Annotated in this window: 46 protein-coding genes and 1 tRNA gene; 20 read left to right on the plus strand and 27 right to left on the minus strand. The window is 61.0% G+C overall.

Features of this window, described 5'->3' with window-relative positions; genetic code table 11:
• Positions 1–300: 300 nt before the first annotated feature.
• Positions 301–2,247, minus strand: coding sequence for a molybdopterin biosynthesis protein (locus tag YY7_RS0135565; RefSeq protein ID WP_028167356.1), 1,947 nt, complete (start codon positions 2,245–2,247; stop codon positions 301–303).
• Between the two features lie 8 nt (positions 2,248–2,255).
• Entirely contained in the window at positions 2,256–3,368 is a 1,113-nt protein-coding gene (locus tag YY7_RS0135570) for a molybdopterin-binding protein (RefSeq protein WP_028167357.1), read from the minus strand.
• Between the two features lie 177 nt (positions 3,369–3,545).
• Here YY7_RS0135570 and YY7_RS0135575 point away from each other — a divergent pair, with 177 nt between their 5' ends.
• Positions 3,546–4,757, plus strand: coding sequence for an ABC transporter substrate-binding protein (locus YY7_RS0135575; RefSeq protein ID WP_035691764.1), 1,212 nt, complete (start codon positions 3,546–3,548; stop codon positions 4,755–4,757).
• Positions 4,758–4,900: 143 nt separating this feature from the next.
• Here YY7_RS0135575 and YY7_RS0135580 read toward each other — a convergent pair whose 3' ends face one another.
• Entirely contained in the window at positions 4,901–5,863 is a 963-nt protein-coding gene (locus YY7_RS0135580; protein ID WP_028167359.1) for a TAXI family TRAP transporter solute-binding subunit, read from the minus strand.
• 125 nt (positions 5,864–5,988) lie between these two features.
• On the opposite strand from YY7_RS0135580, the gene YY7_RS0135585 reads away from it, so the two are divergent.
• Entirely contained in the window at positions 5,989–6,957 is a 969-nt protein-coding gene (locus YY7_RS0135585; RefSeq protein ID WP_028167360.1) for a Bug family tripartite tricarboxylate transporter substrate binding protein, read from the plus strand.
• Positions 6,958–7,042: 85 nt separating this feature from the next.
• Positions 7,043–7,118, plus strand: a tRNA-Ile gene (locus YY7_RS0135590).
• 686 nt (positions 7,119–7,804) lie between these two features.
• Here YY7_RS0135590 and YY7_RS0135595 read toward each other — a convergent pair.
• The 4 genes from YY7_RS0135595 to YY7_RS0135615 form a co-directional block, all read right to left on the minus strand.
• Complete coding sequence (locus YY7_RS0135595) at positions 7,805–8,617, minus strand: hypothetical protein (RefSeq protein WP_028167361.1); 813 nt, start codon at positions 8,615–8,617, stop codon at positions 7,805–7,807.
• 136 nt (positions 8,618–8,753) lie between these two features.
• Positions 8,754–9,191, minus strand: a complete 438-nt coding sequence (locus tag YY7_RS0135605) for a hypothetical protein (RefSeq protein ID WP_155255447.1) — start codon at positions 9,189–9,191, stop codon at positions 8,754–8,756.
• Positions 9,166–9,846: an HNH endonuclease signature motif containing protein gene (locus tag YY7_RS0135610; protein WP_196237376.1), complete on the minus strand. Its 681-nt coding sequence runs from the start codon at positions 9,844–9,846 to the stop codon at positions 9,166–9,168. The genes YY7_RS0135605 and YY7_RS0135610 overlap by 26 nt, the downstream gene beginning before the upstream one ends.
• A 216-nt stretch (positions 9,847–10,062) precedes the next feature.
• Positions 10,063–10,677 carry a hypothetical protein gene (locus YY7_RS0135615; protein WP_028167364.1) on the minus strand — a complete coding sequence of 205 codons (615 nt, stop codon included), beginning with the start codon at positions 10,675–10,677 and terminating at the stop codon, positions 10,063–10,065.
• 588 nt (positions 10,678–11,265) lie between these two features.
• Here YY7_RS0135615 and YY7_RS0135620 point away from each other — a divergent pair.
• The 9 genes from YY7_RS0135620 (at position 11,266) to YY7_RS0135660 (ending at position 19,341) form a co-directional block, all read left to right on the plus strand.
• Positions 11,266–11,703, plus strand: a complete 438-nt coding sequence (locus YY7_RS0135620) for a DUF6932 family protein (RefSeq protein ID WP_028167365.1) — start codon at positions 11,266–11,268, stop codon at positions 11,701–11,703.
• On the plus strand, positions 11,700–13,148 hold the full coding sequence (locus tag YY7_RS0135625; RefSeq protein WP_028167366.1) for a helix-turn-helix domain-containing protein: 1,449 nt from the start codon (positions 11,700–11,702) through the stop codon (positions 13,146–13,148). The genes YY7_RS0135620 and YY7_RS0135625 overlap by 4 nt, the downstream gene beginning before the upstream one ends.
• A 102-nt stretch (positions 13,149–13,250) precedes the next feature.
• Positions 13,251–13,766, plus strand: a complete 516-nt coding sequence (locus YY7_RS0135630) for a DUF4186 family protein (RefSeq protein ID WP_245287523.1) — start codon at positions 13,251–13,253, stop codon at positions 13,764–13,766.
• Positions 13,763–14,794, plus strand: coding sequence for a radical SAM protein (locus tag YY7_RS0135635; protein WP_028167368.1), 1,032 nt, complete (start codon positions 13,763–13,765; stop codon positions 14,792–14,794). The genes YY7_RS0135630 and YY7_RS0135635 overlap by 4 nt, the downstream gene beginning before the upstream one ends.
• Entirely contained in the window at positions 14,791–16,128 is a 1,338-nt protein-coding gene (locus YY7_RS0135640) for a hypothetical protein (protein WP_028167369.1), read from the plus strand. Before YY7_RS0135635 ends, YY7_RS0135640 begins: the two co-directional genes overlap by 4 nt.
• Positions 16,071–16,574 carry an ASCH domain-containing protein gene (locus YY7_RS53850; RefSeq protein ID WP_155255448.1) on the plus strand — a complete coding sequence of 168 codons (504 nt, stop codon included), beginning with the start codon at positions 16,071–16,073 and terminating at the stop codon, positions 16,572–16,574. The genes YY7_RS0135640 and YY7_RS53850 overlap by 58 nt, the downstream gene beginning before the upstream one ends.
• On the plus strand, positions 16,571–17,182 hold the full coding sequence (locus tag YY7_RS0135650; RefSeq protein ID WP_028167370.1) for an AAA family ATPase: 612 nt from the start codon (positions 16,571–16,573) through the stop codon (positions 17,180–17,182). Before YY7_RS53850 ends, YY7_RS0135650 begins: the two co-directional genes overlap by 4 nt.
• Positions 17,183–17,312: 130 nt before the next feature.
• The gene (locus YY7_RS56990) at positions 17,313–17,858 is read left to right on the plus strand and encodes a hypothetical protein (protein ID WP_051397098.1); all 546 of its coding nucleotides are present in this window, start codon (positions 17,313–17,315) and stop codon (positions 17,856–17,858) included.
• A gap of 46 nt (positions 17,859–17,904) precedes the next feature.
• Positions 17,905–19,341 (plus strand): DUF2971 domain-containing protein, encoded by a 1,437-nt coding sequence (locus tag YY7_RS0135660; protein WP_028167371.1) that lies wholly within the window; start codon positions 17,905–17,907, stop codon positions 19,339–19,341.
• A gap of 24 nt (positions 19,342–19,365) precedes the next feature.
• Here the strand turns inward: YY7_RS0135660 and YY7_RS0135665 are convergent, their stop codons facing one another.
• The 3 genes from YY7_RS0135665 to YY7_RS0135675 all read right to left on the minus strand — a co-directional run bounded on the left by YY7_RS0135665 (position 19,366) and on the right by YY7_RS0135675 (position 24,280).
• Complete coding sequence (locus tag YY7_RS0135665) at positions 19,366–21,375, minus strand: hypothetical protein (protein ID WP_028167372.1); 2,010 nt, start codon at positions 21,373–21,375, stop codon at positions 19,366–19,368.
• 146 nt (positions 21,376–21,521) lie between these two features.
• On the minus strand, positions 21,522–23,174 hold the full coding sequence (locus YY7_RS0135670; RefSeq protein WP_028167373.1) for a hypothetical protein: 1,653 nt from the start codon (positions 23,172–23,174) through the stop codon (positions 21,522–21,524).
• A gap of 83 nt (positions 23,175–23,257) precedes the next feature.
• Positions 23,258–24,280, minus strand: a complete 1,023-nt coding sequence (locus YY7_RS0135675; RefSeq protein ID WP_028167374.1) for a hypothetical protein — start codon at positions 24,278–24,280, stop codon at positions 23,258–23,260.
• A 141-nt stretch (positions 24,281–24,421) separates the two neighbouring features.
• Between YY7_RS0135675 and YY7_RS62215 the strand changes: the two genes are divergently transcribed.
• A complete protein-coding gene (locus YY7_RS62215; protein ID WP_433994548.1) occupies positions 24,422–24,619 on the plus strand; it encodes a zincin-like metallopeptidase domain-containing protein in 198 nt (65 codons plus the stop codon).
• Here YY7_RS62215 and YY7_RS0135685 read toward each other — a convergent pair.
• The 4 genes from YY7_RS0135685 to YY7_RS58905 all read right to left on the minus strand — a co-directional run bounded on the left by YY7_RS0135685 (position 24,616) and on the right by YY7_RS58905 (position 28,259).
• Entirely contained in the window at positions 24,616–25,944 is a 1,329-nt protein-coding gene (locus tag YY7_RS0135685; protein WP_028167375.1) for a hypothetical protein, read from the minus strand. The genes YY7_RS62215 and YY7_RS0135685 overlap by 4 nt on opposite strands.
• 152 nt (positions 25,945–26,096) lie before the next feature.
• Positions 26,097–26,957, minus strand: a complete 861-nt coding sequence (locus YY7_RS0135690) for a hypothetical protein (RefSeq protein ID WP_028167376.1) — start codon at positions 26,955–26,957, stop codon at positions 26,097–26,099.
• Positions 26,958–27,015: 58 nt separating this feature from the next.
• A complete protein-coding gene (locus YY7_RS0135695; RefSeq protein ID WP_155255449.1) occupies positions 27,016–27,609 on the minus strand; it encodes a hypothetical protein in 594 nt (197 codons plus the stop codon).
• Positions 27,610–28,019: 410 nt separating this feature from the next.
• Positions 28,020–28,259, minus strand: a complete 240-nt coding sequence (locus YY7_RS58905; protein ID WP_080663996.1) for a helix-turn-helix domain-containing protein — start codon at positions 28,257–28,259, stop codon at positions 28,020–28,022.
• A 107-nt stretch (positions 28,260–28,366) separates the two neighbouring features.
• Here YY7_RS58905 and YY7_RS0135700 point away from each other — a divergent pair, with 107 nt between their 5' ends.
• Positions 28,367–28,741 (plus strand): hypothetical protein, encoded by a 375-nt coding sequence (locus YY7_RS0135700; protein WP_155255450.1) that lies wholly within the window; start codon positions 28,367–28,369, stop codon positions 28,739–28,741.
• Between the two features lie 7 nt (positions 28,742–28,748).
• Here the strand turns inward: YY7_RS0135700 and YY7_RS0135705 are convergent, their stop codons facing one another.
• The 12 genes from YY7_RS0135705 to YY7_RS0135760 form a co-directional block, all read right to left on the minus strand.
• Positions 28,749–28,982, minus strand: coding sequence for a DUF2274 domain-containing protein (locus tag YY7_RS0135705; protein ID WP_028167379.1), 234 nt, complete (start codon positions 28,980–28,982; stop codon positions 28,749–28,751).
• Between the two features lie 3 nt (positions 28,983–28,985).
• Positions 28,986–30,260, minus strand: coding sequence for a TrbI/VirB10 family protein (locus tag YY7_RS0135710; RefSeq protein ID WP_028167380.1), 1,275 nt, complete (start codon positions 30,258–30,260; stop codon positions 28,986–28,988).
• A complete protein-coding gene (gene trbG / locus YY7_RS0135715) occupies positions 30,257–31,282 on the minus strand; it encodes a P-type conjugative transfer protein TrbG (protein WP_028167381.1) in 1,026 nt (341 codons plus the stop codon). The genes YY7_RS0135710 and trbG overlap by 4 nt, the downstream gene beginning before the upstream one ends.
• Complete coding sequence (gene trbF / locus YY7_RS0135720; RefSeq protein ID WP_028167382.1) at positions 31,279–31,983, minus strand: conjugal transfer protein TrbF; 705 nt, start codon at positions 31,981–31,983, stop codon at positions 31,279–31,281. Before trbF ends, trbG begins: the two co-directional genes overlap by 4 nt.
• 3 nt (positions 31,984–31,986) lie before the next feature.
• A complete protein-coding gene (trbL, locus tag YY7_RS0135725; protein ID WP_028167383.1) occupies positions 31,987–33,150 on the minus strand; it encodes a P-type conjugative transfer protein TrbL in 1,164 nt (387 codons plus the stop codon).
• Positions 33,151–33,161: 11 nt separating this feature from the next.
• Entirely contained in the window at positions 33,162–33,863 is a 702-nt protein-coding gene (gene trbJ, locus YY7_RS53865) for a P-type conjugative transfer protein TrbJ (protein WP_035691769.1), read from the minus strand.
• A gap of 78 nt (positions 33,864–33,941) precedes the next feature.
• Complete coding sequence (gene trbE, locus YY7_RS0135735; protein WP_028167384.1) at positions 33,942–36,509, minus strand: conjugal transfer protein TrbE; 2,568 nt, start codon at positions 36,507–36,509, stop codon at positions 33,942–33,944.
• Entirely contained in the window at positions 36,503–36,760 is a 258-nt protein-coding gene (locus YY7_RS0135740) for a VirB3 family type IV secretion system protein (RefSeq protein ID WP_028167385.1), read from the minus strand. The genes trbE and YY7_RS0135740 overlap by 7 nt, the downstream gene beginning before the upstream one ends.
• Positions 36,760–37,128: a TrbC/VirB2 family protein gene (locus YY7_RS0135745; protein ID WP_349642699.1), complete on the minus strand. Its 369-nt coding sequence runs from the start codon at positions 37,126–37,128 to the stop codon at positions 36,760–36,762. The genes YY7_RS0135740 and YY7_RS0135745 overlap by 1 nt, the downstream gene beginning before the upstream one ends.
• A gap of 17 nt (positions 37,129–37,145) precedes the next feature.
• Positions 37,146–38,129 (minus strand): P-type conjugative transfer ATPase TrbB, encoded by a 984-nt coding sequence (gene trbB, locus YY7_RS0135750; protein WP_028167387.1) that lies wholly within the window; start codon positions 38,127–38,129, stop codon positions 37,146–37,148.
• Complete coding sequence (locus YY7_RS53870) at positions 38,122–38,673, minus strand: hypothetical protein (protein ID WP_051397099.1); 552 nt, start codon at positions 38,671–38,673, stop codon at positions 38,122–38,124. The genes trbB and YY7_RS53870 overlap by 8 nt, the downstream gene beginning before the upstream one ends.
• 11 nt (positions 38,674–38,684) lie before the next feature.
• Positions 38,685–40,712 carry a conjugal transfer protein TraG gene (locus YY7_RS0135760; protein ID WP_028167388.1) on the minus strand — a complete coding sequence of 676 codons (2,028 nt, stop codon included), beginning with the start codon at positions 40,710–40,712 and terminating at the stop codon, positions 38,685–38,687.
• Between the two features lie 624 nt (positions 40,713–41,336).
• Here YY7_RS0135760 and YY7_RS0135765 point away from each other — a divergent pair.
• The 3 genes from YY7_RS0135765 (at position 41,337) to YY7_RS53875 (ending at position 45,961) form a co-directional block, all read left to right on the plus strand.
• Positions 41,337–42,443 carry a Fic family protein gene (locus tag YY7_RS0135765; RefSeq protein WP_028167389.1) on the plus strand — a complete coding sequence of 369 codons (1,107 nt, stop codon included), beginning with the start codon at positions 41,337–41,339 and terminating at the stop codon, positions 42,441–42,443.
• A 306-nt stretch (positions 42,444–42,749) separates the two neighbouring features.
• Positions 42,750–43,304 carry a hypothetical protein gene (locus YY7_RS0135770; protein ID WP_028167390.1) on the plus strand — a complete coding sequence of 185 codons (555 nt, stop codon included), beginning with the start codon at positions 42,750–42,752 and terminating at the stop codon, positions 43,302–43,304.
• A gap of 59 nt (positions 43,305–43,363) precedes the next feature.
• Positions 43,364–45,961 (plus strand): DUF2235 domain-containing protein, encoded by a 2,598-nt coding sequence (locus YY7_RS53875; RefSeq protein ID WP_035691775.1) that lies wholly within the window; start codon positions 43,364–43,366, stop codon positions 45,959–45,961.
• A gap of 66 nt (positions 45,962–46,027) precedes the next feature.
• Here the strand turns inward: YY7_RS53875 and rlxS are convergent, their stop codons facing one another.
• Positions 46,028–47,995, minus strand: a complete 1,968-nt coding sequence (rlxS, locus tag YY7_RS0135780; protein WP_028167391.1) for a relaxase/mobilization nuclease RlxS — start codon at positions 47,993–47,995, stop codon at positions 46,028–46,030.
• Between the two features lie 292 nt (positions 47,996–48,287).
• On the opposite strand from rlxS, the gene tnpA reads away from it, so the two are divergent.
• The 3 genes from tnpA (at position 48,288) to tnpC (ending at position 51,130) form a co-directional block, all read left to right on the plus strand.
• A complete protein-coding gene (gene tnpA / locus YY7_RS0135785; RefSeq protein ID WP_028167392.1) occupies positions 48,288–49,175 on the plus strand; it encodes an IS66 family insertion sequence element accessory protein TnpA in 888 nt (295 codons plus the stop codon).
• Positions 49,172–49,525 (plus strand): IS66 family insertion sequence element accessory protein TnpB, encoded by a 354-nt coding sequence (tnpB, locus tag YY7_RS0135790; protein WP_028167393.1) that lies wholly within the window; start codon positions 49,172–49,174, stop codon positions 49,523–49,525. Before tnpA ends, tnpB begins: the two co-directional genes overlap by 4 nt.
• Positions 49,526–49,594: 69 nt before the next feature.
• Positions 49,595–51,130, plus strand: a complete 1,536-nt coding sequence (gene tnpC, locus YY7_RS0135795; protein WP_028167394.1) for an IS66 family transposase — start codon at positions 49,595–49,597, stop codon at positions 51,128–51,130.
• Positions 51,131–51,157 lie beyond the last annotated feature (27 nt).

A 51,157-nucleotide genomic window follows, 5' to 3' on the forward strand; every position in this document is an offset into this window, starting at 1 on the left:
GGTCACCCTTGGCAAGCCGCCGCAGGCAAACATCCTTGCCCGCAACCATGCGTTCGACGAGCGCCGCCCCCCTTTATCGAGACGACGATCCCCGAACCGGCCCAACGTCCAGTCAATCCGTGGCGACATCGCGGCACCTCCGTCAAATCGAAGTGCCACAATAGAAATCACACAGATTCCCGATTCTGGAATCCCTCACACCCGCCCCGAGTCAATCCGCCGCACCGCACCACATCTGTGCATGCCCTAGCGCCTTCGCGGGGACGACGTCGGTGCGAGGCGTGAGAGCACCCTACGCGACTACGCCGGGCGGAAACCCGCCCGCGTCAGCGCCGCGCGGCTTTCGTCCGAGGCGAGCGCCTCCAGAAAAGCCTGCACCGCCGGGCGATGCTTGCGCGCTGTCACCAGCGCGAAGTCGTAATGCTCCTCCGCCAGCGGAATGAACCCGAGTCCGGACGCGCGCGCGACCGGTGCGATGGTCATGCCCCAATCGGCGCGATGCTGGGCGACAGCGGCGGCGACCGCATTGTGCGAGCGCGGCTGGTTCCAGTAGCCGTCGGGCCTGATACCGCCAAGCAGGCGATCGATCAGGATGCGCGTGCCGGCGCCCTGGTTGCGGTTGACCATGATGCAGGCGGAATCGGAGAGCGCGGCGCGCACCGCATCCTGCGCCGACAGGCCTTCGAAACGCTCATCGCCCTTGCGGAACACGATGCCCTGCATCCGCCGCCAGCCCGGCACGAGCTCAAGCCCTTCGGCGAGATAGGGCGTGTTGTAGGTCTCGCTCTTCTCATCGAACAGATGGATCGGCGCGAAATCGCATTCGCCGCGCTTGGCCGCCGCCAGCCCGCCGAGGCTGCCGACCGCGATCGAGCGCACCGACAGCCCGGCGCGCGCCAGCGGCGCGGTGACGAGATCGAGCCCGGTGCAATGGCTGCCGACAATGACCAGGTCAGGCACGCGCACATGCGGCGTGAACAGCGTCACCTCAGCCTCGGTGCCGACAGGCATCTGGTCGGCCAGCGCATCGATCTTCAGGAAGCCGTCGGCCTGCGCGAACGAGGTGATCGCGCCGGAGCCCTTGCCGGAGGGATAGGCGATCAGCCCTTCCGTACCTTCGACCAGCGACACCATGACGAACTCGGTGCGGCCGAGTTCGGAGGCGATCCGCACCGGCACTTTTGCCATCACCTTCGCATCCGATCGCGGCGGCAGGCCCGCCATCCGCCGCAGCACCGGCACGATCATGTCGTGGAAGGTGAACATCGCCGAGGTCGGAAAGCCCGGCAGGATCACCACCGGCTTGCCGTCGCACACCGCAAGGCACAGCGGCTTGCCCGGCTTCAGCGCCACGCCATGCGCAATGATGCCGGGCTTGCCGAGCCGCGCGATGATGCGATGGGAGACATCGCCCGCGCCTTTCGAGGTGCCGCCCGAGAGCACCAGCATGTCGCTCTCGGCAAGCGCCTTGCGCATCGCGGCTTCAAGCTGCGCCTCGTCGTCGGCGATGGCGCCGACGAAAACGGCATCGCCGCCATTCTCGGAGATCGCCGCGGTGACGATGGCGCCATTGGTGTCGTAGATCGCGGCCGGGCGCAGCGGCTGGCCCGGCTGCACCAACTCGTCACCAGTCGACAGGATGGCAACGCGCGGCCGCCGCGCCACATCGACCTTAGCGATGCCGCAGGCCGCGAGCATGCCGATCTCGCGCGAGCCGATGATGGTGCCGGCGCGCAGCAGCGTTTCACCGCGCGCGATGTCGGAGCCCGCGTAGGACACGAATTGTCCGGGAGACGCGGCGCGGCGGATCTCGATCGCGCGCTGACCCGCGGGCTGCGTGTGCTCGACCATCACGATCGCGTCCGCCCCGCGCGGAACGGGTCCGCCCGTCGCGATCGAGGTCGCGGTATCAGACAGCACCGGCCGCGCCGGCGCTGTGCCGCAGACGATGATCTCGTCGTTCAGCACCAGCCGCACCGGTGTAGACTCGCTGGCCCGCGCAAGATCGGCGGAGCGCACCGCAAAGCCGTCGACATTGGAGCGGTCGAACGGCGGCACGTCGATCGGCGCGACGACGTCGTCCGCCAGCGCGCAGCCGAGCGCCTGCGCGAGCGGTCGTGTTTCGCTGGCGACCGGCCGCGGAAACAGCGCCGCTTCGAACCGCGCCAGCGCCTCCTCGCGCGACAGGATGGTCAGGAACTGGTCCTGCTCGACACTGTCGCGACCCTTCGCAGAGCTATTGGTCATGTCGGAACTCATTCCCGCAACATATAGGCATCGATCGGCATGCCCGCAGCAAATCCTTCGGAACCGCCGGGCACCACCAGAAACGCCTCCGCCCGCGCGATCGCATCGAGCGAGAGCTCGCCGACCGCAAGCGGCATCCAGGCATCGCGCTGCCGCTCCAAGAGCACGAACTCGGCGATGCCGACGAGCGACGCGATCTTGCGCGACAGCGGCAGCGACAACGTCCTGCGCGGTCGTCGTCTGGACAGTCGATCGAGCACCGGCAGCGCCAGCGCCCACCACGCCGCAAACGCCTGGTCCGGCGCGCCGGGCAGTGCGACGACCGGCGTTGTGCCGATGCGGCCGACGGCGGCAGTGCGGCCAGGCTGGAGGGCAATGCCATGAGCGATGACTTCGCCACGCGCAGCGAGCGCGCTCACCGCCGCATCGGTGCGGCCGACGCCACTGCCGCCGATGGTGACCAGGAGATCGCAGGCCGCATCTTCAAACGCGGCGACGATCGATCCGACATCGCGCGCCGCAGCCTCGCGGCTGACGACCTCGGCGCCGGTGGAACGTGCGCTCTCCGCAACCAGCCTGGCGGTCGCGGTGGCACCGGGAATATTGACGATGTGCAATCGCGGCCGTCGTACCTTGAGATGCTCGATCCCGGCTGTGCGCGCGATCAGCAGATCACGCGGGAGCACGCGCCGGCCCGCCTCGGCAACGAGAGCCCCTTCCGCAATGTCCTCGCCCTTGCGCCTGACGCCCTGCCCCGGGGTCGCCTCGGCAACCACCTGCGCGATCGGGCCGGCCGCCTCGACAAGGTCGGCATCGAGCACGCAATCACTGGCCTCGGGCATGGCATCACCGGCTTCGACCCAGATGGGCGGCGCAGCCAGTGGCAACGGGGAATATGAGGAGGCACCGACCAGCTCGTTGGCGCGCAGCGCCCAACCATCGGTGGCGGCAACATCATGCGGCGGATGCGCCGGCAACGGGGGCATCTCGGCCGCAATGCAGCGCAGCGCGTCCGCAAGCGGCAATTCGATCGGCTGCACCGGCTCGAGCGCGCGCAACAGGGCGCTGAGCGCGGTTTGCAGCGGCGTAAGCGAAGCCGGCAGTCGCTGGGTCGTAACCATGGCCGGCCTGTCTACTGTATCAGGCGCGAAATAAACAGGTGCCGCCGAATGTTCCTGCTCCGAAAGGACGCGTTGACGCCGACCCCGAACCGGTTGCAAAAGAAACCAATTCAGCCGGGCCTACGTCCCGGAACAAGCAATAACGGCCTACGTGCCGGTCCAGGGAGAGAGACAAGAATGTTCGGTAAACTATTTTCCGTGCTCGCCGCGCTGGCCGGCGCCATGTTGGCTTCAACGGCGGCACTGGCGCAAATCTCCGACGACGTCGTCAAGATCGGCGTGCTCACCGACATGAACGGGCCGGCGTCGACGCCGACGGGACAGGGCTCAGTCACCGCGGCGCAGATGGCGATCGACGATTTCGGCGGCAAGGTGCTGGGCAAGCCTGTTACGGTGATCGTCGGCGACCATCAACTCAAGGCCGATATCGGCGCCAGCATCGCGCGGCGCTGGTATGACGTCGATCAGGTGGATTTGATCGTCGACGTGCCGGTCTCCGCAGTCGGGCTCGCCGTGCAGAACGTTGCCAATGAGCGGAAGCGGCTGTTCATCACGCACTCGACGGGAGCGACCGATTTTCACGGCAAATTCTGTTCGCCCTATGCCATGCAGTGGGTGTTCGACACCCGCGCGCTCGCAGTCGGCACCGCGCAGGAGGTGGTGAAGCGCGGCGGCGACAGCTGGTTCTTCATCACCGACGACTATGCGTTCGGGCACTCGCTCGAAAAGGATGCTGCGAGCGTCGTCACCAAGACCGGCGGCAAGGTGCTGGGCTCGGTGCGCCCGCCGTTTGCGACGCCCGATCTGTCGTCCTTCGTGCTGCAGGCGCAGGCCTCGAAAGCCAAGATCATCGGGATTGCCGGCGGGCCGCCCAACAACATGAACGAGATCAAGACCGCTGGCGAGTTCGGCGTGTTCAAGGGCGGCCAGCAGATGGCGGCGCTGCTGGCGCTGATCACCGACATCCATTCGTTGGGGCTGCCGACCGCGCAAGGCCTGTTGCTGACGACGTCGTTCTACTGGGACATGGATGACAAGACCCGCGAATGGTCAAAGCGCTATTTCGCCAAGCTGGGCCGGATGCCGACGATGTGGCAGGCCGGCGTCTATTCCTCCGTGATCCATTACCTGAACGCGATCAAGGAGACCGGCACCGACGATCCCCTGAAGGTCGCGGCCAAGATGCGCGAAAAGCCGATCGAGGATTTCTTCGCCCGCAATGGCAAGCTGCGCGAGGACAACCTGATGGTCCACGACCTCTGGCTCGTGCAGGTGAAGTCGCCGGAGGAATCGAAATATCCGTGGGACTACTACAAGATCCTCACCAAGATTTCCGGCGAAGACGCGTTTGGTCCACCGGACCCCGCGTGTGGATTGGTGAAGAAATGAACTCCACCGTCGTCCCCGCGAACGCGGGGACCCATAACCACAGGCAGCTGTCATGTCGCAAACAAGCGGTTGCAGCGGAGCACACCACTAACGCCGGTGGTTATGGGTCCCGGGTCAGCGCTTCGCTTGCCCGGGACGACAGGCTACTTCGCGACTCCGATTTCGCGCAAAAACCTGAGCACACCCGGATGAATCAGCTCGACATTCGGCGCCGCCGCCACCGTGTTCGCCGCAGTCGTCTCGCAGGCCTGTGCCAGCTTCCTGCAGAACTCGCCTTCGATCCCGTGCAGCGTCTTCGCCAGCCGATAGGCGACCTCGTCGGGCAAGGTTTCGCGCACGAGGATGAAGCTCCACGAGCCGACGGAGGCGATCGCTTCCGTCTGCTTCGGGTAACTGTTCGGTGGGATCGTCAGCGGCTTCAGGAAAGTGTGCTTGGCGCGGATGCGCGCGATCTCTTCCGCGCTCGGCGCGATGAAGCGCGCGCCGGTGGGACTTTCCGCCATCGCGGCAAAGCCCGGCCAGCCGACACCAGCGCCCCAGAGCGCCGCGGCGCGGCCATCCTGCACCATGGCTGGCCCGTCGCCGGCGCGATCGAGATAGATCGACTTGAAGTCCTCGTCCTGCTTCAGCCCAATGCCGTCGAGGATGTAGCGCGACAGGATCGGCAGACCCGAGCCCTTGGCGCCGAAGGCGACCGGCTGACCAACGAGGTCACGGATCGTCCGGTATGGGCTGTCGGCCCGCACCACGAACATGCCGGGGCTCGAATACATCGCGGTCAGGATCTTGAGCTTGGTCGCGGGACGGCCGATGCCCATGAAGGCTTCATAGGCGGGCTCTCCGGCCACGGTCGCGATATCGAGCTGGCCGGCTTCGAGCAGCGGGATGTTCTCGTTCGAGCCCTTGGTATTGCGCGGCTCGATCGAGAGGCTCGGATCTGCCGCATTTATGGCGTCGGCAAAGGCATTGCCATAGAGCGGGAAACCGCCGCCCGGCGTCGCCGTCCCCAGGGTGATCGTGGTCTTGGAAATGGCCTTGCCTCCCTCCTGTGCGGCCGCGCCGCCGGTGAGCAGAATAGCGGCGCAAACCATCAACGCGATTTTCATTTGGCGGCCTCCCAACATCTTCGGCGCGAGATTGATCGATCTTTGTGCTGCAGAGGTTGTAGGCAAGCTTGGAATTTTATGAAAGCATGGCCGCAACGGTAACAAGAAAATGACGAGGAAACATAATGCTTCGCTTTTTGCGTGCGACGTCCCTTGGTTTGATTTGCCTCTTGAGCCTTGCCGTCCCCTCCTCCGCCGCCGACTATCCAAACCGCCCGGTGCGCTGGCTGATCGGATTTGCCGCCGGCGGGCCGGTCGACATCGTCGCCCGCATCATGAGCCAGTGGCTGTCGGATCATCTCGGCCAGCAATTCGTGGTCGAGAACCGCACCGGCTCGGGCGGCAACATCGCGGCCGCCGCCGCGATCAATTCGCCCGCGGACGGCTATACGCTGCTGTTCGTCGCGCCCAATAACGCGATCAGCACCTCGCTCTACAAGAAGCTGCCCTATGATTTCCTGCGCGACACCACCCCGGTCGCCAGTATCATGCAGCTCACCAACATGCTGGTGATCTCCAACGCGATGCCGGTGAAAACCGTCCAGGAGTTCATCGATTACTGCAAGGCCAATCCGGGCAAGGTCTCCTATGCTTCGTCGGGCAACGGCACCTCGGTGCACATGTCGGCGGAATTGTTCAAGGCGATGACCAAATGCGAGATGCAGCACGTGCCCTATCGCGGCTCGGCGATCGCCTTTCCGGACATCATCTCCAACAAGGTGCAGCTGATCTTCGACAACCTGCCGTCGGCGCTGGAGCAGGCGCGCGGCGGCAATGTCCGCGCGCTCGGCGTCACCTCGCCAAAGCGCTGGCCGAGCGTGCCCGATGTTCCCGCCATCGCTGAAACCGTACCAGGCTTCGAATCGGTCGGGTTTTACGGCATCTCGGCGCCGAAAGGTACGCCGCCGGAGGTCATCGAGATCCTCAACAAGGCGGTCGGCGAAGCGCTGAAGGATCCCAAGCTCGTCGCCCGCCTGGCCGAGGTCGGCGGCATCCCCAAACCGATGGCGCCGGCCGAATTCGGCAAGCTGGTCGCCGACGAAACCGAGAAATGGCGGAAAGTCGTGGAATTCGCCGGGGTTTCCGTGGATTAGAGCCGGCGGGATTGCCCGATCGCCCCTCACCCTGTAAACGGACCCGGCACCGTTGCCGGCCCACGGATTGTGGCGGCTCGCGGCGGGGCCTGTAGCTCAATGGTTAGAGCCGGCCGCTCATAACGGTCTGGTTGCAGGTTCGAGTCCTGCCGGGCCCACCAGTGATTACAGGCGCTTACGACGTGGCGGTTGCCTGAGGATTCGGCACCGCCACAGCTACCGCCACAGAAACAATTGCCGTTTCGTTCGCGTATTGGTCTTAAGACGGCAAGTTTGAACCAAGCAGAGCTGCGTTCCCTGGGATGAGCACACTAGGCGCGCGTCTCCGTTCCACGTCGAAGATATGCATGAGGTTGGCGCCTTTCGCGTCGTTCCGAGGCAGCTGTGTTGGAGGGAGTCCTTGGGCACGGTCCAGTTGTCCCAACTCCCCGCGAACGTCTCATCGAATTTGGTCGGAATCGAGCGAAGCAAGGCGGGAGCCGGGCGCAGTTGATAGCAAAGCCGGCATCCTCAGGGTTCGCCAATAGGGACGCGTAATCGTCCAGGCACTTACGGTAGAAATCGGCTGACGTTTCGGCTGTCAAACAAATATCGACTCGGGCTTACTGGTTGAACACTCACGGTCCATAGCATAGGCGTCGGCCTTGGCGAAATTCGCTTCATCTTCGCTCAGGTCTTTCCCCACCCACCTCCGCCGCCGCTTGCAACTCTGGCTTCTTGGCGTCGACCGTCTACCATGGGAGCCTTGCCAGCTCGCAGGCGCGTGCAACCGAGCTGACGCCGTTTTCACGGCATGAACTGTTTGCATCCGCGAATCGCGCGCCAAGTTCGGCCGGGCGTCAACAACTCACAGCTCGTGAAGAGTGTCTAGGTATTTCCGCTCATTGAAGGTGCGTTCCGACCGATAGTAGTTGTGATAGGCCTTATCATCGTCGGCAGCGAAGAACGTGTAGAGGCCATGCTCTTGCGTGTCTTTGAAGAAAATCCCGAGGCAAGTTTCGGCGATGTCTTCAACCCGGAACACGACCAGGTTGTCGTTCTCGTAAAGCACGCTCCCGCTCGGACTCTGCCAATCACTTATCGCTGAGCGCCTGGCGTAGTATTCGTTCACAGCGGCGATCAAGCGGCGCTCGAAATATGTGTCTTTGATTTTCTGAATGTACCCATGCAGGTGCTCGCGCTCTTTCTCGCTGACGATTGAATGCAGCTCACGCCACTCCGCGTCGTCGAGGCGCTTGATTGAATGAAACCGCACCATGTTCAGAAGGTGCGCCTCAAGATCGCTATCATCCCAACTCACCAGGGTATCGGCATAGATGACGTAGGGCCGCGTTCCGATCACATCGAAGCTGTCATAAGTCGGGTATTTCTCGGTGAGAATATGGAGGTGAGCCTCGCGCGTTTTCTTGTCGGCCTTCTTCATGCCTTCCTGCTCGGCAAGGGCCTTGCTGTAGGTTTGGAAATAGCGGTCCGGATCGACACGGACGAGATGGTTTGAAATCTCGCGAATGTACGTCCGCAAGATATTGTCCCGGTCATGGGCTGATGCGCTCGGGACGATGTACGATTTTTCTTGAGTGTTGGACTGCTTGGCTTTCGGCCGGAATGCCCATCCCGCAAGAGCACCGGCACCGAACAGCCAGAGGTCACTCCAATCCATTGCCTGAACTCCCCCAGGCTAGACTGCCCCGTCGCCATCACCATCATCGAGGAACAGATCATCGTCATCCTCGTCGAAGTCGTCATTCACTCGATAAACCCCCGCCCGATACGGCATTGACGAATATTCGCGGGTCTTAATGCCGGAGAAGCCCATCGCGATCCCGAGCACCGTGCCCCTGTATTCGCAGCACGCCGGCCTCGTGCGATATCGTTCCGACCCTGACAATGCTGCTGACATCGACCCGTCCGGACACCCAGCGCCCATGCGCGGACGAGGACGTGGCCTCGAACCGATCAAAAGTGAATTCGACGGCAACCTTGTTCGCCTTCCGTCCACCATCGATGGTCTGGCCGGGGCCTTCGGATTTTGAGTTCTGCCTCGCGAAGTTGTGCAATCCTTGCACCAGAATGAAGTCTCCCGGAGTGAGGAGCGCTGACAGTACCCCGCGCTCCAAATCATCGGAAATGTTTGCTACCTTCAGCTTTTCCAAGGTGTTGTGCAGGACGTCGCGAACATACGAATACAGTTGGCGGCCATAGCTATCGCTATACATCCAGCCCATGGCTTCCATGCGAGACATGACGATGCCGTTTCGGTCGCACAGGTCCAGTATCGAAGCTGTCCAGGTCTTTGAACACCACGCCTTGTTGAGCCGCCAGCTCAAAAAGGCGCTGATGGTTGAAATAAACCCAAGCGGAATGGTTCTCACGGGACTGGTCGAGAATGGCCTTGGTACCCATCTTGGCCACCTCAGCTTCCCATTCTTTCTTCAAGCCGCGAAGTGTTGCGGCATCGAGATTTTGGGTCAGCTCGCTTTTCGAGTGAACCCTGACGTGATCCAGCGTGCAAAGCACGGACAGGTTAGCCACACTATGGTCGCGTGTTTCAGCCCACTTGTTGATGTGGTGCACGATCACGCCCCGCTTGGGCCTTCGGCACACACAGCAAGTGAACGCGTTGGCAAAAAGGACTTCGATCAGGTTCCTTAACGGTGGAGGTGGACGGCCATCACCGAGGATGTTGTCGACCACAAGCTTGTTCAGGCCGAACTTCTTAAGGTCGGCCCGGTTCATCTGCTTGAGCTTCGTCGCGGTGTAACCGTCCTTCCTCAGCTTGACCGCCTGCGTCGTGCTCATTCCATAACCGATGAAAGCGAGGTCCGTCCTGTTGGTCCCACTGTCGGGTTGCACCCTCGTGCCAGGCTCTTCTCGGTCAATGCGGCTCACGGTCATTTCCTAATCAGGAAGGCGTCGGGCTTGTATGTTGGTGACGTGTTCAGTATCGCTGATGGACGTTTGGTGCAGTTCGATGCCGTGTTCGGGGCGACGGGACTAAATGGTATGTGCAAACTTGGATCGGCAATCACTGGTCTTGCGAAGATGAGACGATTGAACCAGCTGACTCGTTGCCCAATTCGAACCGATAAAAGCGTAGGCTATGCGCTAATTGGCCTTCATGATCTTGTCCGGCAACCGAGCCTCCTTGCTAAAGATACTCAGCTCATTCATTAGCTTTTCCCAGAAGCCGAACGCCTCGATGAAGGCAAGCTCGGCATCAATCTCCTTATCGTTGTGCGTGATGCGAAGGGTCATTTTGAGGTCGCCTGGCTTCGCGAAGCCGGCCCCCTCGACGACCTTTTCATACACGGCTTGCGCTTTAATATTGTGGTCGACCTTGTTCTTTCGCATGTGCTTTGAGCCATTCGCAATCTCACGGCATACTTTCAGCTCATCACAATGGAGAACAACGGCGTCCTGAAGCTTCTCGAGCCCCCGCTTGATGCCGGTCGGGGTGCATTCAAAGACGAACTGGAATTTTGCGGCGAGCTTCTTCCGGGTCGCGCAGTCGTACTGCCAAAGCCAGTCGGTCATGTGCCATGCGGTTACGGCGGTGTTGAACGCGTGGAAGAGCGGTTCGGGGGCGGCCTCGTTGTCCTTCCAGACGGACATTGAGTCGATGAGACCGTTCAGCTCCCAAGCGAGCTTGGTCCACATGTGTTGCGGGTGGTCCATCCCGAACACAGTCGAGATTTCGCTGGGCTTCGGCTGCTCAACCATAAGTACCTCCGGGGGCAGTGCCGGTAACTTCTAATTGGGACGGAACTTGGCGTCCAGCGGGGCCGCATTCGCCGAAGGAACATCAATATGAAGCGGAAAAAGATACTCTTCGACCCCAGAGTCCCCCACCTGGATCCATCAAGGCCTGATCTGTGGGAAGGGCCAGGCCATCGGCAAGCCTCATCGATCGCTATCGAAATTGAAAGCAGCGGTTAGCTGCGGAAATTACAGCGGCTCGCCAAATGCCAGATGACGGCACATCCCGAACGGCCGGTTGGCTGGCAGTCGCGAATCGCCAGGTTGGTGCTGGGCGGGAATCATCGACCGTCTGACGATGCGCCGTAGGACGCATACGAGCGCTCGCGACAAATGAGCCTGCGACAGCAACGGTCCGGCGATGAATCTAGCGATCCGAGGCGCCGCGTTACGACATAAGGCGCGAGGCTGGCTCGACTTCCGCGCCCATTGACGTTGACCCTGCTTCTCGCCTGCGAGTCCCTCCCGGTTTCTCTTCGGCCGGCAAAGCGTCACGGCGAGGGGGGGAACAGAACACTTGACGAACATTCAACCCAACGATATCGTTGGGTTATGCTTCCCGATGCAGACTCATCGACCGGCTACTTGCCCCCTGGGGTGCACGACGCACCTTGGAGCGAGGTCGCGCCACGTTTCAGCTGCAATGGTCACCGCACCCGTCTCGTCGGCGGCCTGCTGGCGGCCCTGCAAAATCTCGCGGGGGCAGGCTGCCGGTCGATCCTGCTCGACGGAAGCTTCGTTTCACAGAAGGACTTGCCGGAGGACTATGACGGAGCCTGGGATACACGAGGGGTCGACCCCTATCGTCTGGACCCCGTGCTGCTTGATTTCACAAATGGTCGAGCAGCCATGAAATCCAAATATCTAGGCGAACTCTTTCCGGCATCGTCCCTCGCCGCCCCCGGTGTGCTCTACCCGGACTTCTTCATGAAGGACCGTAACGGGGTGCCCAAAGGCGTCGTCAACATCGACCTTGGGAGCCTGCCATGATCACCAACGAGCGGCAGTACAAGATCACACGGAGTGAGGCCGACCGATTTCGCAAGGCCATCAGCGATCTGGCGCAAGCGCCGGTGCGAGCCGACGTGCATCCGCGCCTGCTTCAAGCGGAGCGCGAGGCCATGGAGAGCCAACTTGCTGACCTGCAGGCTGAGCTTGCCGAATATGATCGCCTGAAGTCCGCCGACCTCTCGGTGATCTCAATCAACTCATTCGACGAACTTGCCGACGGCCTTATCCGGGCACGAATCGCGAGCGGACTCAGCCAGAAGGCTCTCGCCGACCGGCTTGGGCTCAAAGAACAGCAAATCCAGCGTTACGAGGCCGAGCGCTACGCATCTGCCAGCTATCAGCGCCTGCGGGAGATCGCCAATGCGCTGGGCGTGCGCATTAGGAACGACATTCTCCTGCCTGTGGCTCCCAACAGCTTCGGCGGGCTTGTCAGCAAGCTGCGCCAGGTGGGACTTGATCGCGAGTTTCTGTTGACGCGGCTGTTGCCCTCGGTCGACGCGGCGCGTGCCAGCGGCGAAGTCGCTAGCGAGGACGACGACTATACTTTGACAGCTAGAGCGGGCACGGTGCTGGAGCGCGTTTTCGGCTGGAGCCGCGATAATGTTTTCGGCCCGCAGGCGCTGGTCGCACCGCGCTTCGCTGCGGCCGAAGCACGGTTCAAGATGCCCGCAAATCGGGCGCAGGCATCGACCAGCCTTTATGCCGCCTACGCGAACTATCTCGCCGTTGTCGCGCTCAAAGGGGCACGATCACTGCCCAAGACCGAAATCCCAACTGATCCGGCGGTCATGCATCGACGCATTCAGGAGACCTACAAGACCATCGATCTTAAGAGCGCGCTTCATACAGCTTGGGATCTTGGTGTCGTTGTTTTACCGCTTCGCGATCGCGGTACTTTTCATGGCGCCTGCTGGCGCTATGGCGGCCGCAACGCGGTTGTACTGAAACAAACGTCTAAGCATGAAGCACGATGGCTGTTCGATCTGCTGCACGAACTCTTTCATGCAGGCCAACGCCCGGAAGCCGACACACTAGAGGTGATCGAGGCGGACGAGACTTCCGCCGAACGGCGCAACTCGAACGAGGAAATCGCCGCCAGCCAATTCGCCGGCGAAGTTGTACTTGACGGCAAGGCCGAGACCTTGGCGCAGGCCTGCGTTCGGGCTGCACGTAAGTCGGTGGAGCGGCTGAAGAGCGTCGTCCCGACAATTGCGGCAAAGAATGGGGTGAACGTTGGAGCGCTGGCTAACTATCTCGCCTTCCGTCTCTCCTGGCAGGGCGTGAATTGGTGGGGCACGGCGGCCAACCTGCAGGCAGATAACAGCGATCCCTGGACGATTGCGCGCGACGTCTTCGTCGAGCGCTTTCCCTATGACATTGACAACGAGCTCGATCGGCAACTGCTCGATCGGGCGCTGCATTGAGGTCCTTTCATGTCCGAATTTCAGAAACCGGCGCCGCTCGACATCACGTGCACGTCGACCGATTGCGATAATGACCTGCACTGCTTCAAGCAACTAAAGAAGATGCCGCCGGACCAGCGCGGCAAATGCCGAGCGTGCGGGGCAGATCTAGTCGATTGGAAGCGCCTGCACCGCCGCGACAAAGGCGACGCAGCGCACACCTTCGAAGCGCTTCAGCATGAGCTGATACGTCATCACTTTTTCCACCGTCCCGTTGACGAACAAGCAATGCGCCATGCCCAGCGAAAGGGACGCATCGCGCTGAAGGGCGCCGCTCGCGACCGCCTCGGAAAATATCTGGCGGTCGCCGAGCCACCTCGCGACGGTCGCCAGACCCCCCTCGAAGGCAATGCGATCTATTACGCGCAGCACGCGACCGCGACATGCTGCCGGACATGCCTTCAGTATTGGCATAACATTCCGAAAGGCCGACCACTGACGACCGCGGAATTCGATTATTGCGCCACCCTTGTTGACCTCTTCCTCGATGAGAAACTGCCCGATCTAGCGGATGAGCCGACGAAGGTGCCTCCCCGCCCCCGCGGCTTGCCGCCCGAACCGGAGGGACCACATCCGTGACAAGCGCGGTCAAGCCAATCGATACCAGGCGATTCGCCGCGCGACTACGCGAACGGGCGATCGACGTCGAAGGCGGCCGCGTCTTGATCTCTCGCCTCGCCGGCTCGGGCCAGGAGGCTGACCTCACGCTTCCGGCCAACTGCAACGGCTACGGCCGGGTTCGCCATTTCCGGTTGGCGACGGCCAAGGGCTGGCCAGCAAATCCGCTCCCGCTTGCGCCGGCCTGCCGCGCGCTAGGTATCGCGCCGGTTCCGGACATGATGACCGCGCTAGTGTTTCAGAACGCTGCCTGTGCATGGCGCTGCTGGTACTGTTTCGTTCCGGAGGAGTTACTGAAGGCCGATCTCAATCGCTCAGCGTGGTTCACGGCAGCGGAACTGGTCGACCTATATCGTCAAATCCCGGACGGCCCTCGGATCATCGACCTCTCGGGAGGGTCGCCGGACCTGGTGCCCGAATGGACGCCTTGGATGATGCGAGCGCTCGCCGATGCTGGCCTTGCTAAAACGACCTATCTCTGGACCGACGACAACCTTAGCACCACCTATCTGTTCGACGCTCTGCCGCCTGACGACCTCGCGCTGCTGCGTCGCTACCGCAACTATGGTCGCGTTTGCTGCATCAAGGGCTTCGACGGGCGCTCATTCGCTTTCAACACAGGCGCCGCGCCTCGGGATTACGACCACCAATTCGAGGTGCTTCAGCGGGTGCTTGAACTGGGGCTAGACGTCTACGGATATGTGACGTTGACGTCCCCGCACGATGATGGCGTCGCTCACGGCGTCGCCGACTTGATCGACCGCCTGCAGACAATTGATCCACACTATCCGCTCCGCGTAGTTCCCTTGCGGATCCAGGTGTTCACGCCGGTCGAACAGCGTCTTGCCCGTGATGATGCTCGTGAGAGAAGCCTCGTCGTCCAGGAGGAAGCTATAGCAGCCTGGACCAGCGAGCTTGAGCGCCGCTTTCCTCCAGACCTGCGTGCGTTGCCAATCTGTGACGTGCCGCTTCTTACGAGGCCGGCATGATCGCTTCACGCCGCTCCTTGTCGCAGGCTGCATTTGCTGCACGGATCGATATCGCTACCAAGTCAGCGATCACGGATGGCGCGACCAGCTTTGCAGCGCTCTTGCGGGGACTACCTAGCGTTTATCCAACCGAGGCCTTGGCGTCGGTCGATCGGCTAGTAGACGACAAGGCAATTGACCCTGCCGTTGCGGCCTCAATCCGCCGAGAGGCATCCGTCACCGCTGCAGCTGCGGTGGCCGAGGGTCGATCTCTGTTACCGCTTCCGCACCCGTTGGACTACGAATGGCGGTTCACGCCTGACGCTGCACGTTCGCTGCTCAATCGCGCCGCCGACTTGACGCCCGCTAAAGGAGACCTGCTCCTGTTCGGAACGCCGGGCCTTGCCGTCGAGGCGCTGACCTTACCTATCGGCCGGCGCCTAGCCTTCCTCGCCGAGGGCAATGACATCACTGATCGTGTCCTCGCCCTCAATCGTGCCACTGGATCTCCGCTGGCCATCGCGTTCTGCAGCGGCGGTCTACCCCGTGAGAGCGCCGACGCGGTCCTTCTCGATCCACCCTGGTATCTTGATTTCGTACGTCCCATGCTTTCGGCCGCTGCGCACGCGTGCCGCCCCGGAGGCGTCGTGCTGATCAGCCTAGCGCCCAACGGCGCGCGGCCGAGTGCGGAGGCCGATAGGCATACCACCATTGGCTTCGCCCGACGGCTCGGACTCGCCGTGATAGACCATTCACCGCTGGCTATCGGGTATGAAACACCCTTCTTCGAGCGCAACGCTCTGGCAGCCGCCGGCATCTATCCGCCGCCGCAGTGGCGTCGCGGCGACCTTGTGGTGTTCAGAAAGACGTGCGCACCCACAAGGCCGCCGCCTGCGTCTTCGGTCCGCCGTCGTGAATGGAACGAAGTTGGCATCGGCCGCATGCGACTGTTCATAAGAAGAGCTGACGAGGCGAACTCTGACGAGGCAAGCCTGACATCGTTGGTCGACGGCGATATCTTGCCAACCGTAAGCCGCCGCGATCCCCGCCGTCGACTGGCCAACGTCTGGACTTCCGGAAATCGCATCTTTCACACAGGCAATCCACAGCTTGTGCTTGAGGCGGCGATTTCGTGCGCTGGCGAAGCGATAGGATCTGGTGTTCAACCTCGGCTCTGGAGCACAATTCGCGAGCGTAAGACGCTGGAGCGAGTCGCGGCCGAGCTGCGGGCCCTCGCAGCGATCGAGGCGCAAGAAGAGGGCAAAGTGCCGACAGTTGCGACGGAACGGAGTGTGGCTTGGAGGTGGAGCTCAACGAACTACTCAAGCAGGTCGACGGCCACGATTTCTGGCTGACCTATCTCTCAGACGCAGCCCGGCCGACGAGCTGGATCGGCATCCATCTTGCAATCTTTGCCGAGCCGTTCCTTTCAATGGTCCTCTCCGGCGAGAAGACAATCGAGTCCCGCTTCAGTCGCAATCGGTGCGCGCCTTACGGCGAGATCTACGACGGCGACATTATTCTCCTTAAGGAGGTGGCTGGGCCGATCTGCGGCCTAGCGCTCGCGCGTCGTATCTGGTCCTATGACCTCGGCCACGAACCGCTTGACCACATCCGAAATCGCTTTGGCGCGGGCGTCCGGGCCGATGATGAATTTTGGTCCTCTCGTGCCGACGCTCTTTATGCAACCTTGATTGAACTCGATGCACCCACTTCAATCGCGCCGGTAAGCTGTGATAAACGTGACCGGCGGGGCTGGGTGTCCCTGCGATCGCGTCAGATGACATTTAGTTTTGCATGAGTTTGTTGCTCTGTTTTTCAGGCCAAATTGGCAGCGGCAAGTCCTCTGTCAGCACAGCGGTTGCCGCAGCACTGGGCTGCGGACGGACTAGCTTTGGCGATTACCTGCGGAGCGAGATCGCTCGTCTGGGCGGTGATCCAAACGACCGCAAAGCATTGCAGGACTTTGGTCAGAAGCGGGTCGAGGACGATTCAGCGGCATTCTGCCGCGACGTACTTGCTGCCGGCGGTTTTCAAGCTGGCGACAACTTTGTGATCGACGGCATCCGGCATGTCGAGATATTTGAGCTACTTGCAGCGGTGGCCAAGCCATCCGAAGCCCGCCTATTGTATCTCGGCGCCCCCGAGACTACGCGCAACGACCGAGTTCAATCCAGGGACGATGCCCAAGATTTCGTGCGAGAATCCACCCATCAGGTCGAGACCGAATTGCAAGACGCGCTCCCAAAACGTGCTGACGCCGTTATTGACGCGAGCCAACCATTCGATCGGGTCGTGGCTGACTGCGTCGAATTGGTCCGCAGCTGGCAGCAGCGCTTTGTGATACGCAATCGTCGCTCGAACTCGACATCCAAGACTAGGGCCCGCGAACGCGACGACGGCACATAAGCAAGCCGCTGCCCGCAGATTTGAACGCTTGGACTACGCTTTGCACCGAAGTCGGTTGAGCGGCTTGGCGGGAAAAAGAGAGGCAAGAAGATGGATAAGACGCTTGAGAAGAAAGTCGACGGCAAGGCTGATGTCTATCTTCACAATCATCTTGCCAATTCGGCTTACTGGTTCAAACGACAGATCGAAAAAGAAAATCGAGGACGGTCAGCGAGACGGTATCGCCTTTGACTACCTCGCTTGCGCCGTGTCGATCGCCTTCACAAACGAGGCGCACATCAACTTTTTCGGCATGAAGTGCGTGAAGGGGTTCGTCGAGCGCGAGCCGATTGAGAGCAAAGTTGCCACGGTCTTTACCACGTTCAAGCTCCCGGTTATCTGGGAGACGCGGCCGTTAAGCTCTTTCCGGGCAATGAAGAACCTGCGGGACGCCCTCGCCCACGGAAAGCCGGCAGAGATTTGCTACAACAAGGTCGTGTGCGCTACGCCCGACCAGGAAGAGATCATCAATAACCTCAGAGCAAACTGGCAAAAGGCGCTCACCCACCAGCCGATTATGGACGCCTACAAGGACATGGACGACGTCTTCAAGCTCTTGCTGAAGAAGTCAGGATTGAGCCTGTTCGACACCATTGAGCAGACCAATTATACCATCAGCCTCATCGAGAAAAAGTAGGCTAACCACCTCTCGTGCTCATTCACTCGGCGCAGGGACGCGATTTGTGATCGAACATTTGTATCGTTTTCGACCGCTGTATTGGCTGCTCGAAAAGGGAGAACTCGAGAACCAGGAAATCTACTTTGCGAAGCCCGAACAGCTAAACGACCCGATGGAGGGTTTTCGGGACATCTTCTGGAAAGGTGATGCGATCGTCTGGAGGAGCTTTTTTCGGCATTATATTCTTTGCCTCGACAACGCTTTCGGTCAGCTTTTGCTCTGTGGCGAACAGCACCCCCTTGGATGGGAGCATATTCCCGTCTTCAATCACGGGAACATCAACGATGGAGCGCCGCACAAGACGCTGGAAGAGGAAGTCGTTGAAGCGTTTTTCGTGGAGCCTTGCGTTGCAGCCCTAATCGACGCGCTCGCCGCACGCGTCCATCCGATTCGCCGCGACGAGCTTGCCGCACACCTCCGCAGCGTTCACATGCTCGCTCTTCATCTGATACGGGAGGCCTATAGCCGCAAGGGCCTTCAGCCCGAGAGCCCGGACTCCGCCGCACTTGCCACGAAGTTCAGGCAAGCGATCTCCCTCACGACGCAATCCATCGTCAAGTTCCAGGAGGTAGAGAAACAGCACCCGTTTACGGAGCATCAAGTCGATGCGTTCTACATCGCACGCCGGCAGCTGGTCTCCCAACTCGACTTCATCCACTACTACAACGGGACCATCGACTTTGAGCAATCCAATCGAAACTTTGTCTTTCTGACCTTCCCCGATGAATTCGCACAGCGGGTCGAAACGCTCGTCTATCCGGAATGGTATACGGCCTGCTTCATGCGCGATTGCCGGAACTCGTCCGTTTGGGGCAACTATGCCATCAATCACACCGCCGTCTGTTTGAAGTTTCGCGTCTCAGAGCTTGGTGGCAAACCCGTTCTGCCCCTGCGGCAGCCTTACGCCATCAATGCTGAAGGCATCTTGTATGATTTCCGACCGCTGGAGTTTCGGGAGATCACCTACGAAAGCCAGCATCTTCCCGTCGATTTCTTCCGCTCGCTCGGCCGCTTTCCCATTCCCGTCCTTAGGCGGCACTGGTACTCCGACGGTGCGGGAAACCGAAGTCCCTGCGGCGACGATATCTTCCGTGCAGACGAGGCATGGCTCGCGCGTTATTGGGATTCCTTCTATCACGCGATCACACGCAAACTGAAGGATTGGCAATACGAGGAGGAGTACCGGCTCGTCATCGATAACCAGCATTGGGACTTTCGTGAAGTGCCGGCACGCAAGCTGGCCTATCGGTTCGAAGACCTCGACGCGATAATCTTCGGGATGAAAACTCCGATGAAGGAAAAGCTCGAAATCTGCAAGATTATCGAGAAGAAGTGCCGCAAGGTGGGGCGAAAGGACTTCAAGTTTTATCAGGCTTATTACGCACGGTCGACCGGCACCATTGAGCATGCCGAATTGACCTCATTGAAATTCACGGAGTGATACACCGGTTTCCTGCGGTAGCCATCATTCAAAACGTCCACTCCCGCGGTCTTCCCTCAATTCGGAGCGGCGCCATTTCTCAACATCTTCGGCCAGCGCGACCCGCGTCTCGCGGAAAACTGCCAACAGCGCGGGATCGGAACCGATTTCTAACTTGTCCAACAGATGAAGCCGCGCCTCGAACGCCGACGCAATGGAACCCTCGATACTCATCGGCCAGAGATGATGCGCAATCCCACGAAAGACCGAGACCGGTTCCGGTGCTTTCTCCAGCAGCGCCTTGACCAGCGACCGCCACTCCTTGGGGGTCTTGTCGGCACCGCTCTCAAATAAAGGAGCTATCGCAGCCGCGAACGGATAGCGGGTAACGGAATCGACCTCACACCACGCCAGCAGCGTATCGTCCGCAATGGAATTGAGCGGATTCTGCCGCTGCTGCGTAATCTCATCTATGATCTTGATGCTCGCCTTTCGATCATCATCGTCGCCCTCCGTCAACACATCGAGCATGGCCTCCGGCTGAACCACGAAAAGAGCCTGTACAAGTTCATCATGCTCCCACGAATAGAGTTCGGAGGCGTGAAGGGCTGCCTTCAGATCGCGCCAAATCTTCTGCGCAACAGGAGCCCCTTCCATTCCGACCAGACATCTTCGCGCAATGTCTCCCAGCATGTGATCGTCGTTCTCTGCCTGGTGCGATCGGGGCACGAATTTATGTTGCGCGAGCAAGGTGCGCCCCGCCTCGGCCATCTCCGGTAAGAGCGGCTCACCCGCGTGGGTGTTCGAATGTAGGCGCATGTAAAGAATATCGAGCGCGACGGGGCTACCCCCGGGCTTCACACGAATCGCGGAGATTAAGTCGCGGAACTGCGGCCCTGGAATAAGGGCGCAAACATCGCCACCGGACAGACTACCAAAGCGATCGATCGGTGCACGGCCAAGGTCCAGCGCTTTCCGCAGGCGCGCAACACCGGCTTCGTTGATCGGAAAACTCGTCTGAAGCTCCGGCAACCATTCGGCAAGCACTTCGCCTTCCAGCGCCGCATCAAGCAACGCTTCAACCAAGTCCGCGTTCCGCTCGCGCAGGCCTCTGAGAAACCCGTGCAGCACATGGATGTTCGGGCGATCGGTGGAGCTCACCTGAGCAACGAGGGCTTGCCATGTGGCCCGTGCATCTTCCGCTCCCAGCGCTAGCCCGCGTCCGAATTCGCTTAGCCTTCCTCCACCCCCAATCAGCTCAGGCAACAGGGTCGCAAATGCGCTGGCATCGACAACGACATCCCGACCGAGTTTCTCGACGGATGCTTGAGCCCGGGCCAGGGCCTTCGCAGCATCCTCCTCAAGCTCCTCGGTATCTCCGGAGCCCGTATCGGTATAGTCAAGGCTACGCCCGTCGCGAGTTCTTAGGACGATCCCGCGCACGCGGTTGACCAGATCCTTAGGGCGCAGGAACTCTTCCAGCGCCTCAAGCCGTCGCAATGATTCCGGCTCTAACCGCTCGCCATCATATTGCCGCGCCTGACGTACGGCGATCCAGCTATCCGGCCAGAAGCCGCCAGCGGCGAGTGCCTGCGCAAGCCGCTCCAGCACGTCCAGCCGCCCACCATCCCGCCACAAGCCACGAAATTGCCGGGCAAACACCCGGCGCACGCGCTCGCTCACTGGCAAATTGCCGAGCGCAAACCGCTCGGTGATCTTCAGGACCTCTTCAAACCAATCGCCAACTTCCCGGCCATTCTTGGGTTGATAGCCGTAGTCGCGCGAGCGGGTACCGAACTCAAAACCCGAAAACGGCCTGAAATTGTCCGTTTCCAGCATGGCTTCCAACGCCTGAATCCCAAGATGCTGATCGAGGGCATCATCGGACGTGAGGAACCCATCCAGCACGTTCAGCCGCATAGCCAGAGGAGCGCGGGTCCCTGAAAACACGATGTAGAAGAGGGAAGCGAACGCCCTTTGCGCCTCTCCATCGATACGTCGGGCCTGCCGCACCTCGCCAAACTTGCGTAGCAGCGCGATCGAATAGGTTCGCATCGTAAGCCAGCGATCGTATGAGCCGGATGTATCGCCCTCCGCGCAGCAGCGTGTCCTCACCTGCGCGTGCGAAAACGTTCTCAAGCGCAGAAAGCGTCGCCTCGGGCAGAACGGGCGCAACATTCTCAAATATCGCTTGCCCGGTATCATTGAGTGGCAGCACATCGGAGAGCATCCCCCCCGGGCGCCAGCCACTCCCCGACGATCGCTTGTGCCTCCTTGCTACCGGCAAGGTAGCCGAGGCGGCGAGAGAACGAACTCAGTAGCCGTGATGATGGCCCGTTCACGACGGCGGTTTCGATCACGGCATAGGGGATATTCTGCAGCGCCCGTGCGGCCAGGCGGTTGGCAATGGCGTGGGGAAGAACCGCGCGCCATTCGCGGCGTTGCTGCAAGAGATCGCGCCGCTTTAACTCGGCCGCCGCCGTATACACTTCCTGCGCCGATCTTCCGATCAACCCGCCAAGCACCGGCAACTCGGCATTCTCCCCCGTCAACGCCTCCCCTTGGAAGGAATAGACTAGGGAGCAAACTTCGGCGATTTGCAACAGGCCGGCATCTTGCCCCTGGCGCTGCTGGAAGAGGCGCGTGAACAATTCGGTATTGGAGAGATTGGCGACCGTCTCGCTCTTCTTGACGGTGCCAGCTAACGCAAGCGCGATCCGCGCGTTGCCGCCTGAGAACTCGGCAATCGTCCGCGCATCGACCTGCGAGACCTCAGAAAATCGCGCCCTAACCAGCTTCTCGATCAGCGGGAGCGAAGACGTTTCCAGCGAAAAGACATCCGTGCCTTCCGGCGCCTCGTCCTGGATATCGTACTCGATGGAAATTACACTGATGGCGGCGCCCGACGTTTGCGCGATCTGGGCCACTTGCTTGTGTATCTCCGGTGGGCAGTTGTCTATAACGAGGATCGCGCGCGTCTCGCTTGCAACGAGATCAGATGCCATTCCCTTTGGCGGCGGATCAAGCTCATCCGCCGCATCGGCGTAAACGGCGAGTGAGGGATCGAGCGCGTTGGCCCCGATCGCAGGATCGAATAGAGCTTCGACGAGACGGGTCTTGCCGACACCCGAGAGGCCCACCAGCCGCACAACTTGGCCAGGTTTGCGAAGCTTCTCGCGGATGCGATCGATCCCCTCGACCGCCGACAGGCCCTCGCCATCATCCTTGCGCCCCGTCTTGATGCGGGCCGCCTCGTCCAGAAGATAAGTCTTGTCCGCGCCAGCGGGCATGTGCGACCAGGAGCCAAACGCCTGCCAGCCCGGAACGGATTTTCCGATCCGGGAGCGGACCCACAAGATCGTCCCCGCGTGTTCGCGGACCCAGGTCGCGATGCGGCTTCGGTCATAGAAATCGAGATGGAGATTGCCTGCATTAGCCACGCCGCTCACGGCTTCCGCCATGGCCGCGCGCCGTTTGGTCAGAGCCGAGTCCGCAGTCGATCCGGTCGAGCTGACGATGATGTAGGCGCCGGAGGCCGCTGCCAGCGCTTCGATCACCGGTCGCACGCTCCCCTTTGGTTTCATCTCCTTCGGGATTTCCGCGGGCGGCATATCCGGCTTCTTCACCTGAAATCCGGTCGCCGCACATGGGATAAAGCCCTCGATCACCGTCCCGGCCGGAAGGGATACACGCACATCGAGCCCGCCATCCTTCGCGTTTTGGTCACCCCCATAGGTCACGGCTGACAGAGGCAGGTTTGCACGCCGCAGCACGGCCTCGCAAAGAAGGCCGATCAGGGTCCGCAAATCCTCATCATTCAGGGCCGCGATATCGTCGCGTGTGATTTCAAACATGGGTTGAGGTTAAGAAAAGCACCACCGGGCGTCAAACAGCATGCGGAATGTCAAGGAGAGGTCTCCACAACGCTTTGCAAGGGCTATTTTCCGAGGTGGCCGTCATGAATGTATTTGGGATCGAACTCGGCCAGCGCCGCAAGCGGGTCGATAGGCGCCCCCCAAATCCCGCGCCGCTGCTCGGGTGGCAGCGCCCAGAATTTCTCGAGGCCCGCCCGGTTGGCAAAATGCGGCCAAAGGCGATCGTCAGCGATAATCCGTCTAAGCGCCTCCCGCGCCACATACTCGATCACTGCCTCCTTCTTGAGAATTCCGAGCCGTTTCTCGCGGTCGAAAGGCTCAAGGAGCCGGTCCTCATGCAAATGTTCGACGGTACTGCGGTCGCTATAGATTTCGCCCATCATGTCGTCGTGATCGGACCCGATGAAGAGTCTGGATCGGCTCTTGAAATCGGCTCTGCCCTGGCCCGGGCGTGAGAGAACAAGCCCATCGATGCAACGCGCATATTGGTGAAGACGATCCAACAAATCGCGCTCCGTGCGGGTCTGAACATAGAGGCACAGAACGCGAAACAGCCGCCAGTGAGTGTCTCCCTTGGCCATCGTGTTGAGCTTGGCCAATTGCACGGCAAGACCGGCAGCCGACCGCAGATCGGCCTGCGATACCTCCGGATAAGGCCGAAAATCATTCGGCACTGAGGCTTCTAGGTCCCGCGTTTGCCTAACACCAATCTCGCTCTCTTGGCGGGAGCCGGTTATAATCACAGGATTGTCCGCTGTCGCGAAAGGACTGCACAGCAAAAGCCCGCGATAGAATTGCCAGAGCCGCTGTTGAAGCATCTGGTCTTCGCCATCGAGCACGCCCGGTTGCCGCGAACGGAGCTTGCTCAGGATGAAAACGTCGCAGTCCTCAACTTCCTCCGCCCGGATCGATCCCAGCCACTCGCGCCAGTGAGCGGGCATCTTGAAGGCCGCGCGCGTTAGCACTGTCAATTCCGGTGAGATTGCCTCATCCGTAAATCCCGCCTCGTCGCTTTTGAGGCTCAGGCCAAGCAATGCGTATTTATCGCCTTCAGCGAGCCAATTCAGGGAATCACGATCACTCATGCGCCATTACCTGTCCTGTCGGTCGCCCAGAAGCGATAACTCACCAGCACCGTAAAGTAGATCAACAACGCCGCAAGAACAGCAACACTCCCCTCGGCGCTGATCCTAAGGCCCAGAAGCTAACCTGAAGCTTGGATTCACGTGGAGAAACTGTGCCGACTTGGCGCGGCATTCCTTTGTGTCGGGCTTGGGCTGATGCCGGAGCTGCGGTCCGACCATGCTTCCTATATCGATCATCGGCTGGCCGTTCTGAAGCGCGATAATCGTGCGACCTTTACGGCAGCGGCGCATGGTCAGCGGGCGGCGGATTATCTCCTTGGCTTACAGCGGGCTCCTTAGCTCGCTGTATCGGAGCCCTCGGGCATGTTCCAGCCGATCAAGGCATTAGCCTCATCGTTGACGCCTCCGCAAATCGCTGCGAGCGCTTCGGTTGTGTCATCTGTCTGCCAGTCTCCCTGCGGGGCATGTTTATGTTGAAGCCCCCAAGCATAATCGCCCTCCTTTCTCTCTAGTGCAATCAGCCCAACACCGGCGAAAGGGCGTCCGACATCGACGAGCACACCGTGCGTAGCGAGATGTCCTTCGAGGTTCGGAGCGCCCTCAAAGTCGGGCCGGCGAAAGATCGGCGTTCCCGGCCTTCCGTACGCTGCATGCCACAAAACCCCGCTGCCGCAGGCTTCGGGCATATCCTTATCGGCGTAGTATGGCATAAGGTCTTGCCTGCCGGCGACGAGCCCCAGCCGATCCACCACCGCAAGACCGAAGGTCGGCCCCTTTGCGAATTGACCACCGGATTTAAAGGCCTTGACCATCTTCTCACGCAAGATGTCGATGACGCGGATCAGGGAACGCGGATCGTAAGTCGAGGTCTCCCCAGCCTTCTTGTAGGGAGCGATTTCGCCCTCGCTCGTCGCAATCGATTTCCCCGAGGCAAGCTGCTCGTGAAGGTCCACCGCCTGATCGATCGCATCGACCGACATGGCATCCTGTCGCAGGTCGCCATCGACGACATCCAGCGACTTCACTTCCACAAAGAACTGCTTTCCACTTTCAAGCTCGCAGTGGAAATCCGGCGTCTGCACACCTTTGATTTCGTCGATCCGCGCAGTTTTGATTTTCGAGCGGAGAAATTCGAATACCAGCGCTTCGCTGTAGAGTTCGAACACCTGCGCATAAGCGCGGGTGTTAGGCGCGTTCACCGCGTCCCCGATCCGGTCGCAGATCTTGCTCACATAGGATTTGAGGGTGAGGTCACGATGGGCGGCAAGATCCAGCGCACGCAAGCGCATGGAGTCGATCTGCACCAAGCTAAAATTTCTCGTCCAGGATGATAGCGCCTGTGCGTGAGCAGCGAAGGCGATACTCGCCGGAAAGGCAATCGCTTCGGCCTCCTTATAGCGCTGCTGCAACTCGGCCTGGAGGGCTGGCGAGTCGCCAAGCCCTGCATCCTGGAATAACTCCATCATCCGCTTGTACGCCGGGACTGCGGGCGAATTGCCATCGATCGAAACGAGCGCCTCGATCCCATCCATTACATCGAGCTCAATCCAGCTCAAGAAGCGCGCACGCTGAGCCTTAATCTGCTGGACGTGGTAATTGGCGAAAGCCTTGTTGAGGTTTGACGTGAGGTCGGTTTTCTTAAGACCGAAGAGCGCATTGAGCATAGTTATGTCCTGAAACGAAATTCTATCCTGAGACGTATCTACATAAACTCTAAACTTTGGCGAAGGCATGCACACGATCCAGAATTGCCCTGCCCGAAACCAATCTATCGATATTTCTTGCTGCAATTGTGCACTGCGGGAGCGTAGCTCCCTCAGCGCGAAAGCCGTCCATCCGGCAAGATGAAATGCGCGCGCACCGCCGTGACCCGCTCGAAGCCCTCGACGCTCACTGCCTCCGAGATCACGCCCACCAGACGCCAGCCCCAGGCGCCATCGATGAAGACCGGTGCAAGCATCGGCCCGCCCGAGATGCCGCCGAGGTCATAGCCATCCGGCGGTAATCCCACTCCGCGAACATCGATCCAGTACTCGCGCTCGAGCTGACAGCAGAGCTGGTGGTCCGTGAAGCTAGTAAGGGGCGTTATGGCGCTGTGAAGGCCGAACACCATCACATGCGGTCCCACCGCATCGCGTTCGCAGCCTGGAAAGCCGCCAAAGAACACGCCTTCTTTCGGCGGATTCGGCGGCAGCGGCCATGCTCCGTCGCTGCCCTGCACGATCTTCTTGCCTGTCGCCGCGATCTCCTCGGGCGTGACCCGAAAGGTTGCGATGTCGAGCCCGAGATCCTTGCCGTGGGCGATCAGCCGCTCCTCAGGGTTGAAGCCGATATTGCCGGTCTGGCAGCTTCGGATGCGCTGCGTCCGATGGTCCTCAACGAATTGCTCGAACACGTGCCCGGCGGTGACCGCGAAAGGCCCCCGCCCACAATCGAGGAAGAACATGGATCCCTGCCGAGGCAAAAATGGTGTTTCCAGCACTTTTGACTGATAGCGCCACACGAACCAGGTGACATAGGCCGCGCCGCTGTTGTTCATCCGCCGCCCGAACTCCTGCATCTCGGGCGATTTCCTCTCTTCCTCACTGAGCTTGCTCAAGTATTCCGGCGTGAAAGGCTGTGGCGGCTCGGAAGGCGCAAGCTCCTCGGGTGCGGTGGGGATGATCAGGCGGGCCATGCCGCCATCACATAGGAACAGGGAGCAGCAACACAAGCGCGTCAGGGGTGGTCGGCCGTCACCGCCGGGAAAATCCCTTCGTCAACAGGGTCGGCACCCCAAACCCGTCATACCGAAGCCGCCCCTTCGGCTTCAACCACAACCCGCGCCACATGGTGGCGGTCATTTCCAGCCACTCCGGTTCTGCGAAAGGCGTGCCGCCTGCCTTGGGATGGAAGAGAACGCGGTGCCATTGCGGCTTCGGGGTGGTCCAGTGCTCAAGCCACACCAGGGTTTCGGGGCCGATATCGAAACGCGCCCAGACCTGGGCCGCTATCGTTTCCACTGCATTGGTGATGCTCATGCCGGGATTGCCCGGCGCTGGCGCGCAGACCACGGCAGCCCGGCCATCGGGCAACAGGATCTGCTCGATGTAGCACACGCCGTCATGGGCCGCCCGATAGGCAAAGAGCTCCATCTGGTTTTCGACCTGCCATAGCGGAAACCGCCAGGCCTCGCGTTTGCGGGACTTGGCGCTAGCATCGCTTCCGATCGCCGCCGCGACAGCCGCTGGATCGAGGCGCTCCCCGCCCAGAATCTCGCCCTTGGCCACCGCCTGATAGAGCCGCTTGCGGTACGCAAGCACTTCTCCCGAGGTAAGGCCCTTCGCCAAGCGTGTGGGCGGTCGTATTCATCGTGGTGGTCGAGACAGAGGAAAACGAGATTGACAGGCCGGTTGTCGGAGGGATCCTGATTGAGATGCGCGATCTGCCCCTTGCGTTCGTTGCGGTCGCCTCTAGGGCCGAAACAAAGGCAACAACGTCGAAGCGACTGCTTCAAGATTGCTGTCGCCGTTTTCTGCGACAGAGGACGACGCGTCTTGGTTTGCAGCCGGCGGGGAGCAGATTTGCGGTGAGACATCGGGCAAATTATCGACATCCATGCGGATAGATGCAAGCCGAATGGTCGGGGCAGCCTTTCCGCTGACGGGTCTGCAGGACCGGGCTCCAGACCCAAGCCTCCCTCGCCGCAAGCATCAGCGCACGGGCCCCTCGTGGATAGGGCGAGCGTCGCCGGCACCGACTAGGAGTTAACGGCTCCCCCCGGCCTTCGTCGTCTCCGACGAAGAAGCTCCTCCGGGTCCACTCCTAAGGCCTCAGCTATTCGCTCCAGCACCAACAGAGAGGGGTTCCTCTTCCCCGTTTCGACACCGCTCAGATACGTTTGATGGACCTGAGACCTGTCGGCGAGCTCCTCTTGGCTGAGTTTTCTTGCCCGACGCAATTCCTGAATGTTGAGGCCGACTCGATCCTGCAATCGCATGCAGGGAAAGCAAAAGAAACCAGTCCTTTAGCCCATAGACTATGAGTCATAAAATGTGCAATCATTGACCTTGGGGGAATAGAGAAAGCTATGTAGTGGAGCCGCACTTGAGGCCCTTCGTCGAATATGGCGGTGTTACCTCGAAGCTCGGGTACCGCGACGCGTCATCGGGACAGGTAATTACTTTAGTCGAGATCCCATCCGAAGCGGTCGAACGAGCGATTTTCGCCAGTGTTTCGGTAGAGATCGCTTTGTCGAGTGACGGGGAGATTGCTTCGAGCGCAACTGGCACACTGTCAGGGTGCTCTCTTGCGAAGAACACAACGTCGATCGACCGGCTGGTAGAAGCGTTCTTAAGCAGCGATAACCTGCACATGGAAGAGGTCACCGAACAGGATCTTCAAGCCCTCCTAGCGCGGCTCCAAAAGTCCGTCGACGCAGTACGACGTTCGATCGCCCTCCTCCAGCACGCAACATTGTAGAGCTTTGTCAGGATGAAGCAGCCGTCGGGCCAACCGCTGCGACCTTTCTGGACTTTCGAAAATCTGCATCGCCCTCGAGAAACGCCTCAAGCATGAACGGTATCAGCTCTGCTACTTCTTCCTTGCTGCCGTAGGTCTCTGCATAAAAAACAGCGTACTCACGAAGCCGCTGCGCCAGGGAAGGCGTGAGCACAATTGTCATCTTGACCGGCGTCCGATCGGGCAACTTCGCAAGCTTCATCCCTCACCTGCCTTGCGCCGCGGTCTGAACGTCTTGATATGGCTTCAGCACCAGATCCTTCGAAACAATCACCCGCAGCGGCCATCCGGGCCGCACCGTAATCGTCGGCTGCACGTCGAGTTCGCGCTCCACAAGGCGCTGTCCCGCACGATTCGTTGTTTGCTGCGTGCTTTCCCGCAGAGCTTTTACGAGGTCGCTCTCGTCGTTTCCGATCGATAGCTGAGTCCCCACCCCGATCAAGGTCGCCAGGGCCACACCCTTGAGCAACTGCCAGGTATGGAAGTCCACCTGGTCCTCGAGCCCGGCATAGCCCGCAACGTCTGTGGCCGGAAGGTTCTCGATCACGATTGAGTTGCCATTCGGGAGGATAAGCCGGCTCCAGACGACCAGCGCCCGCTTCTGGCCAAAGGCGACGACACTATCGTACTTGCCCACGATCCTTGTCCCCTGGGGGATCAGGAGATGCTCGCCGGTTACCGTGTCGTAGACGTTCTCGGTGACCTGGCCGATGGTGGTCCCAGGCAGATCCGAATTCAGGCCCGTGACGAGGCTCGCCGGGATGATCGATCCCGCCATTACCGCATAGGTGGATGGCGCCGGTTTGAGCGCATGGGAATTGGTGGTTTCCGTGTCGGCTTTCGCGCCCACAAACGCAAGCTTTCGCGCTTGCGACGAGGGAATGATCTCGCTGGATCGGTCGATCATCGCCTGCGCCGTCTTTGCGAGTTCCGCAGCAGAGGGGTCTGTATCAGGCGTTGAAGGCCGGAATGCGGATGGAGCAGCAGCCGGCGTTTCGGTGGTGCTTGCCTGCTTGCGCTTGTCCTGCTTCTCCGACAGCCGAAAGAACAAGCCCGACTCCTTTGCCTGCTGAGCGATCCGCGTCTGTCGGATACGCTCAGCCCGTTCGGCGTCTTCCTCCGGATTGTTCCGGAAGCTCGTGTCCGCTGCCGTGCCGGCCTTCTTCTCGTTTACGGCAAAGGCCCTGCCAATGTCCCCAGGCGACGGCGGTCCAAGCCGCGGCGTCGATGGCGGCAACTCCTCATAGGACTTTGGCAGCTTGCTCAGCCCCTCGGCGGTCTGCTTGCGGTCGGTATTGTAAAGCTCCGTCCGCTCCGACTGCTTGAAGGAGTGCGGTCGGAACGCAATGAGTATCGCTCCGCCAACAAACAGCGCCGCAACAGCGCAGCCGATCATGAGAGCGCGCCTGTTGAGACGCCGCACGGGCCGTGGCCGCGCCCGCAGCTCCAGTGGCTCGGGACCCGGATCCAAGCTCGTCATGAAGCGCTCCCAGTGCTGAAGATCTGAGACACCGGGCGCGCGTCGATGCGGATGATCCGGACGACGCGCTGCGGATCTTCGCCAAGACGAAGCTCAGCGGCGCCGAACATTCGATCGACAATGTAGTAGGAACCGCGGACCCGGTAGTTGACGAGGTTCGGCCGGCCATCGGCGCCGGCGACGAACAAAGGCGGCGCTTCGCCTTGCGACAGGCCGGACGGCATCTGGATATAGACCTTGCGGCCGTCGTCGAACGCGCGCACCGGCCTCCATGGCGGATCGTCGCCTTCAATGCGATAGCGGAAATTCAAACTGTCGAGCCGCACGCCGCGATCGGCGATCCGCTCCTCGCCTTCCTGGGCAGCGACGTTCTGCTTGTGGAGCGCGACAAGCGTATCCGTCGGATACGTCCATGAGATGGACGCCATGTAGGTCTGCTTGGTCGAGACGAGCTCGAGGTGATAGGCGCGCCGATCGGTAAGCACCACAAGGTTCGTCTGAATATCCGGCAGCGTCGGCTTGACCAGGATGTGCACGCGCCGCGAACTCCCCTGACCGCTCGACGTATCGCCGACGACCCAGCGAACCGTATCCCCGGTGGAGACGTCGATCAGTTCCTCACCCGGTTGAAGCGCGATCGTCGAAACCTTCTCCGGACTGGCATAGAGCCGATAGAGCGCGCCCTCCGTCCAGGGATACACTTGAATGGCGTTGATATACCCGGCGCGCGTGGGTTCCATCCGCGCCGCCTTGTTCGCCTTCGCGATCGCCTGCTCCGGCGGCAGTTTTTCTTCCTTGGCACCCTTCGTCGGAAGCGGCTTCAATTGGCCCGGCAACGGTAGGACCTTGGGCGTTTCGACGACTTGCACCGGCGCCGGCGGATCGCTCTCTGGAAGCGCCTTCTCAAATGTCATCTCATCATAGGGCGCTTCGAGATTGAGCTTGGTGGCACATCCGGCAAGCCCAATCGACAAGGCAAGGACGCTGGCCGACGCGAGCTTGGTGAGGGCTTTGGAATTCATTTGGCGTCTCCGATGAGGTCGCGCGACCAGTTGAGGGAATGGACGTAGAGCCCGAGGGGGTTCTTCCGCAGCGTTTCGGCGTCTGCGGGCGGCTTGAGAACGGTGGTGACGAGACCTGTGAAGCGCTCGGTCTTCGCGACCGCGCCATTCTCGTAGGTGTTTTCTTTCCAGCGGATCTCGAAGCTGTCGCCGGACGCACGCACCACGGACGTGACCTCAGTGGTCACCGTCTTGGAGCCGATCTTCGTGAACGGATCGGCTTCGCGCGCGTAGTCGTTCAAGGCTTGCGCGCCCCGGTCGGTGACGAAGTCATAGGCATGCAGCCAGTTCGCCCGGACGATGACAGGATCTATCGACAGCGAGCGGACGTTCTCGATGAACCGCGCAAGGAAATGCGCGATCTGCGCGTCGGACGGCTGGTAGGCCTCGAGCGCCGGCCCGACTGCTCGGACTTCACCGAGCCGATCGACCTCGACCACGTAGGGAACGACACCCGAGCGAGCGATCTGGGTAAAGATCGTCAATCCGAGGACGCTGGACAGACCGATTGCTGCCAGCGCTGCCAGCCGCCAGTTGCTGGCCTGAACACGGGCCGATCCGAGCCGCTCGTCCCAGACCTGGGCTGCCTTCTGGTAGGGCGTGACCGGCTCTGGCGTCTCGCCATAGCGGACGGACACACGTTGAAAGGGGTGACCAGCCATGTCCTACTCCTCCCCCAGCTTCGGGCCTGACGAATGCCCACCTTTGTCTCCCTCTTTCAGGGTGTGGGCTGCGAGTTGGGCCGCTTCCCTAGCGTGTCCGCGTCCTGACGGACCCGCCGCACGCCCGGCACCTGACGCAGGTGCTCCGCTCGCTGCGCCGGCCGTGCCCGCGCTCGCTAGCTGATCCACAGTTGAGGCCCGAGCTGATGCGCCGGCGGCAGAAGACGCGCCGCTAAGCGATGCTGCGGAGCGAACCGCAGTCATTGAACCGCCTGCGGCAAGGCGTAAGCCTCCCGCAGCCGCCGCTCCGCCGCCGATCACGACAGCCGCCGCACCCGCCACCGTTCCGGCTGCGGCACCGGCGCCGAGCTGGGGCGCACCCGAGACCAATCCGGCCGCGATTCCTGGGCCGAAGATGCCAAGGCCAAACAGCGAAAGGGCCGCCAGCAACAAGCTCATGGCCGAGACGATATCGACCGGCCGGGTCAGCGTGCTTGCAAGCTGCCCGAAGATGGTCGAACCGATGCCGATGATGATCGCAAGAACCATCACCTTCACTCCCGAGGCGACCACATTGCCGAGCGTCTTTTCCGCGAGGAATGCGGTCTTACCCCACAGGGCGAACGGCACGAGGATGAAGCTTGCAAGCGTCGTCAGTTTGAACTCGATCAGCGTGACAAAGAGCTGCACCGAAAGGATGAAGAACGCGAGCACGATCAGGATCCAGCAGGACAGCAGGATCAGGATCGTCGGCAGGTTGGTCAGCACGTCGAAGCCCGAGAATTGGCCGGTCTCCTCCAGAAGCGGATGGGCGGCCGTGAACCCGGCGGAAGCGACAAAGCCTGGCCGCGCCAGGTCGGCCGCGCTCAAGCTCCCGCCGGACGCCTTCAGACCGATGCTGGAGGATGATGCGAACACAATATCGGCAAGGCTCTTGAAGTTGCCGATAATGAACGCGAAAGCACCGACATAAAGCACCTTCTTGGCGAGTGTGACCATGATGTGGTCGTCCGCCCGTATGCTCCAGGCAAGCCCCGCCAGCGTCAGGTCGATGCCGATCAACGTTGAGCTCAAGAATGAGACGTCGCCGGACAGAAGACCAAATCCGGAGTCGATGTAGCGCGAGAAGGTGTCCGTGAACCGGTCAATGACGGAGAGATCAGCCATGGCGCCCTCACCTACTTGCCGGCGGTGTAGGCATGGCCATCGCCGATGAAGCGATTGAAACGCTCCTTCGCGGCGGCGGACGATGCCTGCTGTTCGGCTGCACGCAACGTGTCCCCACGCGCTTGTGTCGCCATGAGAGCCTGGGTCTGCAACGATTGCTTGATCTGCAGCGCGAGCAGTTCGTTGCCAGACTGTTGGGCCTGTAGCGAGCCGACCGCAGCGGACGAATTTGCCATCAGCGTTCGAAGAGTCTCGCCGTCCTGGTCCAACGTGCCAACGATGGCCGACTGAAGCGTGAGCGACTGCTTCAGTCCATCGTAGCTGTTGTCCCAGCGCGAGGTGGCGTCCTGAACCATCTTGTCGGACGAAACGGCTGCCGCATATTGGCGAGGGTACAGCCGCTCGAAATCCTGTTGGGTTCTCTGCACATCGAAGGAGATGTTCTTGGCCTGACCAATCAGGGTGTTCATCTGATTGATCGTCGACGTGAGCTGGCCGACGACGCTCGTCGGGAGGGCGGCGAGATTCTTTGTCTGATTGCGCAGCGATTGCGCCTGGTTCTCGAGGCTCCTGATCTGATTGTTGATCTGATCAAGCGCTCGTGCGGCAGTCAGGAGATTCTGACTGTAATTGGTCGGATCGAATACAATATCAAACGCGCCAAGCCGTCGCGAACCATTCACGGCGATGACGATCGATAGCATCGTTGTCATGATAACTCTTGAAGTTGTACCCAAGAACGTGCGGCCGACACTTTCGAGCATGGAAGACTCCGGGAATTGAGATTGAGGTCAGGCCTTCTGGGCCTGTTCGAAGGTGCTGATCAGGTTCGCGGCCCAGTGCAGGCCTCGCTCGTCGAGAAAGCGCTTGGCAAAGTGATGGGGGCCCGAGCGGGACAAGACCGCATCGACGGTCCGTTGATCCTCAGGCGAGGACGCCGCGACGAGCGCGAGTGCCACCGGGCCGAGGCCGAGCTCAAACAAGCGGTTTCCGGCGCGGGACTGCAAATAGTAGTCGCGCTTCGGGAAAGCTTCCGCGATCAGGCGAATTTGCGTGTCATTCAGGCCGAACCGGCGATAGGTCTCGGTCTGGGTCGGCTCCAGCGCTCTGGGGTTCGGAAGGAAGATGCGGCTTGGGCAGGATTCGATGATCGCAGGGGCAATCTGGCTGTCGGCGATATCGGCCAGTGACTGGGTCGCGAAAATGACAGAGACGTTCTTCTTGCGCAGCGTCTTCAGCCATTCGCGAATGCGGCTCGCGAACAGCGGATCGTCCAGGAACACCCAGGCCTCATCGAGCACCAGCAGCGTGGGCCGGCCGTCGAAGCGGTCCTCAAGGCCGTGGAACAGATAGGTCAGGACCGGCGCCACCAGCCCTGGCAACGCCATGAGTTCCTCCATCTCGAAGGTGAGCACGTCGGCACCGGAAAGACGGTCGGCGTCTGCGTCCAGGAAGCGGCCGTAGGGTCCTTCCAGCGTGTAGGGCTGCAGTGCCTGCCGCAGCGCGTCGCGGGCCAGCAGCGCGACGAGGCCGGTCATTGTCCGCTGCGACACGGGCGCAGACCCGAGACTTCTTAGCGCCGACCAGAGCGTCTCCTTGACGTCGGGGGTCACGGTCACGCGCTCGTGGGCGAGCACGCCACAAAGCCAGTCGAGTGCCCAGACTTTCGCTCCTTCTTCCGCGACATCCTTGAGCGGCTGAAAGGCAATGCCCCCTTTGGCGCCTAGCTCGTACCAGGACCCGGACAATGCGAGCGTGGTAACCCGTGCCGATCGGCCTTTGTCAAACGTGATCAACTGCGCATTCGGATATCGACGGAACTGCAGCGCGAGCATCGAAAGCAGCACCGACTTGCCGGCTCCCGTAGGACCGACAATGATGGTGTGCCCGACATCGCCGGCGTGGAGCGACAACCGGAACGGGGTTGCCCCCTTGGTCTTGGCGATCAGAAGCGGCGGTCCATCAAGGTGCTCGCATCGCTCCGGTCCGGCCCATACTGCCGACAAAGGGCACATATGGGCGAGATTCAGGGTGTGAACGATCGGCTGGCGGATGTTGGCATAGGCTTGGCCGGGCAGACCGCCGAGCCAGGCTTCCACGGCGTTGACGCTTTCGCGGATGACCGTGAAGCCCCGGCTATTGATCACCCGCTCGACCGCGCGGATCTTTTCGTCAGCCTGATGAGAGTCCTCGTCGCTTACGGTAACGGTCGTGGTGATATAGCCGAAGGCAACCAGATCGTCGCCGAGCTCGGAGAGCGCCGCGTCGGCATCAATTGCCTTGTTGCTGGCATCGGTATCGAGCAGCGCCGCCTGCTCGTTGAACATGACTTCCTTGAGGATCGCTCCGAGCGACTTCCGCTTGGCAAACCACTGCCGCCGGTAGCGCGACAGAGTTGCGTTTGCCTGCGTACGGTCCAGCGGAATGAACCGGGTCGCCCAGCGATAGGCAACGCCGAGCCGATTCAGTTCATCGAGCAAGCCTGGAAATGTGACGTGCGGAAACCCAAGCACGGTCAACGCGCGCAGATGGCTCCGCCCGATCGCCGGCGACAATCCCCCAGTCAGGGGCTCATCGCTCAGGAAACAATCGAGATAGGCCGGGATCTTGGGAACGCCGACCGGATGGCGCTTGGTCGAGATGCAGCTATGAAGATAAGTGAGCGCCTCGGCATCGCTGAGAGGCCAGATCTCGGGCAAGACTGACGAGAGCAGATCGATCGCCCGATCGGTTTCCTGGATGAACCTCTGGAGATGATCGCGATAGCCCTTCTCGTCGCTGGCAAACCGCTGTTGCTCATCAATCTCACCGTCGGTGTCCCCTTGCAGGGAGGTTTTTGCCGATGGAACGCGCCGAATGAGTCGTCCTTTTCGCTCCGCACGATTCCTTGCCTTGGGGCGCTCCAGAAACAGACCTTCGAGGCGCGAGACCGTTTCGGCCGGCGGCAAATACATCAACGTCAGATGCAGCACACTTTCGAAGTGCTGCCCGCCGGGGCGTGACGGATCCTCCCACGCCACCCCGGCGGGACCTTCGAAGCCGGCCCGTCGCTCCTCATCCACCAGCCACGACACCGGATCTGGAAATTCCGACCGCGGATATTCGCCAGTTGGGATGCGCGTGGCATCAAAGAAGAGCGCCCAACCTGAGCCAAAGCGCTTCAGAACGTTGTTAACGCGAGATACGACGCTCATCAGCTCGGCCTCGGTCGCACTGTCAAGGTCCGGCCCGCGGTAGCGTATCGTCCGTTGGAAGCTGCCGTCCTTGTTGAGGATGACGCCTGGCGCGACCAGGCATGCCCAAGGCAGCCAATCAGCCAACCGATAGGCGTTTCCGCGGAATTCTCTCAAGTTCAGCATGCGAGCCGGCCTTTGTGCTTGGTGTGACGGATGGCGACCTCGACGAACGCCGGATCGCGTTTGGCAAGCCACACGGCCGCGCTGTGGCCGATGACCCAGAAGATGAGGCCTGCGAACCAAAGGCGCAGGCCGAGCGCCAGCACGGCCGAGAGGGTGCCGATCAGGATGGCGGCCGCGCGCGGCGCGCCGCCGATCAGGATGAGTTCGGTCAACGAGCGGTGGAGCACGAGCTCAAAACCATCGGGACGCATCAGATCAGTGCTCCGCCACCGAACGAGAAGAACGATAGGAAGAACGAGCTCGCAGCGAAGGCGATCGACAGGCCAAATACGACCTGGACCATCTTGCGGAATCCGCCGGAGGTGTCTCCGAAAGCCAGAGATATGCCGGTCACTGTGATGATGATGACGGCGACGATCTTGGCGACGGGTCCCTGCACGGATTCCAGGACGCGCTCGAGCGGCGCTTCCCATGGCATGCCTGAACCCGCGGCGTGCGCTGCCGTGACGCCGAGGAGCACGTAAGCCGAGGCCAAGCCGAGTGTGGCCAAGGACAATCTGCTAACCGAGCAGAAGCCGCCCAGGCGCGAACGCACGTTTAGACGCAGTCGAATGGACATTTGCAGTCTCCTTGAGGTCAGGGGCGATGGGAGGTGTTTGGAAGTCCGGGCGGGGTCTCGAGCAGGTAGTCGCCAGAGGGGTCGAGACCTTTGAGTTCGGCGACGGCCTCGATGCGCCGTGCGGGTCCCCGCCCCTTGATGAAGACGATCAGGTCGATTGCTTCCGCAATCAGCCGGCGCGGCACCGTTGCGACCGCTTCCTGAATGAGTTGTTCGATCCGGTAGAGCGCAGCTCGTGCCGAGTTGGCATGGACCGTGGCAATTCCGCCGGGATGCCCGGTATTCCAAGCCTTCAGCATGTCGAGGGCTTCGGCGCCTCTGACCTCGCCGACGACGATGCGATCGGGCCGCAAGCGCAGCGTGGAGCGGACAAGGTCGGCAAGGCTCGCCACGCCCGGCTTGGTCCGGAGCGTCACGGCATCCTTGGCGTCGCAGCGCAGCTCACGGGTGTCTTCGATGATGACGACCCGCTCTTCGAGGCCAGCGATTTCCGCAAGAAGCGCGTTGGCAAGCGTCGTTTTGCCGGACCCGGTACCGCCGGCGACCAGGATGCTGCGCGCCTCGGTAACCGCTGATGTCAGAACCTTTGCCATCAACGGCGAAGCAATCTGCGCCTTGACGTAGTCGGACAAACGGAACGTGGTGGTTGCCGGCTTGCGGATGGCAAAGCAAGGCGCGAGCGAGACAGGCGGCAAGACGCCTTCGAAGCGTTCACCGGTCTCGGGGAGCTCTGCCGAGACGATTGGCGACGAGCCGCTCGCCTCCGCCCGCACGTGGCTGGCAACAAGCCGGATGATCCGTTCCGACTCCTGCGGCGTCAGGACAACGCCGGTATCGGCGCGGCCCGTCGCGTGCCGGTCAAGCCAAAGCCTTCCATCAGGATTGACCATGACCTCGACGACATCAGGCTCTTCCAGAGCGAGCGCAATTGCGGGGCCCATCGCGGTCCGCAGCATGCCTCGGCGCCGTTCGCGGGTTTCTGGCGAGAGGAGATCAGACATTGCCGACCTCCTCTCGCCCTACCGGAGAATGCTCCGGCGGCTCACCCGTCGCGCTCTGCGCGCGGGATCCAGTATCGCCAGTTTGGGCACCGCCCAGAGGGGCGCCCTCCTCGAGGTTGCGCATGAAGAGATCCGGCTTCGAGGCGCTGACGCGGTCCATGACGTCGGCGACAAGCCGGCCGCCGGAGGCGACGCGTTTGCCGACCTGGGCGACAAACATCTCGAACCGCTCGCGGCCGAGCGCTCGCGCTGCATCCTGATCTTGGGACGGCAGCGGCGGGGTGATCGTCAGGTAGTAGCGGATGAAAAGCGCGATGGTCTCCGCCATCACCGACAGATCGCGATCGGCTCGATCGAGCTGACGGTTCATGCGATCGAGCCTTCGGATCAGCGCCGCGTCGCCGCTGGTGTCTCGCTCAGGGTTGAGAAAGCGATCCAGCGCGGCATCAACGATCGCTGACTTGTTGGATCCGGGGCGCTTGGCGGCGAGTTCGAGGCGCTGCGCCACGCTTTCAGAGACGTAGGCCGACAATTTCGGTTTCATTGGGGATCTCTTCAGAATGAGGGAAGAAGGTCGTCGTCGTCGCGGGTGACGGCATGGGCGCGGCGTACGGTGCTTGACGCTCTTGTGGCCTGCTGCATCTGGCTGCGGTCGGCGGCGACGTCGGTCTCGTCGTCGAGCAATCGCTCCTCGAAGGCGCGCGGTTCGTTCGCGGCGGGTGTGGCCTCGTCGAACATCGCCAACTGCTGCTTGAGGCCGCCTTGCTCGTCGCCCGTTTGCACGAGCTCGCGATATGGCAGGGTCGCAAGGCGAAGATCGGTGGAGCGCACCTCGCCGCGCCAATCGTCAGGTCGAGCCGGCGGCCGATCGCCGTAAGCATCGCCTGCCAAGGACGGAGGCTGGCGCAGACGGCTGACCAAGTTTGCGTCCTCATAGTGCCGCAGCTTGATCGCGCGGACCGGTGCCAGTCCCGAGACCAGCACGATGGCCTGGTCGGGCGGCAGCTGCATCACTTCGCCCGGCGTCAGTAAAGGACGCGCGGTCTCCTGACGGCTGACCATGACATGGCCGAGCCAGGGAGCCAGCCGATGACCGGCATAGTTACGCTGTGCACGTAGCTCCGTCGCGGTGCCGAGAGCGTCCGAGATCCGCTTGGCCGTGCGCTCGTCATTAGCGGCGAAGGCGATGCGGACATGGCAATTGTCCAGGATCGCATTGTTCTCGCCATATGCCTTTGCGATCTGGTTGAGCGACTGAGCAATCAGATAGGCGCGGATGCCATAGCCGGCCATGAATGCGAGCGCGCTTTCGAAGAAGTCGAGCCGGCCAAGTGCAGGAAACTCATCCAGCATCATCAGGAGCTGGCGGTGGCTGGGGTCACCTGCCTTGGTGTTCAGCGTCTCGGTCAACCGGCGGCCGATCTGGTTGAGGATCAGCCTGATCAGCGGCTTGGTCCTACTGATGTCTGACGGCGGCACGACGAGATAAAGCGTGACAGGCTTGTCGGCGCTCACGAGGTCGGCGATGCGCCAATCACAGGATTCGGTGTTTCGGCTGACGACTGGATCGCGGTAGAGCCCGAGAAAGCTCACGGCGGTCGATAGAACGCCGGAGCGTTCGTTTTCAGACTTGTTGAGCAGCTCTCGCGCCGTCGCGGCGACTACAGGGTGCACTTTCGGATCCGCCTCGGTGCCGAGGTGATTGGTCGCCAGCATGATCCTGAGCGTCTTCTCAAAAGACTGCGCAGGGTCGGCCAGGATCTCGGTAACGCGGGTGAGCGTCTTCTTCTCTTCTGCGTAAAGGACGTGAAGGATGACGCCGACCAGAAGCGAATGACTAGTCTTCTCCCAATGGGTTCGGCGTTCGAGCGCCCCTTCGGGGTCGACCAGGATGTCGGCGATGTTCTGGACGTCGCGGACTTCGGCGGCCCCCTTGCGGACCTCGATCAGCGGATTGTAGCGGGCGCTCCGCTCGTCCGTCGGATTGAACAGAAGGCAATGCGAGAAGGTCGAACGCCAACCGGAGGTCAACTCCCAGTTCTCGCCCTTGATGTCGTGCACCACCGCCGACGAGGTCCACGACAGCAAGGTCGGCAGAACAAGGCCAACACCTTTGCCCGATCGCGTGGGCGCGAAGCACATGACGTGCTCCGGTCCATCATGACGCAGGTAATTGTTCTCAAGCCGTCCGAGAAATACGCCCTTGGACGCGAATAGGCCGGCCGCCTTGATTTCCTTCGGTGTTGCCCAGCGTGCCGAACCGTAAGTCGTCACCAACTGGCTTTGGCGCGCGCGCCACACCGAATTGAAGATCGCAAAAAGCGCGCCTGCGATGCCGCCGCCCGCAGCGATCGCACCACCCTGTTCAAATATCTCAGGAGCGTATGCCTCATAGGCAAACCACCATTCGAACAGTCGCCAGGGCAGATAGACAGGGTAGCCGACGATCAGGAACCAAGGTTCGCCCAAGCGGTGCTGATAGCCGAGAGCTGCGGCGGTCCATTGCGTAGCTCCCCACGTCGACGCGATCACGATGCCGAAAACGACCGTGATCTGGCCGATGTAGATTTTTGCTGGAAACATTTTCCGCCCCACTTGAGCTCTCGCGAACGAGCGCGGCGAGATGAAAAGCGGGAGTCCTTCGCGCATTCAATCGGAATAAAAAACGCGCGCGGCAACGAGATCGGTGTCGATCAAGCCCATCGATGCGAGATCATCGATGCGCCAATCTCGGCGCGCTTGAGGAAGCGGCTCAATAGACCGTGAACATCATGATCAAGTTGGACCAGTCATCCAGCTTGCTTTGATTTGCTCATGCACTGGCGCGCGCGGGGAATGAGAGGACGAATCGATCGCGTTGCTTGAGCGCAGATGTTCGATCGGGCGCATCGACCAACTGTCCGTCAAAGGGCGGCGCGTTATACTCACTTTGCGAAACGAGTATAAGCGCACGTACGAGCCCGTGCGCAGCCATCACCATCGGCAAATGTCTATGGTGACGAAGGTAGCGCCAAGGTCATCTCCCGTGAGTTTGGGTGGCTTCTGGCGAACCGCGAGAGGGCGACAGGCTGGTTGCCAACGGATCCGCCGCAAAATTGGCGGTCCGACCCTGCGGAGATTGGCGCCTGTATTCTCCGCATATTTTGCGGAGAACGGTCTTGCGGATGCGGAGAAAAGCCGCCATATTCTCCGCAAGGAGTGCGGGGAATGTCGGACTATATCCACCAACTATCTGATTGGCCTAATTTTTCCTGGGATAGGGACGCTCTGGCGAAGCCGCTTGCGGCCGTCCGCCTGCGCCAGGGCCAGCTCATCGGCCGGATGCAGGCGCTCGGCTTTCCCGTGCAGGAGGAGGCTGTCCTCACGACGCTGACCGAGGAAGTCCTCAAGTCCAGCGAAATCGAGGGGGAGAAACTCGACAAGGACGCGGTGCGCTCTTCACTGGCGCGTCGGCTCGGCATGGACGCAGGGGCCCTACCGGCAACGGATCGCAACGTCGAGGGCGTTGTCGAGATGATGCTTGACGCTACTCAGAAATTCAAAGCAGAGCTCACAGCAGAGAGACTATTCGGCTGGCACGCCTCACTCTTTCCGACCGGCCGCAGCAACATGAAGAAGATTGCGGTGGGAGCCTGGCGCGATGCCTCGTCAGGACCGATGCAGGTCGTCTCGGGCGACTATGGGCGTGAGCGCGTGCACTACGAAGCACCGACTGCCGACAAGCTCGATGCCGAAATGACTGCGTTTCTCGACTGGTACAATACCGAAGAGAACATCGACCCACTCATCAAGGCTGCGATCGCGCATCTCTGGTTTGTGACCATCCACCCATTCGAGGACGGCAATGGACGTATCGCGCGTGCCATCGCCGACATGTCGCTTGCCCGCTCCGAAGGGATACCGCAACGCTTCTACAGCATGTCGGCCCAGATACGGAGCGAGCGGAAGACCTACTACGACTTGCTGGAGACCACGCAGAAAGGCGACCTCAACATCACACCCTGGCTTGAGTGGTTCCTGGGGTGCCTCGACCGCGCCTTCAGCGGCGCCGAGACCATCCTCGCCGCCGTGCTCGAAAAAGCGGACTTCTGGAAACGCCATGCCGCGGCCCAAATCAATGACCGCCAGCGCGATATGCTCAACCGCCTGCTGGACGGTTTTGAGGGCAAACTGACCTCGAGCAAATGGGCCACGATCGAGAAGTGTTCGCCCGATACTGCGCTACGCGACATTCAAGCTCTCGTCGATCAGGGTATCCTCACCAAGGACGAGGGCGGCGGGAGGAGTACGAGTTATTCCCTCGTTTCTCCCTAAGCCGGTTACCCCAAGACGCGCTATCAGCGACGGCGGCCCATCACGATCCCTACCCGGGCAAGAACTTGAGAGAGCGGGACCTGGCTGCCTGAGCAGGTACTCCCTCTCACCGATCAGATGTAGCGCGCCCGCCTGGACTCTGGAGAAAAGCTGCATTGATCTAGCCAAGCAACTTGAAAGTGTGACAAGATCGCGAAATTGCATTGAGGCTAGAGACCGATCCGTCCGTCAGAAGGTACCCGGAAGTCTTCTATTACGGGCGAGAGCGGCTTCTATCGAAAACGATTTTTGGACGAGGGCATATTTGTGCGAACGATCCTTATTCTGTTCGGACTGACGCTTGCGTTGGCTCTTGCGCTGAAGTTTCTTGTCGCGCCACGATATGGCGAGGACGTCGCGGAGCGATTTCTCGAACGGCTCAAGTATATTCCCTCTCAGACCGAAGTTCTGAGCGAGGCAACGTTCGCCCGCTGGCTTGCGGACAGCACGCATGCAAAGGCGATCCGCGGATATGTCGTTCCCGTCCTATTCCCCCTCGACATCCTCTTCCTCATTTGCCTCGGGTTATTTCTTGGTTTTGCATCCACCTCACTCGCTGAGCGGCTGGGATTCCTTTCGGCCGTTCCGACGTGGATCTGGTGGATCCTTCCCGCCTGCTACATGGTGGCGGACCTGGCAGAAGATACCGGCCTCGCGGCAACCCTGAATTTGTGGATCACGCTCACTCCTCACTCGTTCCGCTTACTCTCTACGCTCACTGCTATCAAGCTCGCCACGGTGACAATGGCGATCGGCCAGTTCGCATTCCTTGGTGCGCTGAACCTGCTGTTGTTCTTTTTCCCACCGCGCCGGCCTGTTTGAGCCGGTACCTGTAATTTCTCTCGATCAATTGCTGTGCCCCATTCATGTGGAGGAAGTCGATGCCCAAGAATATCGTTCTGCTATCGGATGGCACGGGCAACGCCGCCGGCAAGGTTTGGCGAACCAACGTCTGGCGAACCTTTCAGTCGCTCGATCTCAAGACATCCGATCAGATCGCGATCTACGATGACGGCGTCGGCACTTCATCGTTCAAGCCGCTTGCCATTCTCGGCGGCGCCTTCGGGTACGGTCTGAAGCGCAACGTCCTCAACCTCTACAAATTCCTCTGCCGCAATTACCGAGAGGGCGACAAGATCTATGCCTTTGGCTTCAGCCGAGGTGCTTTTACCGTTCGGATAGTCGTTGGCTTGGTGCTCAATCAGGGGCTCGTCAAGTTCGCCAACGAGGCAGAACTGGATCGGAAGGCACGTGCGGCCTATCGTGCCTATCGTCACGACAAATATCCGGTCTGGAACCTCCAATATCCATTTCGCCTTATCCAGTCCTGGCTCGACAAGCGCTTCTACACCCCGTGCGAACGCACGGTCGATTCCATCGAATTCGTCGGCGTGTGGGACACGGTTGCGGCTTATGGCTTGCCAATCGATGAAATGACGCGCGGTGTCAACGACTGGCTTTGGCCGCTCGAGCTGCCGAACAAGACATTCAATCCCAAGATCCTCAAAGCTCGCCATGCGCTGGCAATCGACGACGAACGAGCAACTTTTCATCCGGTCCTTTGGGATGAAGATACGACCAATACGCAGCCGAGCGGATCAAGCCGGCATTCCAGTGACGAGCGGCTGTTGCAGGTCTGGTTCACCGGCGTTCATTCCAACGTCGGCGGCGGCTACCCTGACGATTCTCTCGCAAACATTTCTCTGGCCTGGATGATGTCGGAGGCCAAGCAGGCGGGCGTCGTTTTCAAGGACATGCCTGACGCCGAGCCCGATGCACTCATCAGCACCGAGTCAGCAAAGGACAAGGACGGCAGGCTTTACGATTCCCGCAGCGGCCTTGGCGGCTATTACCGCTATAGTCCTCGCAAGATCCAGGACTTCTATGACGCGATGCCTGCGACAGTTGCGCCTGACGGCACGCCAAATCCCAAGCCCGAGCCGAAAATTCATGAGGCAGTCTTCGGCAGGATCAAGCTTGGTGCGCATTTCTATGCGCCCATTGGCTTTCCAAAACAATATGAGGTCGTCCGCTCGACCGCTCCTTATGTCAACTATTGGCCGTCGGGACCAATGATCTCCAACGTCTCGGTCACGGTCGAGCCAAATGACTCGAGCGTTTCTGAGGGAAAGCCGTCCGTCGACCGGCACAAGGAGCAAGAGGGCATCTGGGACCTCGTATGGCGGCGGCGGGCAATCTACTTTCTGACCGTGTTCGTCACCGGCTACCTTCTGCTCTATCCCTTGCTCAGGGACAGCTACCCGTTCCAGGAGCTCCGCACCTCCTTCCGCTTCTTGTCGGATACGATCCGGATCGTTGGCAATTTCCTGCCAGGCATGGCCTCGCGCTGGATAGACGCCTATGCGCGAGATCCGGCTTGGTTCGTCATCTGGGCTTCTCTCGTCGCATTCCTCATCTGGATAAGCGCGAGCCTGAAAGGGTCGATCAATGATGGTATGAGACTTTTGTGGACGCGTTTCTTGCCGGACTCCAATAAGCCCGAAGAACCGAAAGTCCCCAAAGTTGTTTCGCCCGCCCAAACCATCCTGTTCGCTGGCGTCATCCTGTATCTGTTTCTCTATCCTGAATTCGACCGCCCGATACTCAACTGGCTGCGTCTGCCCGCCAGCTACGAGGACAGCCTGCTGACCTATACGGCGCAGCCAGTCCGCTCCGTTCTTGGCGCATTCCTTGTGTTTTATTTCCTTCCCAGCGTGGCTGTGCGGAAGCTTCGACAATCGAAAATCTATCAGGCGCTGCTTCGAGGATTTAAGTTCTATCTCGCCCCTGCGCTATCTGCGATTGGAATCCTGTATCTGGCCGTTGCATTTGGCAACCATTACCTCTTCAACATCCGCGACGGCTTCGGCAGCTTCTGCACGGAGACGACCGGGCTGGCCGGCGGCACGGAAAAAGGCAGGAAGAAGCAACAGACGGAGGTGCTCTTCGATGCATCGCCATCGGCCACCAACTTGCCGAACAATGTCTGCATCTCGACCGGCGTATTCGTCAGGACTGGCAAGGAATATCGAATTGTCGTCCAGCGGCTCCCTGCCCCCGAGACGAAGCCCCCATCCGGCAAGTGGAGCTTCTTCGGCGAAGAGTCCTATATGGGCGGACAGCCGATAGGCCGTCTGCCATCCTTAAAGGCAGCGACGATGGCCTTGCTCTATCCGTTCCGCCACACGTTCGACCGCCCATGGGGAAGCATCATTTTTCGCATCGGTGCAAGAGGTAACGAGGAGGATTTCCTCGACCGCGCGCCACCCAACCAGAACGATGACGTTCGGGCGAACGACGTTGAGTATACGATACCCGATGATTCCGAGCAGCTTGCCGAGGTTCTAACGCCAAATCGTGACGGCGAGCTCTTTGTCTATCTGAACAAGCCTATGCTCGGCTGGTGGGGCTATGAATCTTCCCTCGCCGACTGGATCGGCAGCAGCGGAAAGGCCAGGATTACCGTTCAAAGTCGATGAGTTGAAGCGGCGGCGACTCCGCTGCACTGCGACCGGAGCACAGAAAGCTTGACGACATTATCGTCCTCATCGGCCGATGCCACGCTTGATGCCGATCGACCACGAAATGCCCTCCCCGCCGACCTGACCGGTGACCAATTGCCCGCGCGCTCGCTCCAGCACCGGCCGCCACGGCACCAGCGCGAACTCATGGGATCGCTCGATCAGGGCGAACCGCCCGCTGTTCAGCGTCAGCATGCGCCGGTAGACGCCCTCGATCTTGTCGCCGGCTTTGACCTCGACATGTTCAAGGCGGGTGCGCGCGGATAGGTCGGCCGCAGTCCTTGCCAGTTCCCGCGTCTCGAGCGTTTCGAGCATGTTCCGGGCAAAACGGATCTGCCCACCTTCCTCTCGCGCCAGCCCCTGCTCGATCAGCCATTGCCGTCTTGTTCGAAGCGCTGTCTCCACCTCCGCCCCAAAGCCGGTCGATGCGAGCTCATCGGGCTCCTTCCCAACAAGCTTGCGGTCGAGCCAGGTGGCACCCAGCGCCTGCGGCAGATCCTCGAGCCGTTGCCATGACAGCACCGCGGCCCGCACCGGATTGCGCGTTTGCTGGAACTTCTCGTATTCAAGCGCCCGGTCCAGATAATCCCGCCCCACATTCCAGCTGCCATCGGCAAGGCGGCTGACCATCCCTTCGCGCCGCATCGCCTCCAGGCGCCGCAGGTGCGATCCGACAAATTCGCCCGACACTTGCGGATCGAATTCTCGATGCGCACGGTCGCTGTAGATGCCGCCATGGCGAGCGGCTACGCTAGCGACCGTGCGATCGATTGCGCGCGGCTCCGCGACGCGCGAGCTGAGCTCCAGGATCGTGTTCCGGACAGGCGCCTCCTCGTTGGCCCGAAGGCTACCAATCTCGGCATAGTGCGTCCGCCCGTCCACTCCATCGATCACGACATAACGACGCTCCGTCAGTTCGTCCGCAAATCCCTCGCCAATGACCCGCCCGATCAGTCGGCGAGCGCTTCCCTGCGGATCGAAGATCGCATAGTCGCCGGGGGCCCGCGTAAATCCTGCCGCGGCCATCTCGCGGTGCATGGTCTTGATGATGTCGCCGCGTTCCCCCATGCGTCTGAGCTTTGGCTCGAGCTCAGGGTCGATCCGCCAGCGCCCCGGCTCGGCCTCTTCTGCCAACCCCATCCGCTCTAGGGTTCGCAGCCGCCCGATCCGCGCCGTTTGCCAGCTAGGCTCCCGGCCCGACAACGCACCCAACTCAAGAGCTCCGCTAGAGGCATCTCGCAGGATGCTCCGGTCGAGCCGCGTAAGCCGCTCGGCTGTGATCTCCTGCTGAAGCTTTCGAGCGAGCTCGATGTCCGTTTCAGGGCCGAGCTCCCGCGTGATGAGCTCGGCTGCCCGCGACCGAAAGCCATGAGCGATATAGTCGCGCGCGATGACGAGGTCGTTTCCTTCGTCATCCTGGCCGCGCAGGACGATATGGGTATGGGGATGGCCGGTGTTGAAATGATCGGCAGCGACCCAGTCGAGCCCGGTCCCGAGGTCCTGCTCCATCTGGCGCATAAGGTCGCGGACGAAGGGTTTCAGGTCCGCCAGCTCGGCGCTGTCCTCCGGAGCCACGATAAACCGGAACTGATGACGATCGCCGGCGCTGCGCGCCGTAAAGCTCTTGCCATCGGCACGGTCGTTGCTCGCGCCGTATAGCTCCCCCGGCTCGCCCTCGCGTGTGACGCCGTCGCGCTGGACGTAGCGGAGGTGAGCTCGCACGGCACCTAGGTCGCCGGACTTGATCCGCACGATTCGGGCCTTGACCACGACACGGCGTTGACCCTGGCCTCGTCCGCGCTGGGCCAACACCGCACCTTGGGCGCGGCCGCGGCCGATCCGGCCGCCGGTAAACGACGAACCCGATCGCACACTGCTGCCGGCCTTAGTCGCCTCCTGGCGGACGCGTCGAAGATAGCTGGTCGCCCTCCTGGCCCTACGATTGCCGATCCGTCCAAGCTTCACTTCGAATTCGTCGTCGATCTCACGCATGGCCCGCATCCGACGTTTGAATGAGCCGGCGATATGTGGAGCCGACGAGCGTCCGCCAAGACGCAGACGCAATTGCGCAGGTTCGCCATTGCGTTGGGCCGAACATGGTGACAACGCGGACCCAAGCGGCGCCAAATCTTGGATGTGCAGACAACGGCTTAGGCGCTCCGTAGCGCCAGTGCTTTTATCTTGCCCTCCCGCTTAGCTGCCGTAAGCGTCGGAATCTTGCACGACTTTCCGAGAGTGCGTTGTCGTTCCATATCGGGTTCCTTGCTGCATTGGAGGATCTCCGGTGGGTACGGAATATTTCAAGAACGAAGCACGTCGTTCCTTTTGGTCGGTACACGTTGAAGCGTGGCGGCGAAGCGGTCTCAGCAAGCGCAAATATTGTCGTCAGCACCGTCTCAGTGGCGGCACGTTCGATCGCTGGCTGCGGCATCTGGTTGACGCTGAGACGTTGCAAATACGTGCGGAATTGCGTCGCGAGGAACGTCGGGAGCGGCTCCGCAAGAAGCGGGCTCCAGTGTCGAAGGACCTCCGCTGCAGAGCTGTGCAAGCGTTCTGGGCGATGCACGTTGAAGCGATGAAGTGGTGCGGTCTGAGCATGCAAGCCTATGCCCGCGCCCATGGCATATCGCAGCACAGCCTGAGGCGATGGCGCGATTTGATCGACGCCAACGACGTTGAAATCGACTGGCGGACGCACCTTCATCCGAGTGCCCGCCCACTGTTAAGCACTAGTGCTAAGACTAGTGCTAAGGATGGCGCAGCTGAATCTCGCTTGACAGCGACGCCGAATGACGATCCTCCGACACCTGAGAAGCAGAGCCGCCGCAGCTTCACCGACGAGGAAAAGCTGGCCATCGTGTTGGAGACTGAACGACCTTGGGAGACCGTATCGTCGGCGGCACGAAGGCACGGTATCGTCACTAGCATGTTGTTCCGCTGGCGAGCGGAGCTTGGGTTTGGTAAGGGCAAGCGCGCCAAGTTGGTGCCGGTCGCGGTGGCCGATGCTGGAGCCGTCGGGTCATCGACGCCGGTTGTTCTGCACGATCTGTTGCAGCCGCCCGACGGCATGACGGTTGTCAAATTGGACGATGGCCGCCGCGTCTTCGCGCCGATCGGCAGCGATCCCGATGCGGTCCGTCGCCAGATCACTGAGCGGGAGACAGCACGATGATGATCGTGCCGGCCGGCGTGAAAGTCCATCTGGCCTTGGGGTATACCGACATGCGCAAGGGCCTGGATGGCCTCGCCGCGCTCGTTCAGGAACACCTCAAGAAGGATCCGTTCTCCGGCCACCTGTTTGCCTTCCGAGGCAAGAAGGCAAGCACGCTGAAGATCCTGTTCTGGGACGGCAACGGGCTTTGCCTGTTCAGCAAGCGGCTCGATCAGGGCGGCTTCATCTGGCCGAGAATGAGCGATCCAGGTGGCACGGTGACGCTGTCCCCGGCGCAGCTTGCCATGCTGATCGAAGGCATCGATTGGCGTACGCCGGAGCGTCGATGGCGCCCGGCCATCACGGGTTGAATCGCAAAAACCCGCATAGAATATAGCGAAGTTGCTTCGTCGAATCAGCGTGTTCGAGTAGAATCGGTCATGCAGCTCGACCTCGACAATCTGCCGTCGGATACTGCGCTTCTGCATCGCCTGGTGCGCGACATTGCCTCGGTCATCGCGCATCGGAACAGCGAGATCCAGCGTCTCCAGGCGATCATCAAACAGCTTCAGCGCGCACAATTTGGGCGTCGTTCCGAGCGTCTCGACGCCGATCAGCTCGCCCTTGGACTCGAAGATTTGGACATCGATTTGTCGGCCGTCGAGGCAGATCAAGCCTCGCTGGAGGCGTTTGCGCCGACGCAGAAACTGCAGCCGAAGCGCAAGCCGCTGCCGGATCATTTGCCCCGCGAACAGGTTGTGCTTAACGTCGATAGCGAGAGATGTGCGTGCTGCGGCGGCGCGCTGCATGCGATCGGTGAGAGCGTCAGCGAGATGCTGGATTGGGTGCCAGCACAGTTGCGCGTGGTACGCGTCTGCCGCCCGAAATATGCCTGCCGCAGTTGCGGAACGATCACCCAGGCTCCGGCGCCCGAACGACCGATCGCCGGCGGCTTGGCCACGCCAGCCATGCTCGCGCATGTGCTGGTCAGCAAATATTGCGACCACACACCGCTCTATCGGCAGGCGCAGATTTTTGCCCGCCATGGCGTCGAACTGGAGCGCTCGACATTGGCCGGATGGGTCGGCGGCGCGTGCTGGTGGTTTGAGGCCCTGCACGATCGGCTGTGCGAGCACATGTTCGCGTCGGATCACCTGTTTGCCGACGACACGCCAATCCCGGTGCTCGATCCGGGCCGCGGGCGCACCAAGACCGGACGGCTGTGGGTGTATGCCCGCGATCAACGGAGCTGGGCTGGGCCTGAGCCGCCAGCTGCGGTTTATGTGTTCGCGCCCGACCGGAAAGCGGAGCGCCCAGCAGCGCATCTGATGCACTTCAAGGGCGTTCTGCACGTCGACGGTTACGCCGGATTCGAGCGGCTGACCGGCGCCGGAAACATCACTCTCGCCGCATGTTGGGCGCACACCAGGCGCAAGTTCTACGAGGTTGCGCAAGCCGAGGACACGCCCATCGCGCACGAGGCCTTGCGTCGTATTGCCAGCCTCTATGCCGTCGAAGCGCAGGTGCGTGGTCAATCGCCGGCGCATCGGCTGGCTACGCGGCGCGCACTCGCCAAGCCGATCGTTGACAGCCTTCGCCTGTGGCTCGAGGTGCAACTCGCTCAATTGCCCGGGCGCGGCAATCTCGCCGAAGCGATCCGGTATGCGCTGTCGCGCTGGGATGGATTGACCCGCTTCCTCCGTGACGGCCGCATCGAACTTGACACGAACCCCGTCGAGCGGGCGATCCGACCTGTGGCGCTCGGCCGCAAGAACCATCTCTTCGCCGGTAGCGATGGCGGTGGGGAACGATGGGCAATCCTCTGTTCGCTGATCGAAACGTGCAAGCTCAATAACGTCGAGCCTTACGCATACCTGCGTGACGTGCTCACGCGCATGGTCGACGGACATCCGATCAACCGTCTCGACGAACTGCTGCCGTGGGCCTGGAAACCGACGGATCATGTCAATACCTGACCGACGTGCGAGAGCCAGACGCTAACT

The organism is Bradyrhizobium elkanii WSM2783, from assembly GCF_000472865.1.
Classification (GTDB): Bacteria; Pseudomonadota; Alphaproteobacteria; order Rhizobiales; family Xanthobacteraceae; genus Bradyrhizobium; species Bradyrhizobium elkanii_A.

Excerpts from the sequence above, each read along its gene's own strand:
- YY7_RS0135565 (WP_028167356.1), bottom strand. The coding sequence starts at position 2,247 with ATGACCAATAGCTCTGCGAAGGGTCGCGACAGTGTCGAGCAGGACCAG.
- YY7_RS0135570 (WP_028167357.1), bottom strand. The coding sequence starts at position 3,368 with ATGGTTACGACCCAGCGACTGCCGGCTTCGCTTACGCCGCTGCAAACC.
- YY7_RS0135575 (WP_035691764.1), top strand. The coding sequence starts at position 3,546 with ATGTTCGGTAAACTATTTTCCGTGCTCGCCGCGCTGGCCGGCGCCATG.
- YY7_RS0135580 (WP_028167359.1), bottom strand. The coding sequence starts at position 5,863 with ATGAAAATCGCGTTGATGGTTTGCGCCGCTATTCTGCTCACCGGCGGC.
- YY7_RS0135585 (WP_028167360.1), top strand. The coding sequence starts at position 5,989 with ATGCTTCGCTTTTTGCGTGCGACGTCCCTTGGTTTGATTTGCCTCTTG.
- YY7_RS0135595 (WP_028167361.1), bottom strand. The coding sequence starts at position 8,617 with ATGGATTGGAGTGACCTCTGGCTGTTCGGTGCCGGTGCTCTTGCGGGA.
- YY7_RS0135605 (WP_155255447.1), bottom strand. The coding sequence starts at position 9,191 with ATGGAAGCCATGGGCTGGATGTATAGCGATAGCTATGGCCGCCAACTG.
- YY7_RS0135615 (WP_028167364.1), bottom strand. The coding sequence starts at position 10,677 with ATGGTTGAGCAGCCGAAGCCCAGCGAAATCTCGACTGTGTTCGGGATG.
- YY7_RS0135620 (WP_028167365.1), top strand. The coding sequence starts at position 11,266 with ATGCTTCCCGATGCAGACTCATCGACCGGCTACTTGCCCCCTGGGGTG.
- YY7_RS0135625 (WP_028167366.1), top strand. The coding sequence starts at position 11,700 with ATGATCACCAACGAGCGGCAGTACAAGATCACACGGAGTGAGGCCGAC.
- YY7_RS0135630 (WP_245287523.1), top strand. The coding sequence starts at position 13,251 with ATGCCGCCGGACCAGCGCGGCAAATGCCGAGCGTGCGGGGCAGATCTA.
- YY7_RS0135640 (WP_028167369.1), top strand. The coding sequence starts at position 14,791 with ATGATCGCTTCACGCCGCTCCTTGTCGCAGGCTGCATTTGCTGCACGG.
- YY7_RS0135650 (WP_028167370.1), top strand. The coding sequence starts at position 16,571 with ATGAGTTTGTTGCTCTGTTTTTCAGGCCAAATTGGCAGCGGCAAGTCC.
- YY7_RS56990 (WP_051397098.1), top strand. The coding sequence starts at position 17,313 with ATGTCTATCTTCACAATCATCTTGCCAATTCGGCTTACTGGTTCAAAC.
- YY7_RS0135665 (WP_028167372.1), bottom strand. The coding sequence starts at position 21,375 with ATGCGAACCTATTCGATCGCGCTGCTACGCAAGTTTGGCGAGGTGCGG.
- YY7_RS0135670 (WP_028167373.1), bottom strand. The coding sequence starts at position 23,174 with ATGTTTGAAATCACACGCGACGATATCGCGGCCCTGAATGATGAGGAT.
- YY7_RS0135675 (WP_028167374.1), bottom strand. The coding sequence starts at position 24,280 with ATGAGTGATCGTGATTCCCTGAATTGGCTCGCTGAAGGCGATAAATAC.
- YY7_RS0135685 (WP_028167375.1), bottom strand. The coding sequence starts at position 25,944 with ATGCTCAATGCGCTCTTCGGTCTTAAGAAAACCGACCTCACGTCAAAC.
- YY7_RS0135690 (WP_028167376.1), bottom strand. The coding sequence starts at position 26,957 with ATGGCCCGCCTGATCATCCCCACCGCACCCGAGGAGCTTGCGCCTTCC.
- YY7_RS58905 (WP_080663996.1), bottom strand. The coding sequence starts at position 28,259 with ATGCGATTGCAGGATCGAGTCGGCCTCAACATTCAGGAATTGCGTCGG.
- YY7_RS0135705 (WP_028167379.1), bottom strand. The coding sequence starts at position 28,982 with ATGAAGCTTGCGAAGTTGCCCGATCGGACGCCGGTCAAGATGACAATT.
- YY7_RS0135710 (WP_028167380.1), bottom strand. The coding sequence starts at position 30,260 with ATGACGAGCTTGGATCCGGGTCCCGAGCCACTGGAGCTGCGGGCGCGG.
- trbG (WP_028167381.1), bottom strand. The coding sequence starts at position 31,282 with ATGAATTCCAAAGCCCTCACCAAGCTCGCGTCGGCCAGCGTCCTTGCC.
- trbF (WP_028167382.1), bottom strand. The coding sequence starts at position 31,983 with ATGGCTGGTCACCCCTTTCAACGTGTGTCCGTCCGCTATGGCGAGACG.
- trbL (WP_028167383.1), bottom strand. The coding sequence starts at position 33,150 with ATGGCTGATCTCTCCGTCATTGACCGGTTCACGGACACCTTCTCGCGC.
- trbJ (WP_035691769.1), bottom strand. The coding sequence starts at position 33,863 with ATGACAACGATGCTATCGATCGTCATCGCCGTGAATGGTTCGCGACGG.
- trbE (WP_028167384.1), bottom strand. The coding sequence starts at position 36,509 with ATGCTGAACTTGAGAGAATTCCGCGGAAACGCCTATCGGTTGGCTGAT.
- YY7_RS0135740 (WP_028167385.1), bottom strand. The coding sequence starts at position 36,760 with ATGCGTCCCGATGGTTTTGAGCTCGTGCTCCACCGCTCGTTGACCGAA.
- YY7_RS0135745 (WP_349642699.1), bottom strand. The coding sequence starts at position 37,128 with ATGTCCATTCGACTGCGTCTAAACGTGCGTTCGCGCCTGGGCGGCTTC.
- trbB (WP_028167387.1), bottom strand. The coding sequence starts at position 38,129 with ATGTCTGATCTCCTCTCGCCAGAAACCCGCGAACGGCGCCGAGGCATG.
- YY7_RS53870 (WP_051397099.1), bottom strand. The coding sequence starts at position 38,673 with ATGAAACCGAAATTGTCGGCCTACGTCTCTGAAAGCGTGGCGCAGCGC.
- YY7_RS0135760 (WP_028167388.1), bottom strand. The coding sequence starts at position 40,712 with ATGTTTCCAGCAAAAATCTACATCGGCCAGATCACGGTCGTTTTCGGC.
- YY7_RS0135765 (WP_028167389.1), top strand. The coding sequence starts at position 41,337 with ATGTCGGACTATATCCACCAACTATCTGATTGGCCTAATTTTTCCTGG.
- YY7_RS53875 (WP_035691775.1), top strand. The coding sequence starts at position 43,364 with ATGCCCAAGAATATCGTTCTGCTATCGGATGGCACGGGCAACGCCGCC.
- rlxS (WP_028167391.1), bottom strand. The coding sequence starts at position 47,995 with ATGCGTGAGATCGACGACGAATTCGAAGTGAAGCTTGGACGGATCGGC.
- tnpB (WP_028167393.1), top strand. The coding sequence starts at position 49,172 with ATGATGATCGTGCCGGCCGGCGTGAAAGTCCATCTGGCCTTGGGGTAT.
- tnpC (WP_028167394.1), top strand. The coding sequence starts at position 49,595 with ATGCAGCTCGACCTCGACAATCTGCCGTCGGATACTGCGCTTCTGCAT.